The organism is Streptomyces sp. CA2R106 (assembly GCF_037034245.1).
GTDB lineage: Bacteria > Actinomycetota > Actinomycetes > Streptomycetales > Streptomycetaceae > Actinacidiphila.
On record NZ_JBAGKC010000039.1, the window covers coordinates 1 to 53743 of the forward strand.

47 protein-coding genes and 3 pseudogenes are annotated in these 53743 nt (G+C 69.9%); 25 read left to right on the plus strand and 25 right to left on the minus strand.

Translation table 11 applies throughout. The features are described 5' to 3' along the window. From WA788_RS32420 to WA788_RS32435, 4 genes are all read right to left on the minus strand, one after another. A partial coding sequence (locus tag WA788_RS32420; RefSeq protein ID WP_335983653.1) for a DUF6907 domain-containing protein occupies positions 1-505 on the minus strand: 505 nt, incomplete at its 3' end. A gap of 36 nt (positions 506-541) precedes the next feature. Beyond that, positions 542-1426: a helix-turn-helix domain-containing protein gene (locus WA788_RS32425; protein ID WP_335983656.1), complete on the minus strand. Its 885-nt coding sequence runs from the start codon at positions 1424-1426 to the stop codon at positions 542-544. Further along, positions 1423-1944 carry a DUF6907 domain-containing protein gene (locus tag WA788_RS32430; RefSeq protein WP_335983658.1) on the minus strand — a complete coding sequence of 174 codons (522 nt, stop codon included), beginning with the start codon at positions 1942-1944 and terminating at the stop codon, positions 1423-1425. Before WA788_RS32430 ends, WA788_RS32425 begins: the two co-directional genes overlap by 4 nt. Further along, positions 1941-2321, minus strand: a complete 381-nt coding sequence (locus tag WA788_RS32435; protein WP_335983660.1) for a hypothetical protein — start codon at positions 2319-2321, stop codon at positions 1941-1943. The genes WA788_RS32430 and WA788_RS32435 overlap by 4 nt, the downstream gene beginning before the upstream one ends. A gap of 626 nt (positions 2322-2947) precedes the next feature. Here WA788_RS32435 and WA788_RS32440 point away from each other — a divergent pair. After that, positions 2948-4222 (plus strand): transcriptional regulator, encoded by a 1275-nt coding sequence (locus WA788_RS32440; RefSeq protein WP_335983662.1) that lies wholly within the window; start codon positions 2948-2950, stop codon positions 4220-4222. On the opposite strand, the gene WA788_RS32445 is transcribed toward WA788_RS32440, so the two are convergent. Further along, positions 4203-4862: an HAD family hydrolase gene (locus tag WA788_RS32445; RefSeq protein ID WP_335983664.1), complete on the minus strand. Its 660-nt coding sequence runs from the start codon at positions 4860-4862 to the stop codon at positions 4203-4205. The genes WA788_RS32440 and WA788_RS32445 overlap by 20 nt on opposite strands. Positions 4863-5101: 239 nt before the next feature. On the opposite strand from WA788_RS32445, the gene WA788_RS32450 reads away from it, so the two are divergent. Then, positions 5102-6406 carry an NmrA family NAD(P)-binding protein gene (locus tag WA788_RS32450; RefSeq protein WP_335983666.1) on the plus strand — a complete coding sequence of 435 codons (1305 nt, stop codon included), beginning with the start codon at positions 5102-5104 and terminating at the stop codon, positions 6404-6406. Positions 6407-6908: 502 nt separating this feature from the next. On the opposite strand, the gene WA788_RS32455 is transcribed toward WA788_RS32450, so the two are convergent. Beyond that, positions 6909-7547: a TetR/AcrR family transcriptional regulator gene (locus WA788_RS32455; protein ID WP_335983668.1), complete on the minus strand. Its 639-nt coding sequence runs from the start codon at positions 7545-7547 to the stop codon at positions 6909-6911. Between the two features lie 92 nt (positions 7548-7639). Between WA788_RS32455 and WA788_RS32460 the strand changes: the two genes are divergently transcribed. Both WA788_RS32460 and WA788_RS32465 read left to right on the plus strand, forming a co-directional pair. After that, positions 7640-8815: an FAD-dependent oxidoreductase gene (locus WA788_RS32460; protein ID WP_335983670.1), complete on the plus strand. Its 1176-nt coding sequence runs from the start codon at positions 7640-7642 to the stop codon at positions 8813-8815. A gap of 329 nt (positions 8816-9144) precedes the next feature. Beyond that, positions 9145-10095: an alpha/beta hydrolase gene (locus WA788_RS32465; protein WP_335983673.1), complete on the plus strand. Its 951-nt coding sequence runs from the start codon at positions 9145-9147 to the stop codon at positions 10093-10095. Between the two features lie 376 nt (positions 10096-10471). On the opposite strand, the gene WA788_RS32470 is transcribed toward WA788_RS32465, so the two are convergent. The 6 genes from WA788_RS32470 to WA788_RS32495 all read right to left on the minus strand — a co-directional run bounded on the left by WA788_RS32470 (position 10472) and on the right by WA788_RS32495 (position 18997). Further along, positions 10472-11632 carry an acyl-CoA dehydrogenase family protein gene (locus WA788_RS32470; protein WP_335983676.1) on the minus strand — a complete coding sequence of 387 codons (1161 nt, stop codon included), beginning with the start codon at positions 11630-11632 and terminating at the stop codon, positions 10472-10474. A 139-nt stretch (positions 11633-11771) separates the two neighbouring features. After that, positions 11772-12734, minus strand: a complete 963-nt coding sequence (locus WA788_RS32475; RefSeq protein ID WP_335983678.1) for an RNA polymerase sigma factor — start codon at positions 12732-12734, stop codon at positions 11772-11774. A 135-nt stretch (positions 12735-12869) separates the two neighbouring features. After that, complete coding sequence (locus tag WA788_RS32480) at positions 12870-14087, minus strand: FAD-dependent monooxygenase (RefSeq protein ID WP_335983680.1); 1218 nt, start codon at positions 14085-14087, stop codon at positions 12870-12872. Then, positions 14084-15481: an MFS transporter gene (locus WA788_RS32485; protein WP_335983738.1), complete on the minus strand. Its 1398-nt coding sequence runs from the start codon at positions 15479-15481 to the stop codon at positions 14084-14086. Before WA788_RS32485 ends, WA788_RS32480 begins: the two co-directional genes overlap by 4 nt. Positions 15482-15662: 181 nt before the next feature. Further along, positions 15663-18182 (minus strand): FtsX-like permease family protein, encoded by a 2520-nt coding sequence (locus WA788_RS32490; RefSeq protein WP_335983683.1) that lies wholly within the window; start codon positions 18180-18182, stop codon positions 15663-15665. Further along, positions 18179-18997, minus strand: a complete 819-nt coding sequence (locus WA788_RS32495; protein WP_335983739.1) for an ABC transporter ATP-binding protein — start codon at positions 18995-18997, stop codon at positions 18179-18181. Before WA788_RS32495 ends, WA788_RS32490 begins: the two co-directional genes overlap by 4 nt. A 358-nt stretch (positions 18998-19355) precedes the next feature. Here WA788_RS32495 and WA788_RS32500 point away from each other — a divergent pair, with 358 nt between their 5' ends. Then, positions 19356-19553 carry a hypothetical protein gene (locus WA788_RS32500; RefSeq protein WP_335983685.1) on the plus strand — a complete coding sequence of 66 codons (198 nt, stop codon included), beginning with the start codon at positions 19356-19358 and terminating at the stop codon, positions 19551-19553. 693 nt (positions 19554-20246) lie between these two features. Here the strand turns inward: WA788_RS32500 and WA788_RS32510 are convergent. Further along, the gene (locus tag WA788_RS32510) at positions 20247-20888 is read right to left on the minus strand and encodes a TetR/AcrR family transcriptional regulator (RefSeq protein WP_335983687.1); all 642 of its coding nucleotides are present in this window, start codon (positions 20886-20888) and stop codon (positions 20247-20249) included. Positions 20889-21356: 468 nt separating this feature from the next. Here WA788_RS32510 and WA788_RS32515 point away from each other — a divergent pair, with 468 nt between their 5' ends. Together WA788_RS32515 and WA788_RS32520 are read left to right on the plus strand one after the other, a co-directional pair. Then, the gene (locus tag WA788_RS32515) at positions 21357-22607 is read left to right on the plus strand and encodes a sensor histidine kinase (protein ID WP_335983689.1); all 1251 of its coding nucleotides are present in this window, start codon (positions 21357-21359) and stop codon (positions 22605-22607) included. Further along, the gene (locus tag WA788_RS32520) at positions 22604-23278 is read left to right on the plus strand and encodes a response regulator transcription factor (protein ID WP_335983691.1); all 675 of its coding nucleotides are present in this window, start codon (positions 22604-22606) and stop codon (positions 23276-23278) included. Before WA788_RS32515 ends, WA788_RS32520 begins: the two co-directional genes overlap by 4 nt. 425 nt (positions 23279-23703) lie before the next feature. Here the strand turns inward: WA788_RS32520 and WA788_RS32525 are convergent, their stop codons facing one another. Both WA788_RS32525 and WA788_RS32530 read right to left on the minus strand, forming a co-directional pair. After that, on the minus strand, positions 23704-23877 hold the full coding sequence (locus WA788_RS32525; protein WP_335983693.1) for a hypothetical protein: 174 nt from the start codon (positions 23875-23877) through the stop codon (positions 23704-23706). After that, a complete protein-coding gene (locus WA788_RS32530; protein ID WP_335983695.1) occupies positions 23874-24065 on the minus strand; it encodes a hypothetical protein in 192 nt (63 codons plus the stop codon). The genes WA788_RS32525 and WA788_RS32530 overlap by 4 nt, the downstream gene beginning before the upstream one ends. A 367-nt stretch (positions 24066-24432) precedes the next feature. Between WA788_RS32530 and WA788_RS32535 the strand changes: the two genes are divergently transcribed. The 4 genes and pseudogenes from WA788_RS32535 to WA788_RS36155 all read left to right on the plus strand — a co-directional run. Next, complete coding sequence (locus WA788_RS32535) at positions 24433-25275, plus strand: CPBP family intramembrane glutamic endopeptidase (RefSeq protein WP_335983697.1); 843 nt, start codon at positions 24433-24435, stop codon at positions 25273-25275. Next, a complete protein-coding gene (locus WA788_RS32540; protein ID WP_335983699.1) occupies positions 25272-26597 on the plus strand; it encodes a sensor histidine kinase in 1326 nt (441 codons plus the stop codon). Before WA788_RS32535 ends, WA788_RS32540 begins: the two co-directional genes overlap by 4 nt. Further along, positions 26594-27274 (plus strand): response regulator transcription factor, encoded by a 681-nt coding sequence (locus tag WA788_RS32545; RefSeq protein ID WP_335983701.1) that lies wholly within the window; start codon positions 26594-26596, stop codon positions 27272-27274. Before WA788_RS32540 ends, WA788_RS32545 begins: the two co-directional genes overlap by 4 nt. A gap of 116 nt (positions 27275-27390) precedes the next feature. Then, positions 27391-27534, plus strand: a pseudogene (locus WA788_RS36155) (transposase); the annotation flags it as partial. Between the two features lie 205 nt (positions 27535-27739). Here the strand turns inward: WA788_RS36155 and WA788_RS32555 are convergent. Then, complete coding sequence (locus tag WA788_RS32555) at positions 27740-28753, minus strand: helix-turn-helix transcriptional regulator (protein WP_335983702.1); 1014 nt, start codon at positions 28751-28753, stop codon at positions 27740-27742. Positions 28754-28814: 61 nt separating this feature from the next. Between WA788_RS32555 and WA788_RS32560 the strand changes: the two genes are divergently transcribed. After that, positions 28815-29270 carry a VOC family protein gene (locus tag WA788_RS32560; protein ID WP_335983703.1) on the plus strand — a complete coding sequence of 152 codons (456 nt, stop codon included), beginning with the start codon at positions 28815-28817 and terminating at the stop codon, positions 29268-29270. A gap of 216 nt (positions 29271-29486) precedes the next feature. Here WA788_RS32560 and WA788_RS32565 read toward each other — a convergent pair. After that, positions 29487-29963, minus strand: a pseudogene (locus WA788_RS32565) (transposase); the annotation flags it as partial. A gap of 66 nt (positions 29964-30029) precedes the next feature. On the opposite strand from WA788_RS32565, the gene WA788_RS32570 reads away from it, so the two are divergent. Both WA788_RS32570 and WA788_RS32575 read left to right on the plus strand, forming a co-directional pair. Continuing rightward, complete coding sequence (locus tag WA788_RS32570; protein WP_335983706.1) at positions 30030-31532, plus strand: RHS repeat-associated core domain-containing protein; 1503 nt, start codon at positions 30030-30032, stop codon at positions 31530-31532. 81 nt (positions 31533-31613) lie between these two features. Further along, positions 31614-32429, plus strand: a complete 816-nt coding sequence (locus WA788_RS32575) for a type VI immunity family protein (RefSeq protein WP_335983707.1) — start codon at positions 31614-31616, stop codon at positions 32427-32429. 35 nt (positions 32430-32464) lie between these two features. On the opposite strand, the gene WA788_RS32580 is transcribed toward WA788_RS32575, so the two are convergent. Further along, complete coding sequence (locus tag WA788_RS32580) at positions 32465-32914, minus strand: hypothetical protein (protein ID WP_335983709.1); 450 nt, start codon at positions 32912-32914, stop codon at positions 32465-32467. 24 nt (positions 32915-32938) lie between these two features. Between WA788_RS32580 and WA788_RS32585 the strand changes: the two genes are divergently transcribed. After that, the gene (locus tag WA788_RS32585; RefSeq protein WP_335983711.1) at positions 32939-34171 is read left to right on the plus strand and encodes a hypothetical protein; all 1233 of its coding nucleotides are present in this window, start codon (positions 32939-32941) and stop codon (positions 34169-34171) included. A gap of 414 nt (positions 34172-34585) precedes the next feature. Then, positions 34586-34942 carry a hypothetical protein gene (locus WA788_RS32590; RefSeq protein WP_335983714.1) on the plus strand — a complete coding sequence of 119 codons (357 nt, stop codon included), beginning with the start codon at positions 34586-34588 and terminating at the stop codon, positions 34940-34942. Between the two features lie 75 nt (positions 34943-35017). Here WA788_RS32590 and WA788_RS32595 read toward each other — a convergent pair whose 3' ends face one another. Together WA788_RS32595 and WA788_RS32600 are read right to left on the minus strand one after the other, a co-directional pair. Further along, positions 35018-36121 carry a hypothetical protein gene (locus tag WA788_RS32595; protein WP_335983717.1) on the minus strand — a complete coding sequence of 368 codons (1104 nt, stop codon included), beginning with the start codon at positions 36119-36121 and terminating at the stop codon, positions 35018-35020. Beyond that, complete coding sequence (locus WA788_RS32600; protein WP_335983719.1) at positions 36118-36555, minus strand: VOC family protein; 438 nt, start codon at positions 36553-36555, stop codon at positions 36118-36120. Before WA788_RS32600 ends, WA788_RS32595 begins: the two co-directional genes overlap by 4 nt. Positions 36556-36824: 269 nt before the next feature. Between WA788_RS32600 and ligD the strand changes: the two genes are divergently transcribed. From ligD to WA788_RS32615, 3 genes are all read left to right on the plus strand, one after another. Further along, on the plus strand, positions 36825-37739 hold the full coding sequence (ligD, locus tag WA788_RS32605) for a non-homologous end-joining DNA ligase (RefSeq protein WP_335983721.1): 915 nt from the start codon (positions 36825-36827) through the stop codon (positions 37737-37739). Positions 37740-37801: 62 nt separating this feature from the next. Further along, a complete protein-coding gene (locus WA788_RS32610) occupies positions 37802-38794 on the plus strand; it encodes a TIGR03557 family F420-dependent LLM class oxidoreductase (RefSeq protein ID WP_335983722.1) in 993 nt (330 codons plus the stop codon). Positions 38795-38825: 31 nt separating this feature from the next. After that, positions 38826-39299: a DUF5709 domain-containing protein gene (locus tag WA788_RS32615; protein WP_335983724.1), complete on the plus strand. Its 474-nt coding sequence runs from the start codon at positions 38826-38828 to the stop codon at positions 39297-39299. 61 nt (positions 39300-39360) lie between these two features. Here WA788_RS32615 and WA788_RS32620 read toward each other — a convergent pair whose 3' ends face one another. From WA788_RS32620 to WA788_RS32630, 3 genes are all read right to left on the minus strand, one after another. Further along, positions 39361-40362 carry a LacI family DNA-binding transcriptional regulator gene (locus tag WA788_RS32620; protein ID WP_335983741.1) on the minus strand — a complete coding sequence of 334 codons (1002 nt, stop codon included), beginning with the start codon at positions 40360-40362 and terminating at the stop codon, positions 39361-39363. Positions 40363-40436: 74 nt separating this feature from the next. After that, a complete protein-coding gene (locus tag WA788_RS32625) occupies positions 40437-41474 on the minus strand; it encodes an ROK family protein (protein ID WP_335983726.1) in 1038 nt (345 codons plus the stop codon). Next, positions 41471-43270 carry a class I mannose-6-phosphate isomerase gene (locus tag WA788_RS32630; protein WP_335983727.1) on the minus strand — a complete coding sequence of 600 codons (1800 nt, stop codon included), beginning with the start codon at positions 43268-43270 and terminating at the stop codon, positions 41471-41473. The genes WA788_RS32625 and WA788_RS32630 overlap by 4 nt, the downstream gene beginning before the upstream one ends. A 257-nt stretch (positions 43271-43527) precedes the next feature. Between WA788_RS32630 and WA788_RS32635 the strand changes: the two genes are divergently transcribed. The 5 genes from WA788_RS32635 to WA788_RS32655 all read left to right on the plus strand — a co-directional run bounded on the left by WA788_RS32635 (position 43528) and on the right by WA788_RS32655 (position 51128). After that, positions 43528-44865, plus strand: coding sequence for an ABC transporter substrate-binding protein (locus tag WA788_RS32635; RefSeq protein ID WP_335983729.1), 1338 nt, complete (start codon positions 43528-43530; stop codon positions 44863-44865). Further along, on the plus strand, positions 44862-45815 hold the full coding sequence (locus WA788_RS32640) for a carbohydrate ABC transporter permease (protein WP_335983731.1): 954 nt from the start codon (positions 44862-44864) through the stop codon (positions 45813-45815). The genes WA788_RS32635 and WA788_RS32640 overlap by 4 nt, the downstream gene beginning before the upstream one ends. A gap of 1 nt (position 45816) precedes the next feature. Continuing rightward, the gene (locus WA788_RS32645; RefSeq protein ID WP_335983733.1) at positions 45817-46626 is read left to right on the plus strand and encodes a carbohydrate ABC transporter permease; all 810 of its coding nucleotides are present in this window, start codon (positions 45817-45819) and stop codon (positions 46624-46626) included. Positions 46627-46640: 14 nt separating this feature from the next. Then, complete coding sequence (locus WA788_RS32650; protein WP_335983735.1) at positions 46641-47867, plus strand: glycoside hydrolase family 76 protein; 1227 nt, start codon at positions 46641-46643, stop codon at positions 47865-47867. Between the two features lie 123 nt (positions 47868-47990). After that, positions 47991-51128: an alpha-mannosidase gene (locus WA788_RS32655; RefSeq protein WP_335983736.1), complete on the plus strand. Its 3138-nt coding sequence runs from the start codon at positions 47991-47993 to the stop codon at positions 51126-51128. 64 nt (positions 51129-51192) lie between these two features. Here the strand turns inward: WA788_RS32655 and WA788_RS32660 are convergent, their stop codons facing one another. Both WA788_RS32660 and WA788_RS32665 read right to left on the minus strand, forming a co-directional pair. Then, entirely contained in the window at positions 51193-51981 is a 789-nt protein-coding gene (locus tag WA788_RS32660; protein WP_335983743.1) for a ricin-type beta-trefoil lectin domain protein, read from the minus strand. Positions 51982-52009: 28 nt separating this feature from the next. Beyond that, complete coding sequence (locus WA788_RS32665; RefSeq protein ID WP_335983745.1) at positions 52010-53227, minus strand: RNA-guided endonuclease InsQ/TnpB family protein; 1218 nt, start codon at positions 53225-53227, stop codon at positions 52010-52012. Between the two features lie 26 nt (positions 53228-53253). Between WA788_RS32665 and tnpA the strand changes: the two are divergent. Next, positions 53254-53664, plus strand: a pseudogene (tnpA, locus tag WA788_RS32670) (IS200/IS605 family transposase); the annotation flags it as partial. Positions 53665-53743: the final 79 nt, after the last annotated feature.

Sequence of the window (53743 nt, forward strand, 5' to 3'; positions counted from 1 at the left end):
TGGTCCAGTCCTCACGGGCGGTGGCCAGGGCGGGGAGGACGGTGGTCTCGAAGTAGTCGGCCTGGGTGCGGATTTGGGTGGCGAAGCGGGCGAGGTCGGCAGGGGTGAGGCCCTCGAAGTCCCATTCCTCGACGATCGTGAGGCTGGCGGTGGGGACCTGCTGGTGCGACTGCGGGGAGTAGGGGTGGCAGGCGATCTGGGTGGCGAACATCAGGCTGGTGGACTCGCGGTAGCGGGTGCCGTTGATCTCGATGTCGAGGGTGGCGGGCGGCAGGACCGGGTCGACGGGGAGCATCGTGTAGTGGGCGTGTTCGCGCAGGTGGTTCATGGCCTGGTCCAGCGTGATGTCGGTCTTGCTGGGGTCGTCCATGGACCAGTCGGGCTGGTGGCCGGTGAGGGTGATGCCCTCGATGGTGCTGATCGTCCAGGTGCGCGGCGTCATGGTGGACTCGGGGTCGGGGGGCGGCGTGACGGTGGGTTTGGTGAGCAGGGTCGTGAGGCTCATGTCCGATGGCTCCTGGGTGGGTGTGGAGTTGGTTGGTCAGCGGGTGCCGGTGCGCAGGGCGTGGAGGTGTTCGATGGTCTGGGCGGGGGTGAGGGCGAGGTCGCGCAGCTGGTCGTACTGGCGGCTGAGTTCCTCGACGTCGTCGGGGTCGTCGGTGAGGTGGTCGGTGAGGGTGCCGTGTGCGTAGGCGAGGGGGCCGCGGGCGCGGAAGGACAGCAGCTGGAGGGGGCCGCGGAGGTCGTGGGGCCCGGCGTGCAGCGGGAGGAGTTGCAGGGTGACGGCGGGGGTCTGGGCGGTGGTGATGAGGTGGTCGAGTTGGCCGTCCCAGGTCGCCTGGCTGCGGGCGCGGCGGTGGAGGACCAACTCGTCGAGGACAGCGCGGTAGCGGACCGGATGCGGTGTGCTCTCGGTGAGCCGGGCTTGGCGTTCGCGGAGCGCGTCGATCTGCGCCGCCAGGACCTCCGCCGACTGCGGGCTGCCGCTGACGAACTGCTCTTCGGCGTAGGCGGGCGTGTGGAGCAGAGCCGGGACGGTGGTCAGGGCGTACTCCTGGATACTGGTCGCGGCGGCTTCGAGGGCGGTGAGTCCGCCGGCCGCACGTTTGGCCTCCCGTTTGGCCAGGCGCCACAGTCCGGCGAGGAGAGTGCCGGTGCCGTAGTAGCGGTCGAGGGCTTGGGCGACGGTGAGGGTGCCCAGGCGGCCGCCGGTCTCCAGGCGGTGGAGGTAGGACTGCTCGTAATGGCACTGGTCGGCCAGCCCCTGGAGAGAGAGGTCGGCCTTTTCGCGGAGGAAGGCGAGGTGGTGGGCGTACAGGGCCCGGGCGCTGACCTCACCGGCAGCAAACGACGCAGCGACGCGGGCGAGTTGAGGGGTGCTGGTGCTCTCGCGGTCTGCGGCGGGGGGCGTGGTGTCGGTGCTCATGAGCGGGCTCCCGCACGGGAGGTGTGGTGGGTGGTCCACTCGGCGCGGATGTCGTTGAGCTGGGGGATGACGACACTGTCGAGTCGGTCGGCCACGGCGCGCAGACCCTGGACGATCTCGGCCAGGCCCGTCGGGTCGAGGTCGGTGATCCAGAACTCGTCGGCGACTCGCACGGTGGCGACCGCAACGGCCAGCTCCGGCGCGGCGGCGTGCGGCGTGCAGGTGATGCTGGCGCTCAGGATCTCCAGTTCCTCGGGCGCGTCGGTGGGGTTGCCCGGCGAGTAAGCCCGCAGGACCTGCCCGGGAAACTCCGTGAAGTGGCAGACATCGGCCAGGCGCGCGGCCAGTTCCTGCGGAGGCACGTCGTCTTCGCTGGGGTTCTCGGTGGCCCAGGGCGGCAGGTAACCGGTGGTGCGCTCGCCGGTGGTCGTAGTGATCGCCCACTGCCGCACCGAGCCGGTGGTGGCGTCGGACTCTTTGGCGAGTAAAGCAGTGGGCGCGGGGACCGCGGGGTTCATCGTGCGGGGTTCCTGTTCGTGGTCGTTCGGCGAAATCGGGTGGCAGCGTGGAGCACACGGCCGTCGGGCGGCCGCGCCTGCCGGGCGAAGAGCGGACCGAAGAGCGCGGAGAGGTCCGGTTGCGGTCGAGGGTCGGCCAGGTCCCAGCTGTGGGCGCCCGGGTGTCCGGCGAACTCGCTGCACGCCTCGTCGCCGTCGGCGGTCGTGACCGGGCAGTCGGAGAGCATGATGAGCAGGTAGGGCTCGATGCCGTCGCGCCAGGCGGCCCAGATGGTGCCGGCGTCCGGGCCGCGCAGGTTCAGCACGAGGCCGTGGTGGACCGGGCCGCGGTGCTGCTGGAGCGTGCAGACCAGCAGCCCGGTCGCGTCCTCCGCCACGTACACCAGCCCGGCCCACGCGGGCGGAGCGGACTGCGGCTGGACATCGGGGTCACTCCGTTGATCCCTTCGTATGGGGGAGGGTGGGCCCGCTCCGGCCACGGGCAGTTGCCGTGAGTCCGTCACACCCCGCGGGGAGCGGCAGGGCGTGGATACGTGCTTGACTCGGCGTGGCCGAAGCGAGACATGGGGCGTCGCTTCAGTGCCTTGAGGTGAGCGAGCGAAAGCGAACGGGTGCGCCTCGGAAAAAGGGGGCAGGCGTTGTGCGCGTTCTAGCTGCGACGTTCGTCGAGAAGCGCTTCGTCGCCCAGTCATTGTCGTGAGGTACCGCCAACGTCCTCGGCGATGGCGTCGCGGGGCGGCATAACTGGGCACTACCACCTGGTGCGTTGAACCGTTCGGTACGGCGGGTCGTCGGAGGGGATCGCGGGACATGCGCGACTCCTTTTCGGATGGCCCGGCGTTGGGAGCAGTCAGCTTGGCGCTGTCGGCTTCTCCATTCAAGGACTTCTAAAGGCCATCAAGAGGTCGCCATGAGGACTTTTGCTGCTCCTGTGGAGTGAAGTGAGGCGCGATGGGGCCGTTGCGTGGCAGTCTCGGGGAAGAGCCCTAGCCCGGAGGAGACCATGTCGCGTCCTGTTGGAAACACCCGGCTGAAGTCGGCCCGAGTAGCCGCCGGTTACAACTCGCAGCAGTCGCTTGCAGACGCCATCACCGCCACCGCTCCCGGGTTCGGTATCCGCGGGTTGACCGTCGGCGTTCGGCAGGTCAGGCGATGGGAATCGGCGGCACCGCCCTGGCCGCAGCCCGACGTGCACCGAGTTCTGACTCACCTCCTCGGTCAGTCCATGGAAGAACTCGGCTTCGTGCCGCCGTGGGAGGAATCAAGTCGGCCGGCCCGCACACCGCAACAGCGTGGCGTCGCCGACGTGCGGGCCGAAGCGCGTCTCGGCGTTGTTCCGCGCATGGTGGCAGCCACAACCCAACCGCCGAGCGTTGCCCGCGACTTCGAAGCGGTGACGCGCTCTCATCGGCACCTCTACTGGTCAGTCGCCCCGGCTGACCTTCATCCCTCCGTACTCGAACACGCCCGCTTGGGTGTCGCCTTGCTTCCCGTCACCGCCGACCCGGCGAGGCGGGGACTTGCGGCGGCGCTGGCCGAGTCCTACTTGCTGGCCGGCCGTATCGAGTTCTTCGACCTGCGGAAGCCGGACAGGGCCGGGGAGACGCTGCTGCGTGCACTGCAAGCAGCCGGTGAAGCGGATGATGCGCTGCTCGGTGCGGCGGTTCTCGCCCACACCGCCTTCATTCCCGGGTGGGCCGGCGAGCGGGAGGCCGCGGCTGAGCGCATGACCGCGGCACGCACATACGCTCGTCGTGGAGCTGCGTCGGCCGAATTCCTCGCCTGGTTGGATGCGGTCGAGGCCGAATGTGAGACGCGCTGCGGCAATACCCGGGCCGCGCTGAACCTCATCGCGCATGCCGAGGACACGTTGGAGGAGGGAGCTGAGCATGCCACTCCTGCGTGGATGGACTGGTTCAGCCCGGCACGGCTCGCCGCCTTCAAGGGCAATGTCCAACTGACGGCCGGTCACCTGCCACAGGCGCGGGAGACCCTCCGCGCGGCGTTGGATGAGCTGCTGCCGGAAGCGGAGAAGCAGCGAAGCGTCCTGCTGGGGGACCTGGCTGCCGTCGAAGCCGCGGCTGGAGATCCGCAATCTGCCTGCGAATACGCGAGCCGGGCGCTGGAGCAACTGGCGGTGACCTGGTATGCCGCCGGTATGGAGCGCGTGCGTGAGGCGCGGCGTGCTCTGACCGCCTGGCAGCACGAACCTTGTGTTCGTGATCTCGATGACCTGTTGTACGCCTGGGGGACGACGGTCAGCGCGCTTCAGCGTTGAACTTGGCGATGCGGTCCGGCAGTTCGGCCAAGGAGTCGATGCGCATCGTCGTGATCGCGTCGGCGTCCGGTTCGTTCTGCTGGATCGTTCCCCAAGGCCCCCGACGGATCAGCGCGGTCAGCAGCCCGGCTGTTGCTGCGGGACGGATGTCGTTGTCCAGCCGGTCACCGACGTACAAGATCTCGTGCGGCTGAGCCGGAGCCGCACTGATCACGTGCTCGAAGAACGCGACGTCCGGTTTCGAGGCACCCCAGTCGTCACTGGTGGCGATCAAGTCGGCGGGCAGGTCGAGGCCGCGCAGCAGCCCCCCGGCACGGGTCGTCTGGTTGCCCGCGATTCCCACCCAGAGGCCGGCCTGTCGCAGTGCGGCGAGCGTGGGCCGCACATCCGGGTACAGGTCGTCCTCGCCGAACCACTCCGGTTTGCCCGCCGCCGCTCGCAGTTCGCGTTCGTGTGCCAGGTCGAAGCCGGGGCGGAAGACCTGGAAGGTCTCGCGGTAGTCGCGGCCCTGCGCGATGACGGCACCGAACACCGACGCGAAGGTGTGCCGCGGTACGCCGAGCCAGTCGGCCCAGGTGCCGTACTCGCGGGTCTCGTCGACCAAGCACTCACCGACGTCGAAGGTCACAGCGCGAATCATGAGGGCAGCGTAGTCGGAAAAGCAGACCGCGATGCGCCGAGGGCAGCGTGGGGGGCGGCGGATCGGCCGGCCGAGTGGGGGAGCCGTCCTTCGGGCGGCCGGGCGGAGCGCCGTGGTGGGGGAGCGGCACAGGTGGCGAGACGGGGGGCGACAGACTGTCAACCCCGGGTCACCGGGCGTCAGCGTCCGCCGGATGCTTCACGTGTTACGTTGCGTGGCTTCGCGGCTACGGAACGGGCATGGTGTCGTCGTACAAGCCGCCGGTGTGGCCGGTGTCGGTGAAGGCCGTGGTCCTTGATGACCAGGAGCGGGTCCTGTTGCTGCACAACGAGCGCGACGAGTGGGAACTGCCCGGCGGTCGGCTGGAGATCGTCGCTCAGGAGACCGGTGAGGCGGCTGATCGGACGCCCGAAGAGGCCGTCGCGCGGAAACGTGTGGACGGTGAGAAGGCGCCGCGACATCTGCCACCTGTCGATCAGCACGGGCAGAAGTGCATGCTCCGCGCTATGGGACCGAGTAGTGCGTTCCGGGCGGCTTCCTGGGGTGTCTGGCCGTTGCGGACTTTGTCGCGTCGTCGCGCTGCCATGGTGGCCCTTTCCGGAAGTAAACGGTACGGTCGAGTTTACACGCACCCGTCGTACGGAGGAATACTCGTGATCGTCGTTACCGCCCCCACCGCCAAGAGTGGCCGCCGCGTCGTCGAGCGGTTGCTCGATGCCGGCGAGTCCGTCCGGGTTGTCGTCCGCGATCCGCAGCGGCTCTCTCCCGGCGTCCGTGACCGCGTCGAGGTCGTGGAGGGCTCCCACCGCGATGCCGCGGTGGTGGACAAAGCGTTCGCCGGTGCCGACGCGGTGTACTGGCTGATGCCCAGCGACCTCCGTGCCCCCGACGTGATGACCTCCTACGTCGAGGCCAGCAGGCCGGGCGTCGAGGCCGTTGCCGCGCACGGCGTCCGCCACGTCGTCGGGGTCTCGGCGCTGGGCAGGGGGACCGCCGCGGCCGACCGGGCCGGCAACGGTACGGCCTCGCTGGCCATGGACGACCTGTTCGCCACGGTCACGAACTACCGCGCGCTCGCCAACCCGACCTTCATGGACAACACGCTGCGCGACATCGGCACGATCCTGGGCCGGGGCGCGATCTATGGACCCCTCGCGCCCGAGCGCAAGGCGCCGATGGTGGCCACCCGGGACATCGGCGACACCGCCGCTCGCCTGCTGCTCGACCGCGGCTGGACCGGGTTCGCCGAAGTACCGCTGCTCGGCCCGGAGGACCTGTCGGGCAACGACATGGCCGCTGTCATCACCGACGTGCTGGGCATCCCGGTGCGCTACGAGCGGATCGAGGCCGCGTCACTGGAGACCGCGATGCTCTCCTTCGGCGCGTCGCCCGGCATGGCCCGGGCGATGGCCGACATGGCGCAGGCCAAGATCGACGGCCTCGACGAGGGCGTCGTCCGCACCGCCGCGAACAGCACGCCGACCACCTTCCGTCAGTGGTGCACAGAGGTCCTCCGGCCCGCCGTCGACGCTGCCCGTTCCTGACCCCTGCCATGCGAGTGCGAAATGACTCTCATCTGAGTCGAGGAACACGCGATCGATCCGGCGATCATGGAGGGCGCCGGATCGGTGCTCGCCCGTGAGGCACCCGATCTGCGCTTCCGGAGCACCAGCCCGACGCCCGTCCGGCCGGGGCTCGGGCGGTCCCCAGCACTGGACCAGGCGATCGCGTACCGGCTCGGCACCGATCTCGGCGAGCACGCATCGACGTACAGGTCGTGTCCTGGACGAGCCCGGTCAAGATGGTGCCCGCCGTACCGACTTGGGAAGGTGCCTGACTTCATCGACGGGCTCGACCTGACGGCCGAGGAACGGGCCGCGCTCACCCACCGCAACGCGGAGCGGCTGTTCGGACTCTGACCGGTGACCGCGGCGGGTCGAGGAGACGGGCTCGCCGCGGCTCGGGGGCGCCGCTGGAGCCGTCCCCGCAGTCCGGCTCGTCCTGCCGAGTTCGGCAACACCCAGGAGGGCGGCCGGAAGCGGGTTTCTAGGTTTCATCCGCTGATCGTGACGCCGGTCCGGACAGCCCGTACAACAGCAAATCCGTGAGGCTGCCGATGACGTGCTGGTCGTCTTCGCTGCCGGGGGGCGTGAGCACGGCGTAGTTGAGGGTGACAAGCATCGCGCCTATCGCCGCCGCGATGAACTCGGGGTCGCCGGGCAGCTGGTGTCCGCGCTCAACCAGGTACTCGAGGTGCTCCCGAATGGTTACTGTCTGTGCGCGCAGGTCGCGCCAGGCCCGGCCCGTAGCGGGGGCGTCGGCCACCATCGCCTGAAACAGTGCGAGTGCGACGGGGCGGTTCTGTCGCATCACCGTCCACGCGACACCGACATGGTCGCGCAGCTGGTCCCGGTCGGTCAGGTCGTGATCGCGGGGGTGCTCCAGACCGATCATGCGCTCGTCGATCGCACCCTCCATCTCGGCGAGGAGCGCCTGGAGCAGCTCGTCCTTGCTGGCGAAGTGTTCGTAGAACGACCCGGTCGAGCGTCCGGCCGCGGCCGTGATGTCAACGATCTTCGTATTGAGGTAGCCGCGCTCGTTGAAGAGCCCCCGCGCCGCGTCCAGCAGCGCGGCACGGGTCTGGGCCGCCCGGACTTTCCGGCTGGCGGAACTCGCCTGAGGCATGTCGTCCTCCTCGCCTGTTGACAGATGCCAGCGTATCGGAACAGAATTTCACCGAATCAGTATTCGGTGAAATTAGATTCAGGGAGAAGCCTGTGCAGACGATCGTGATCGGTGGCGGGGTAGCTGGCCCCGCCACCGCCCTTGCACTGCGACAGATCGGTCACGAGGTGACCGTCTACGAGGCGTACGAGGTTCCACCCGAGGAGGTCGGCGCCCACTTCAGCCTCGCGGTCAACGGCCTGCGCGCGCTGGAGAAGCTGGGCTGCCTGGACGACGTGCGGGCAGCCGGATTCCCCATTGATCGGATGCGGTTCCACACGGGGGGCGGCCGCCTCTTGGGAGACGTGCCGCGCCTTCGGCGCGGCACCGATTCGATGCGCAGCGTCGCGCTCCAGCGCGGACGGCTCGTGGCGCTCCTGAGGCGCGCCGCACTCGACGCGGGCGCGCGGATCGTCACCGGCGAACGCCTGGTGGGCTCGACGGAGTCGGCGGACGGCGTGGTGGCTGAATTCGCCTCCGGCCGGCGCGACACCGCGGAACTGCTCGTGGGTGCCGACGGCATCTGGTCAACCGTGCGCGGACTGATCGACTCGTCCGCGCCGCGCGCGGAGTACGCGGGGCTCTATGGAGTCGCCGGAATGTCCACCATGGCAGGTGTCGAGCCCGGCGTCTGGGACCTCACCTACACGCGCAACGGCGCCTTCGTGTACACCAGCATCGACGAACGGACTCAGTGGTGGACGGCGCAGATCGGGGCCCCCGCCAAGCCCGATCTCCGAGGCGTCGACGACGAGCAGTGGCTGCGGCGCGTCCGCGAGCTGTTCCCGGAGGCGACGCCGAGGGCGATGGTCGGAGCCGCGACATCGATCGTCGCGTCCGGCTATCTGAACGTCTGCGACCCGGTCGCGAAGTGGCACAGCGCCCGCATGGTCCTGGTCGGCGACGCCGCTCACCCAGTCGGCGTCGGGCACGGTGCCTCGATGTGCGCCGAGGACGCACTGGAACTCGCAGCGGCGCTGAGCAGCGCCCCGACCGTCCCAGCGGCACTCGCGGCCTATGACAAGGCGCGCCGCCCGCGCATCGACAAGCTGCTCAAGCACGGGCACAACGCCCGTGAGAGCAAGCGGCCCGGTGCTGTGAAGCGACAGATCGATGCGGCGAAGATGCGCGTACTCCTCCCGTTCTTCGAACGGGCGCAGGGATACCTCTACGACTACGAGCCGCCTTCCCTGCCCGTCGCAGACGGATCACAGTCCGCCATGGGCTAGGTGTATTGACCCGGAACATTGTTGACGCGGGTGATGGGTGGCTGCCCGCCCAGTGCGGTGTGGCAGCGGTGGTGGTTGTAGGTGTGCAGGAGGTCTGCCAGGGTTGCTGTTCGTTCGTCGTGGGTGCACGGGCCGCAGGTGGGCCTGGCGATGCTCCCGCCAGGCGAAGCGGCTCGGCCTGTCCGGTCGCAGCGAGCACGCCGTGGCGCCCAGCGGTGGCCAGTACATCCACGTCGCCCAGCCTGAGACTGCCGTCGATGGCATTCAGCACGTCATCGCCGAAGCCGGATAGCCCGGAGCGGGCTCCGTTCGCACATCAGGAGTGTCCGATGTCATTCAAAGAACCAGCTATCGCCTGGCGTCCCGCGCTGGTCGCCCGCTCGTTCCAGGCCATCTTCCCGGTCTTGGGCCGGCTCTTGCTCGAATCGCCGAAGCTGCAGTTCGCGACGAAACCCGTGGCCGCCCCGGAACGGATCACGATCCCCACCCGGCACGGCGCCATCTCGGCCTTGCTGTATTCGCCGGTCCGCTCGGACATCGAGGCGGAGTTGTCCGCCGAGCGGCGTCCTCCGGTCCACCTGCTTCTGCACGGCGGAGCGTTCGTGGTGCGCCGTCCGGAGCAGGAGGACAACGTCGCCCGGTACCTGGCCAGTGAGGTTGGCTGCTTCGTCGTTCTTCCCGATTACGACGTGGGCCCGCAGGTTCGTTTCCCGGTCGCTGAACAGCAGTGCTACGACGCCTATTCGTGGCTTCTCGAGCGTGCCGGTACGCGCGGTTGGGACCCGGCCCGGGTCTCGGTCGGTGGAGCGAGCGCGGGCGCGAAACTCGCGCTCAGCGTGATCGTCCAAGCCCTGCAGGACGGGAGAGGCACGCCGGTCGCGGCGAGTCTGGAGTACGGCGCCTCGGACTTCTCCCTGCCGGACGAGAGTCGCACTTCGCCGCGGAAGGTACCGGTCATCGGGCCCTGGGTGCTGCGGATGGTCCGCGAGACCTATCTCCTCGGTGCCGACCTGACCGATCCGGTCGTGTCACCGGCGAAGTACCCGCATCTGGGCGACTTCCCGCCACTGCTTGTCCTCACCGGTGGCCTCGACACACTCCGTCACGACATGCGCGTCTTCGCCGAATGGGCGCTGGCGAGCGGCACAAAGGTCGATCACTACGAGTTCGCCGGTGTCGACCACGGATTCACGCATTTTCAGCCCGTCGATACCGCTCGAGCGGCGGTCACGATGATCGGCGACCACCTCCGTGCCGCCTACGCCGCGGCTGATCGGTAACCGCGATGGCGCGTGCCACCTGGGCATCACTCTGCCGATCACTACTGCTCGGTGCGCGTTGGTGATCGGTGATCGGTGGCCGGGACGCCGGCCGGCGTCGAGGACACAGGACCGGATCTGGGAACCGCCTGGAATGTACGAAGCCAGTCAGCCTTTCCCAACCTCACGTTGAGGCGTGAGGTTGGAAAAGGCTCAGTAGAAGCATCCCGAGGACCGACCGCACCAGCCCTTGAACTGATAACTCAGGTTGGCGCTGGCTCAGTGGCCGGTAGCCTGCAGCGGCAGTTCGCCGTCGCGGTGCACGTGCTGACCTTCCTGGCCGACCCGCCCGAAGGCAGCACCTTCGACCGGGCAGTGCTCGTCGGTCGTCGCTGGTTCACAGGGTGGGGTCGGCGGCGGGGATGCCGAGGACCGTGCGACCGGCCAGTTCGTAGTGGGCCGCGGAAAGGGCGATGTGCTGGGCGGCGGTGTGGCCGTCGCGGAAGAGCTGGCCCAGTCGGCTCGATTCGTACAGGACGCTTGAACCGCCCAGCTCGTACATCGACGTGAGCACTTCGCGTGCGGTCTCTCCCGCGTGAGACAACGCACCCCTCACGGCGCCGCGTTCCACCTCCGTGGCTGGGCGGCCCGCCGCCGCGGCGGCATCCAGTCCTCGCAGGGCGGCCAGCAGCAACTCCCGTGCGGCGTCGGCCCGCGCAGCGGCCCGGCCGAAGGCGGCCTGGATCCCCGGCTGCTGTGCGAGCGGCGCACCGTCCGGTCCGGTCTTGGCACGCGACAATGCTGCCATCTCGTCGATCGACCCGCGGGCCAAGCCCAGTACGATCGCCGCGCTACCGGAGGGGATCTGGTTGATCACCGGTACACGATAGAGCGGGCGGTCGATGCGGCTGACCGCGTTGGGTGACACCGTCATGTCGGCGGCTACCGGCACGTCCTCAGCCATGACCGTGTTGCTGTTCGTGGCTCGCATTCCGGTCGAGTGCCAGGTGTCGCGCACGGTCACCGAGGCGCGGGGAACCAGGCAGAAGCGCCACTCCGGGCCGGTTTCGGTCATGCGCGGCTGCCCATCGTCCAGGACGAGTGCGAGCAGTCCCAACCACCGGGCCGTGTCGACCCCGCTGACGAGCTTCCACTCACCGGAGAGCCGGAAGCCGTTGTCGCCAGGTGTCAGACGACCCGGCTGGCTGGAGTGCGCGATCATCGGGTCCGGGCCGTCTGCCCAGACCCGCTCCACGCTCGCCTCGGTGAGGAGCGCGGCGGTGAAGCCGGTATTGAGGTTCCACACGACCCAGGCGGTCGAGCCGTCGATGCGGGCGAGGCGCTCGATCACGGCCGCCGTCCTGGCCAGCGGCAGCTCGTACCCGCCCAGCTCCCGCGGGGTGTTGAGGCGAAACGCCCCGCAGGCGCGCAGGTGGTCCAGGAGTCCGTCCGGCAGCCTGCGCATTTCCTGGGCCTGGCCCCGGTACTCCTCGATGATGGGGCGCAGCAGCTCGGGCAAGTCCTCGGCTGCCTGAGCAGGCTGGGGATAGGAAAGCATGTCATCTCCGAACGAGGGAAGGAACCGGGTACCTGCGGCGCCGCCCCCTGGGGGGAGAGGCACAGCCACCGGGCGCGTTGTCGCCTCCACCAGATGCGAGGGGTGGAGCGAAAGTTCGAAGATCCGCTTGTGATGCGGGTCACGCCGTATGGGTGTGCGCCGGAGGCTCCCGGCGGGTGTGGAAGAGCCGGGCCCGCTCCACCCAGTCAGCGCGCAGATGCAGGACCCAGACCGCGCTGGGCGGGCAATGGAACGGGTCCTCCGGCGGGCTCTGCAGCGCGACCTCCCAGATGGCAAGATCACTGCTGGCGACCACGTTGGCCAGGCGATAGCCCACACCGGCGGTCAGATCCTGCCGGAACCCGTGGGCAAGCAGGTCGTACCCCTCGGCTCTCATGCCACCGGGCCCGGACACCGCGACCGTCGGCAGCCAGGAGGTGGCCAGAGCGGGCACGGGCGCACCGCGCCGCGCGGCGCTCAGCAACTCCTCGGCCTGGGAACGTCGTTCCGCGGTGACGGCCCGGATGTCGCCGTGCGTCGTGTCGGCGGTGGCCAGCAGGGCTCGTGTCAGCTTGCCACGGGCCTCGCTCAGCCGACTGCGTACGGTGCCCACCGGCACTCCGCAGGCATCGGCGATGTCCTGATACGCCGTCACACCACTGAAGTAGCGCAGCATCAGCACCAGGCGCAGCGGGGGCGACAACTCCTCCAGGGCCTGCCAGATCCAGTCCCGGGTGGCATGCTGTCCCAGTACTTCCACGGGGTCCGGTTCTGCCGAACGAAGCACCTCTGTGACGCCGGCGTCCAGAGGAACACGGGCCGGCGCCCGGTACTGCATGCGGCAGGCATTACGGACCACGGCGCGCAGCCAGGCGCCCACCGCGCCGGGATCACGCACATCGCCGATCCGGCGCAAGGCGGTCATGCTCGCCTCCTGCACGGCGTCCTCGGCGTCGGGGCCGTAACCGACCAGGCTGATGGCGACGGCCAGAAGCGCCGTGCGATGGCGGCCCAGCAGACTGCCGAGGGCGCTCACATCGCCCGCCTGTGCGGCACGCACCAACTCTGCGTCGGTGGCGGCATCGGAACGAGAAAACCTCACGGACGAAAGGCTAATCGGGCTTGGTCGGGTTCGTATGGGGGTGCGTACGTCGCGGGGGCAGATGGGGCCCCGACCGCACTTGTGAGGCGACCGGGGTGTCCGCTCGGGCAACGGCGCCGTGGATACCGAGCGAAGTCAGAGATCGTCGAAGTCGGGCAGGGCAAGGGCCGAGTGGGCCGGGCGTGGTTCCGGGGAGGGCAACGCACTGAGTTTGCGCAGCCGGTCGTTTCGCTCTTCCAGGGCCTGGGCGGTGGTCGGGAACAGAGTCGCACCGCCCTTGCCGACCAGGTTCTGGTTCAGGGTCACGAAAGCACGGGTAGCGTGTTCGTATGCGGCGAAGCCTGCGGCGTGGTCCCGTTCGGCAAGGGAACCGGCGAGCATGTAGGCGCCGACGAGAGCGAGACTGGTTCCCTGGCCGGTGAGGAACGAGGGCGCGTACGCGGCATCACCCACAAGGGCCACCCTGGCCCTGGACCACTGCGGCATGCGGATCTGGCCGACTGCGTCGAAGAAGACGTCATCCGCTTCACGCAGGGCTGCCAGGATGCTTGGGATCTCCCATCCGGCATCGGCGAAGGTCTCGGTGAGCAGCCTCTGTTGGGCTTCCCGGTCGCCGAACATGCCGGATGGCAGGTCGCGCTGGGCGAAGTTCAGGAAGGCGTGCACTTCGTCGTCGTCGCTCACGGCGTAAACGGCCGCCGCCCTGCCCGGGGCGTTCCACATCACTGTCTCGTGGGAGAGGCCCAGTGCGTTGCGCATGGTGAAAATGGCGAAGCAGTAGCCGAGGTGGCGATGGAACTGGTCCTCGGGGCCGAACACCATCTCCCTGGTGCGCGAGTGCATGCCATCCGCGCCGAACACCATGTCGAACCTGCGGCTACCGCCTCCGCGAAAGGTGACGTCGATTCCGTCGGTGGTTTGCTCAAGGCTGTCGACGGAGTCGTTGAACAGGAACTCCACGTCGTCCCGGACCGCCGTGTACAGGGCGTCCGTCAGATCCCCTCGCCGTACCTCCAGGTCATGTCCCGCGACACCACCGGTGACGGCATGCGGATGCAGGGAGGTCACCTCGCTGCCATCGCCTTCGAGGAAGGTGATGCGGCGCAGGTCGATGTGTGCGTCGCGCAGTTGTGGCAGGAGCCCCATCCTTTCCACGACGTCCAACGCCGTGCCCCGTATGTCAATGGGGTAGCCGCCGCTGCGGATGGTGCCGGCCTTTTCAACGACCGTGACCGCGTATCCGTGGCGGTTGAGCCAGTAGGCCAGGGCGGGGCCGGCGATGCTGGCCCCGGAGATCAGGACCTTGCCCTTCGGGGTGGTGCGCCTGCGGACTGGCTGATCGGTGCGGGTCATGCCTTTGCTCCTTTGTGCATGGTGCGAGGGACGAACAGGGCAAGCGAGGTGACAACGCCGGCTATGACGAATCCGGCGACGTAGGCCGACTCCGCCGCGGTCTCGGAGCCCGAGGGCGTCGCGGCGGTCAGGAGCGCGCCACCGAGTTGGCCGCCGACCGCGTATCCGAGCACGCGGCTGACCAGGAGCAGACTGGTGGCGATGCCGGTGTCGTTCTGGTCGACGGAGGTGGCGGTGCTGGTCATCATCGCCGTGACGCACAGGCCGTTGGCGAGCGCGATGAGCGCCTTGGCGACGACGAGGTGCCAGATCTCGGTGTGCACGGCCGCGAGGGCGAGAAGAGCGAAGGCCATCATGACGACACCGGTGTTGACCACGGCACGCGAGCCGAAACGCCGTTCCCCGAGCCCGCCAAGCGGTCCTGCCAGTGTCGCGGCAATGGCGCCGGGCAGCAGGTAGATGCCGATCTCGGTGGCACTGGCTCCGAATCCGTATCCTTCACCACGTTCGTCAAGAAGCTGCGGAACCAAGAACACCGCCATCGAAGTGCCGAGGCAGATGATGAACGTGAGCACACATGCCTTCCACATCGCGGGGCGAGCCAGCATGCGCAGGTCGATCATGGGTGAGGCCGCGCGTCGTTCGACTCGCACCCATCCGGTGACGAAGACGGCCAGCAGTGCGACGAGAGCGACGAGCATGAGTGGTGCCGAGTCGGCTTCGGGTGCCAGCGCGAGGACGAGCATGAGGGTGGTCAGCATCCCGCTCAGGAGCAGCAGGCCCGGCCAGTCGGTACCGACATCGTGGGAAGAGCCCGGTGGATCGGCCGGCATCAGCCTGTCCACCAGCAGCGTGGCTCCGATCACCGCGATCGTTGGGAGCGCGAACATCCAGTGCCGGGAGAGCTGTTCCGCCACCGGACCGGCCGAAAGCATGCCTGCCATCCCGCCCCCGACGAAGAGCCCGCTGACCACTCCGATGGCCACCTTGGACTGTGCGGGCGGCAGGTGCTTGCGCACGACGATGAACGACAGGGGCAGCGCGCCGACCATCGCCCCTTGCAGCACCTGACCGAGCAGCAGCACGGGCAGGCTCGGGGCCAGGGCGGACACCGTGCCACCGACCGAGACCACCGCCATCAGGCGGATCAGCACCTTCTTCCCGCCGTAGCGGTCACCGAACTTGCCCGCCAGCGGTGTGATGAGCGCGCCGGTGATGAGCAGGACGATGCTGAGCAGTGCCCCTTCGGACTGGCTCATGTCCAGTTCGCGTTCCAGGAGCGGGATCGTCGGTGAAACCACCGATTCCAGGGCGCCGGTGGACAGCGCCAGTAAGCCGAGGGCCCCGACGGCGGCTTTCCCGATGGGGACCGGGGGGGCCAGGGTTTGAGTCACGAGCATCCTGCCTTCACGGGTGGTCTTCTCCGCCATCGCGGAATGAGGGGACGGCGACGCTCTCGTGCACCCGGCACAGCCCCGCCCCGGTGGCCGCGGCTCGCTCCCCCAGGAAGGTGCGAGCCCGCACAGGTCGGCATCGCGTTGACGCGAGTCGGCACGATGCCGGCCTGGGCAGGGGCTAGGACTGACGACGTAGCGCACCCCGGCCGGGCAGCATGACCGCGAGCAGCGCCAGGCTGGCGGCGGCACCCGCGAAAGCGCCGTACATCAGAGGGGGGGCGTAGGGCATGGTGCCGGTCATGCCGTGCATCATCGGGATCAGCGTGGTCGCGGCAATGGCGGAGCCGAGGACGATACCGATGCCGGCGACCAGCAGGCTCTCCCACCGGAGCATGGCCAGGACCTGGCGTCGCGTGGAACCGACGAGGCGAAGGGTGACCAGCTCGCGACGGCGGTCGAGGATGGTCATCACCAGGGTGTTCACTGCGGCAACGGCGGCGAACCCGCCGAGGACCGCGGCCATGGTGTTGTTCATCCAGGCGCCGGTCTTGGCATCGAGGCTCTGCTCGGTGGCGTAGCCGGAAGCGTCGGTGACCCGGCCCAGGGCGGACAACGAACGCTGCGAGCCGCCGTTCACCAGCAACGTACTGTCGAAGCCGGACGTGACGTGCTCGGCCAGAGACGCGCGATCCATGGTTATCGCGGCGAGGCCGAGGCCGCGGCTGTAGATCGCGGTGATCTCGGGACTGGCCTCGGTGCCGTCGGGGAGGTACAGCGGAAGCTTGTCACCGACGCCTACGTGTGCCGTGGACGCCAGGCTCTTGTCGACAGCGATATGCCCCGCACCGATCCGGTTGAGACTGCCTTCCGTCACACCCAGATCCTGAACCTTGGCGAGTTCGGAGCCGGAACCGGTGACGCCTTGGACCGCGGTGCCCTGGAGTGCCTTGAATTCGCCGGAGCCGGTCGGCACGAGAACCTGCGTGTTCAGTATGCCGACGGCAGTCTCGACGCCGGGTTCATGGGCCGCGCGCCGCACGGAGTCGACGGGGAGCCCGGCGGGGTCGGTGACCACGTGGTCCGCGGTGATGCCGGCCCGCAACTGGGAATCAGCGACGTGGCGTTCGCTGGTATTCATGAAGACCAGCGTTGAGGCGAAGGCCATGGCAAGCACGATCGGGGTGATCGCGGATGCGAGGCGGCGGGAGTTGGCCCGGGAGTTGGCGTCCGCGAGGGAGGCGGCGGGGCCGGCGCCACGCAGCGGCAGGCCGAACAGGACCGCGCACAGCTTGGCCACCAGTGGGCCGAGCAGACCGACGGCGAGCATGAAACACATGACGACACCCAGAGAGGCACCTGCCGCGCCGTCCCCGGTCGAACCGGCGGCGACGCCCGCGAGGACCGCGCCTCCGACCAAGGTGGCCAGGCCAAGGACAGTACGGATCACACCGGGTCGCAGTCGCTCGACCGAGGCTTCCGACAGCGCTTGCCCGGGCTTGATCTTCGCGGGTCGGCGTCCGGCGATCCATCCAGCACCGAGCGCGGTGAGCAGCCCGGTACCGACAGCGATGAGAAGCGGGATGGCGGAGACGTGTATCTGGACGGCGTCAGGGATCGCGCCGCGGCCTTTCAGCTGTCCGAACCACCAGTGTGCGAGTCCGATACCGGGCAGGGTGCCCAGTATTCCGGCGAGCGGGGCGACGAGGAGTGCTTCGGACGCGACCGCGCGGCGGATCTGACGCGGCGTGGCTCCGATGGCACGCAGCAGTGCGTACTCCCTGGCTCTCTGAGACACGGACAGGGCCACGGTCCCGGCCGCGGTGAAGATCGCGACGATGGTGGCGATACCCCCGAAGGGGCCACCGATGCCGAAGAGGGTGTCCTTGGCGTAGGCCAGGCCCGGATCTTCGACGGCCCCGCGGTCGTCACCCGTGTGCACCTGGGCACCCGAGCCGGCAAGGGCCTTCTTCACGGAGTCCGCGAGGGCGCCGGTATCGGTCCCGCCCTTCGCGAGCACGGCGATGGCGTCCGCTTTGCCCGGGTGGCCCGCGAGTACGGGCGCCTGAGCGTCAGAGAACCAGACAGTGGCGTCCCCTGGGCCGAAGTCCCGGGCAGTGTCCGCGGCTGTGGCCCTGGCGATCCCGGCAACGCCGAAGTCCTGTTGCCCGGCGGCGGTCCGCAGCGCGATGGTGTCTCCGACGGAGACTTTCGCGGCGCGCGCCGTACCAGGGTCAAGGACCACCTCGCCGTTGCCGGGAGCGCTGCCCCTGGCCAGCGTGCTGCCGGTGAAGGCGTGCGAGCCCCAGCCGTGCGCCGTCAGCACACCGTCCTCGCCGGCCACGCCATCCAGCGCCCGCACAGGGAACGTGAAATCGGGCACCGCCGCCTTCACGCCCGGCGCCGCGACGACCCTGTCCGCGAGACCCGCGTCCAGCCGTGCCGTGTCCGGAAGCGGCACCGCCTCCTTCTCGCGGTCCTCCCCGCTCCCCGTCACGACATACTTGTACTGATCAGCCGCCGCGATGACCGGAGCCCCCGCGTAGCGCTCCGGGGGCACGGAACCGCGCAAGCTGGTCTCGAGCAGGATGCCGCAGGCCGTGACGATCAGTGCGGACATCAGCAGTGCGACGAACGTGCCCGCGAAGGAGGCAGGCTTGAAGCGGACGGCGGCGCGGGCGAGCCCGTTGGGGCGCATCATGCGGGCACCCCCGTCAGCCTGCTCGGACGTGCGGTGAGCAGGGTCATCCGCCGGGCGATCTGGTCCGCCGAACCGCGTTCGAGGTGGTCGGCGAAGGTACCGTCGGCGAGGAAGAGCACGCGGTCGGCCCAGGCGGCCGCGGTCGGGTCATGGGTGACCATGACGACCGTGGCACCCATGCCGTCCACCGCCTGCCTGAGCAGACCGAGAACCTCGGCGGCGGTACCCGTGTCGAGAGCACCGGTGGGCTCGTCGGCGAACACCACGTCGGGACTGGTGACCAGGGCGCGGGCAACAGCCACGCGCTGCTGCTGGCCACCGGACAACTCGCTGGGCCGGCGCCGCGCCTTGTCGGCCAGTCCCACCTGGCCAAGTACCGCCATTGCCTGGCGCCGGTCCTGGCGCTTCCCCGCCAGACGCATCGGCAGCAGCACGTTCTGCTCCACCGTCAGCGACGGCAGCAGGTTGAACGCCTGGAAGACGAAGCCGAGCCTGCTGCGCCGCAGCTCCGTCAGTTCGTTCTCCTTCATGCCGGTGATCTCCGTGCCGCCCAGGCGCACCGATCCCGCCGACGGCCGGTCGAGCCCGGCGGCACACTGCAGGAAGGTCGACTTGCCGGACCCGGACGGGCCCATGACCGCGGTGAAGGTGCCGCGCGGGAGGGCGAGGTCGACACCTGCGAGCGCGTGCACGGTGTTCGCGCCGCGGCCGTACTGCCGACGGACCCCGCGCAGTTCCACGGCGAGGCCGGGCGTTCCCGCCGGAGCCTCCGGCCGATCATCCCGCTTGCGCCGCTTGCCGTTGCGTAGCCTCACGTTCTGCCCTTTCGCAGTCGCCTTGTGGTGGTGAGGTGAGAATGGGCCCTTGCCCGCGCGCAACGCGTCATACTGCGGAGCCATCCGGATGTGCTACCGCGGTAGGGGGTGACACCACAGGGCAGCGGCCGTGCCGGGGCGGCCCCGGAAAGGATCTGCGGCCCTCGCCATCGGTGGCAACCACGATGCCGCGCTCGAACGTGTCCCGGTCTTTACGTCCGGCATCCGCGTCAGAGCCGGGTCCCCGCACCTTCGACGACCCCGGTAGAGGCACACCCGATCCTGGCGGTGGGCCGCCATATCAACGCAGCCAAGGAGACTGACGCCCGAGTTGGGGACACCACCGGAAGGGGCCGTGATGCGGTACATCGACCGCCGCCCGGGCACCACGGTGGGCGCGGCAGCCGAGAACCTTCGGCGGCTACGTGACACTTGGACCCGCCTGCTCGATGGAACGGTTACCGACGCCGAGGAGGTCGACACGTTGATCGCGGCTCTGCGGAACATCGAGACCCGGCTCGTCGCTCAATCTCGCATTGCCACCAGCCAGCCGTGACCAGCGATGCCGCCGCGACCATTAACGCGGCTACCGGATCACACGCCTACCAGGTCTCCGCTTGGCTCCACACCAACACCGGAGACCTCATCGAGGTAGACACCAAGGACTGTCTCCGCGTGACCACCGCACCCACCTGGTCCGGTACCGAAGGCTCACTGCGCGACCGTGCGACGCCCGGCTGGGAGGTCGGCCAGTTCTACCGGGGCTGGGCGAGGAAGGGATACGCGGAGGAGCTTGCCGCCTACGCCGACGCATGGCCATCCTCGCGGGACAGGACGAAGGCCCCTGGGCCGGTCTCTCCGCGCTCCTCATGGACTTCGACGGTGTCATCATCGACTCCGAGTACGCCCACTACCTCGCGTGGCGTGAGGCATTCGGCGAGTACGGCCTGCGGCTTGCCACCGACGTCTGGGCCCGACACTGGGCCCAAGGACGCGGGCCCACCGCCGATCCCAAGCCACCGTTCACGGACGCACTCGCGGCCCGGCTGGGAAGACCACTCGACGCCCCGGCCGCCCTCACCGCCCAAGTGCGGGAGCACTACATTGGGTTGCGCGATGCCCTGCCTCTCCGCCCGGGAATCGCAGCATGGCCCGGACATCTTCCCCGCCGAGATCACCAACCCGTGCTCGGCCAGGCTGCGTTGGAGTTCGGATGCCTTCCAGACTCGCCCGCGCCGGCCTCGGAATGTCAGGAGCGCGCTGGTATCCCCGGGAGAAGCAGTCGGACGCTTGCGGCGATGCGGTCGAGGTCGATATCGGTGGCGAGGGCGGCCTCATCGGGGTGTTCGGCGATCGGTTTCCGGGTGCCGAGCAGGCCCTGTACCAGTTCGGGGTAGACCGTCACGCCAACGAGGATCTCGGCCGTCTCCCGTGCCCCCTCCTGCGTCAGGCCCCACGTCCGGGAGACGTATGCGCCGATGCGCACCGTGGGAGCTTCGAAGACCGCCTCGTAGTAGCCAGACGCGATCTCGGGCACCCTCTCGGCCTCGGCGATCCCCATCCGGAGCGTACGCAGGGACGAGGACCACAGCAGCAGCTGCAGCAGCCGCTCGCAGTAGCGCACCAGGGCCTCGGCCGGATCGGCCCGCTCCGTGGTGACGTAGCGCTCCGGCGAGCCCAGACGGTCGAGGTAGAGCTCGCGCACCAGGTCGACCACCCCGGCGAAGAGGACATCTTTGCTGGGGAAGTGCGCGTAGAGCGAGCGCTTGGAGGTCTTAGCCCGCTGGGCTACGACATCCATCGAGGTGCGCTCGAAGCCGGCCTCAAGGAACACGTCCTTCGCTGCCATGAGGATGTGCTCGCGGAGCTTCTCGCCTCGTCGTGCCCCCATGGTGGCCCCTTCTCAAAGTAGACGGCAGAGTAAAGTTTACGTGCTCCAACCGCACGGAGGAATCTCCGTGATCGTCGTCCCCCCCGGCCAAGATCACGGGGCGCTCCAGGTCCGGGCAGGTGGAACAGCCTCTCGGCGTTTCCGGAGGCGACCTTGAGGCGATCCTCGGATTCCGGGAGGGCGCGACGAATCCTTCGGCCGCTGCGGCATCGCGAAGTTCGTTCGACGAAATCCGCGGGTGGGAGGAGACGGGGCGCACAGCCGGGCCGCAGTGGCGAAAAGTTCTCCGGGCGGGAGGTTGCGTCCTTGGAAGCGGTGTAGCGGGTTGGACCTGATCCGGGGGTTTGTCCTGGCGTCTGGGTTGGTTCGCGGCAAGGGGGCGCGGTGGCCACCGTACTGTTGTGCGGGTCCGCCTGGTGGCCACGCGTTCCGTGACGGACTCTTGTCGCAGGTAAGAAGATGGGGCTCATGACCTCAGTGAGAGAACGTCCGCCCGCCCTGTTCGCGGGGGCCACCCGTTGGTGGGTGCGACTGCTGCCGTGGGCGGTGGCGTTCGTGCTGAGTGTCGCGCTGCTGCCCACCACCGTCGTGGTCCTCACCGCTGACTACGGCCTGAACGGCGCCGTCGCGAGCACGCTGGCCGTCGCTCAGGCGGCGCCATTACTGCTCGCCGTCGTCCGGCCGTTGGCCGCTTGGTATGTGATCTTCGTAGCGGATGTGGTCGGAGCACTCGCACTGCTCACTGTCCACTTCGACGAGCGGCTGCTGTGGCCGTTCCCGCCCATGCAGATCGTCGGGTACATCGGCCTGTGCCTCGCTCTGGGCCTGCGTGAGCAGCGCAGGACGTTGCTGCTGGTATGGCTGGCGACGGTGGCCGCCAACGTCGGCATGGAGTTCGTGGTGCCTGACGGCATGAGCGGCGACGGCACACTGCTCACTATCCTCAGCGGCGTCGCGCTCCTGCTCGGGGGAGTGATTCGTGAGCGACAAGAGGTGCAGCGCAGGCTTGCCGAGCAGGAGACCATCAGCGAGGCCGAGCGGGGCCGCAGGACGCTGCTGGAGGAACGCGCCCGCATCGCACGCGAGCTGCACGACGTGGTGGCCCACCACATGTCCGTCATCACGGTTCAGGCCGACACCGCGGAATACCGCCTCGCGTCGCTGTCGCCCCCGGTACGGGAGGAGTTCACGTCCATCGCGGCGACCGCCCGGGACTCCCTCGCCGAAATGCGGCGGCTCCTCGGCGTCCTGCGCAACGAGGAGGCCCAGGGCGAGCTCGTGCCGCAGCCGGGCCTGGCAGAGATCGGGCAGTTGGTGAAGGCGACGGCGAGGACCGGCGCACCGGTGGACTTCACCCGCTGCGACACCTCCCGCTACGCCGAGGTGCCCGAGGCGGTGGGGCTCTCCGCGTACCGGATCGTCCAGGAGGCCCTCGCGAACGTCGTACGGCACGCGCCGGGAGCCGTGACCCACGTGTCGCTGTCGGTGCCGCCGCCCGCCGACGGCGAGGGCGGGCCCAGGCTCACCGTCCTGGTAGTCAACGACCCGCCGCCCGAGCCGCCCGCCCGGCCGCTCGAAACGGGCGGCACCGGGCACGGACTCGTCGGCATGCGTGAGCGGGTGCGGCTTGTCTCCGGCACTCTTGACGTAGGGCCGCTGTCAGACGGCGGCTTCCGCGTCGCCGCACATCTTCCCCTCATTCAAGAGGACTTCACATGATCACGCGCGTCATCATCGTCGACGATCAAGCCATGGTGCGAGCCGGATTCGCCGCACTGCTGGCTGCGCAGAGCGACATCGACGTGGTGGGCGAGGCTTCCGACGGCGCGCAGGGCGTCGAGCTGAGCCGGAGTACGCATCCAGACGTCGTACTGATGGACGTGCGGATGCCCGAGATGGACGGCCTGGAGGCCGCGCGCCGGCTGCTGGCGCCACCGCCGGGGGGCACCCACCGGCCGCGGGTCCTGATGCTCACCACCTTCGATGTCGACGACTACGTCTACGAGGCGCTGCGAGCGGGCGCGAGCGGCTTCCTCCTGAAGGACGCGCCCCCCGCCGACCTCGTCGCCGCCGTACGGGTGGTGGCCTCGGGCGAGGCTCTGCTCGCCCCCTCCGTGACGCGCCGCCTCATCGAGGACTTCGCCAGGCAGCGTCCTGTGTCCCGGGGCAAACCCGACCTCCGGCTCAACGGCCTGACGGAACGCGAAACCGAGGTCCTCACTCTCGTGGCCCGCGGCCGGTCCAACACGGAGATAGCCCAAGCGCTGGTGCTGGCCGAGCAGACGGTCAAGACCCACGTGAGCCGCGTCCTCACCAAGCTCAACCTGCGCGACCGCGCCCAGGCGGTCGTCTTCGCATACGAGTCAGGGCTCGTCGCTCCGGGGGAGTAGGCCGACCACCGTCCTCGTCGCCACGCCTCCAGCCCAGGTGCTCGGTGACGGCGCCGGACACGTACCCAAGGGAGGCCGGGTCGGTGATCGCTTCCATGGGCTGGAGGCGGGGCCGCTGGATGCCGTAGCCGTGGGCGATGGTGGTGGTCTGCCGCTCGCCAAGGCTGTCGACCACGAGTACGGCGGATTCCTCTCAACCGGAGGCGGCGAAGGCTGTGAGCTGGTGGGCTCGGTGGTGAAGCCGACGAGTTCACCGTCCACGAGGAGGGCGGCCGACGAATCGTGGGTGTACGTGGCGGCGCGATAGCGCCCCCGGGAGGACGCCTTCGTCGGCGAACAGCCGCAGCCGGTTGTCGTAGTCGAAGATCCACGGCGCGTCGGATCCGGACAGGTGCCAGACCGTCTCGCGAGGGCGAAGGCCGGATTCACGATGCGGGCGGGGCGTAGAGCAGGCGGGCACGCGGCTGGGTGAGCAGCAGGTACACGTCGCGGACTTCGTGGGTGGCCATGCCCCGGGGACTGATCTTCTCGCCGGATTTGGCCAGCGTGACGGCGCCGGAGAACAGCTCGGCGATGCTGTCGGCCGTGAGGGATGTCATCGGGCGGATGCTCCTTCGCCCTTGGGCGACACAGCGGCGCCCGGGTGGTGGTGGGTGGAGTCGTCGGCCCTCGGGCCGGAGGTGGCGCGGTCGGTGATGAGCCGGGCGATCCGAGCGGCGCTGTCTCCGCGCCACCGGCAGACCGCGGCCAGGGCCGCCTCGGCAAGTCCGTCCAGGAGGAGGTCCACGTGGGACTTGAGGTGACCGGGGTTGAAGGGCTGGCATGCCCACACCGCGATCCGGGTCGGCCCACGTCGGCCCCCCGAAGCGAGCAGCTTCTCCAGGTACCACCGCTGTGCTTGGCGGCTTAGTACTCCAGCAGGATTTCGGTGTCTGACCTGCTGGAGTACTAGGCCCGATACTCCCGAAGCTACGGGCAGGTGCCAATTCTGGGTGACGTCCCGCCCCCTGTCCCCCGTACGAGCTACAAGCGAGTGTCCACTGCACGGTGACGATTCCCCAACATCGAATCCGTAGTGTTCGAATCACCGCGGAACGCCGGGCCGCGGACCGGAGAAGGAACCGGAGTCGGAACCGGCAAGGGGAGTCCACGTCATGAAAGCCTGGAAGGTAGCCCTGCAGGTAGTTGTCGTCTTCGCGGTCTACGCGGCGTGCGGCGGCCTCACCAACGGGGTGAAGGACAACCCCTGGCTCTCGCTCCTGGTGGGCGCCCTCACCGTGGTCGTGATGACCTTCATCTACCGGTGGGCCGTGCGGCGCACCGAGAACCGCGAGGTGACCGAACTGCGGGGGAAGGAAGCGACGAGCGCGACCAGCTGGGGCCTGGTCTTCGGCACGCTGATGTTCCTCTGCGTCATCGGCAACATTTACTTCCTCGGTGACTACAAGGTCCACGGCATCGACTCGGTGAGCGGGGCCATCGGGCTGATCGGCTTCATGGCGGCCGCCGCCTCGACGGAGGAGATCATCTTCCGCGGACTGCTTTTCCGGCTGCTGGAACGCGGCACGGGCACGTACGTCGCCCTGGTACTGTCCGGCCTCGTGTTCGGCGCCATGCACCTCCTCAACGACGACGCCACCGTTGCCGGCGCCCTGGCCATCGCCATCGAGGCCGGCGCCATGCTCGCCGCCGGTTACGCCGCCACCCGCAACCTGTGGCTGCCGATGGGCGTGCACTTCGCCTGGAACTTCATGGAGTCCGGCGTCTTCAGCACCCAGGTCTCGGGCAACGGCGACACCCACGGTCTGCTGGACGCCACCCTGTCGGGCAACCATCTGATCACGGGTGGCGAGTTCGGTCCCGAGGCGAGCATCTACTCGGTGGTCTTCGGCACGCTGCTGACGGTCTGCTTCCTGGTCGTGGCCCACCGCCGCGGCAACATCGTCCCCCGGCGCCGTGCCGAGCGCGTCGGCACCCTCGCGGCGCTCGCCCGATGACGGAACAGCGATCCGCCGGTTCGCCGGAGCACTGGACGGACGGAGCCGGACACCGCGAGAGCGGTGCCGGGCACCGGCCGACCGGGCTCCGGCTCCGGCCGTTGGTGAACCGGGCCCGCCTGGACGGCATCCGACACCGTCTGGACAGCACCCGGAAGCGGCTCGGTGGAGTCTGGTACCGGCTGGACGTCGTCGTCCGGGACCTTCCCTTCGGGCTCCTCCTCCTGATCGGTTCCTTCCTCCCGGCGCTCCGCAGCCACGGAACGGTCATCGGGGGCGTCCCCGATCGCCCGCACGACGCGGTGGCCGTCGTGGTGATCCTCCTCGAGAGCCTGCCCCTGGCGGTGCGCCGACGGTGGCCGGCCCTCTCCCTGGCCCTGGTGTCCGGCGGGTTCGCCGTCGACGAGCTCCTCGGTTACCACACCTTCGCGGCCACCGCGATGGGCGTTGTGCTGCTGAGCACCGGCTCGCACCTGGAACGGCACCGCCGGAGCTTCGTGGCCGGCCTCACCGTGGCGTACGTGGCGCTGGCGGTGGGCCTCTCCCACCTCGGCACAGGCGAGAGCGCCACGGAGTTCACGACCTTCTACATGGCGCTGGGCCTGGCCTGGGGCGCCGGAAGCTGGCTGCGCACCACCCGGCAGGCGGAGGCCGAACGCCACAAGCGGGTCGCGGTGGAGATACGGAACGCCGAACGCACCCGGATAGCGAGGGAGTTGCACGACGTCGTGACCCACCACGTGACGGCGATGGTGGTGCAGGCGGAGGCTGCCCGCTATCTGACCGCCGCGCCCGAGCGGCTGGAGCAGTCCCTGAGCGCCGTCTCCGACACCGGGCGCCGGGCGATCACCGATCTGCGGCACCTGCTGGACCTTCTCAACCCCGATCACGGCACCGGGAACGGCAGCGATGCCGCGGCCGAGCCGAGGACACCGGCCGTCGGCCGCGTCCTGACCCTCGTGGAGCAGACCCGCCGGGCGGGCCAGCCGGTGGAGTTCACCGAGGAGGGCACCCCGCCGGAGTCCACCGGCAGTTCCGACCTCGTGGCCTACCGGGTGGTGCAAGAAGCACTCACCAACGCCCTCAAATACGCTCACGGCAGCCGCACTTCGGTCACCATGCGGCACGGCGAGAGAGAGATCACCGTGGAGGTCAGCACGGACGGCACCGGCTCACGGGCCGCCGCCGTCGGTGGCAGCGGACGGGGGCTGGCCGGTCTGCGCGAACGGGTCGACGTGCTCGGCGGGGACTTCAGCGCGGGCGCCGTCGCGGGCGGCGGCTTCGTCGTCCGGGTGCGGATACCGGCCGGGGGCCGCTCGTGAACACACCTCCGCCGTCCGGGTCCGCGCCGACCCGGGTGCTCGTCTGCGACGACCAGGCGCTGATCCGCATGGGCCTGGTCACCATCATCGACGCCCAGCCCGACATGGAGGTGGTGGGCGAGTGCGGTGACGGCCGGAAAGGAGTCGACCTCGCCCGCGAGCTCGACCCGGGCGTCGTGGTCATGGACATCCGCATGCCGGTCCTCGACGGCCTTCAAGCCACCCGCCTGCTGGCGGGGGCCGGGGTCGCCCACCCCGTCAAGGTCCTCGTGGTCACCACGTTCAACCTCGACGAGTACGTCTACGATGCGCTGCGCGCCGGAGCGAGCGGCTTCCTCCTCAAGGACGCCCCGCCCGACCACCTGCTGCACGGCATCCGCACGGTCGCCATGGGCGCGGCGCTCCTCGACCCCGAGGTCACCCGCCAGCTCGTCGGCCGGTACGCGACCCGCATCCGCCCCACCGACGGCGCCCCCGAGGACATTCCGCTCACCCCCCGCGAGCTGCAGGTGCTGCGGCTGATCGCGGACGGCCTGTCCAACAGCGAGATCGCCGCCGCCCTCGTCATCAGCCAGGAGACGGTGAAGACGTTCGTCTCCCGCATACTCACCAAGCTGAACCTGCGCGACCGCGTCCAGGCGGTCGTCTACGCGTTCCGTCACGGCCTGGCGAGCTGAGCCCCCACGGGCCTGGACGGCCGGGGGCCAGGATCTTTCGTCCGGATCAGGCCGGATCAGGGAGCGGAGTCTGGTGCCGTGCATCGCAAGGCGGAGGAGGGCGGCAGGGCGGAGCCCTGACAACCGACGACAACGCGGCGAGGGGGACTGCCGGCAAGAACGGTGGCAACTCCCGTAACGGCACACGCTCCAAGACGGTGCTGACCGATGTCGGTCCGGTGGAGACAGCCGTGCCCCGCGACCGGGACGGCTCGCCTGCATGTCACAAGCCCGTTGGCATACCGCCCACCGCCTGCTCCAGACCCGCCTGCCACCGTGCGCGCCATGGCCGGTGCACCCAAGGGCACCGACTGCCTGGAGCCGTTGGGTGTCGACCGCTGGCGGAGTCTGGGGCAGGCAGCCCGCGATCAGGTCGTCCTGGCCGCGGGCGGCATCGAGTCGTTCCTCGTCGTCGGTGACTTCGCGTTACTCGGCGGAGCGTTCAGCCAGTCGGCGTCCGAGTGCGATAACCACCGCTTTGAGGGCTTCCGGCTGTTGGATGATGAAGGGCCGGTCCAGCATGGCGAGTGTGCCGGCGACCCACTCGAGGCGTTCCGCCCGCAGAAACACCTGCAGCCAGTCATGACCGTCCGCAGCATCGGGAGGAGACGCCGGCGCGACTGACCCGAGCGTTTCCGGAATCCAGCGCCGCACATGGGCCGGATCAGCGCGGATGAGCACGGAGACGTCGTATCGCGAAGGTGCCGCCGACAGTGGTCCCAGCACCTGGGCCACTGGGTCGATGTTCGCGGGCGCTTCAAAGGTGCCTGGCAGCAGTCGCAGATCGGCCATCCTGTCCAGGCGGTAGGTACGCTGCGCCTGGCGGTCGGTGTCGAAGCCGGTGAGGTAGAGCAGGTTTTGGTACGCCACGATGCCGTGCGGCTGTACGTGCCGGGTAGCCGCATGGCCCTGACGCGTCCGGTACGCGAACGCCACCGGGCGCTGGTCCCGTGCTGCCTCAGCCAGACCGAGCAGCGTCTGAGCGCCTTCGTCAGCACCAGGATGAGCTTCGGCGCCTTCGTCTTCTGCGCCCGGGTGTCGCTCACCGGTGAAGTCCACTGCCCGGAGTACCGCGTCGATGCGGCGGGCGAGCGCGGCAGGCAGTACTCGGCGCACCTTCGCCGTGGCCGTCTCCACCGCCAGCGGGGTTACCGGACCACTGGGCGCATGTTGGTTGACCAGCAACGCCCACACCACGGCAAGGCCTTCCTCGTCGTTCAGCATCAGCGGCGGCATGCGGTAGTGGCGGGCCAGACGGTAGCCGCCGTACCGACCGCGAACCCCGTCCACCGGAATGTCCATTTCGCGCAGCTGCTCGACATAGCGACGCACGGTGCGCTGATCGACTCCGAGGCGCTCGGCGAGGTCGGCAACAGTGCGGGTTCCCCCTGTCTGCAGCAACTCCAGCAAGGCGAGAACGCGTGCGGTCGGTCGGGTCATACCTGCGATGATGAAGGATTTACGGACGGAATATGACCTGTATTCCTTCTAAGGTGACCACATGACCGCCTCAGCAGCAGTGCAGCTCGCCTCCGTCCGTCTCGTCACCGATGACATTCCGCGGCTCGTCCGCTTCTACAAGGTGCTCACCGGTGCGACCCCGCAGTACCTCACCGAGGATTTCGTCGAACTGGTGACACCCTCGGCCACCGTCGCTGTCAGCGGCTCCGCCCGCGTCGCTTTCATCACCCCCAACACGCCTCGTGGGGGCGCAAACAACAGCGCGATCATCGAGTTCCTCGTCGACGACGCCAACGCCGTCTACGAGAGGCTTGCGACCGATTTCGGCGACGATCTTGATGTCGTTCAGCCTCCGACCATGATGCCGTGGGGTAATCTGTCGGCTCTTGTCCGCGACCCCGACGGATCCCTTGTCAACCTCTACACGCCAGTCACCCCCGAGGCATGGCAGCTTCAGCGCAACCGGACGCCGAAGCCACCGCACGCAGGCATGTAAAGCGAGCGGTGCAGCCGGCGACGGTACCGGCGGCGCGGCGGGCCTGATGGAGGTGGTCGGGCGAGCGCGTCCTGCTGATCGGTCCGGGTCCTGCGGGTTGCCGGGCGCACCACCCGTGACTCCGGCTACGAGCCCTCTTCGGAAAGCCCGAACCCGCGACCGGTCACGTCCGTGGGAGTGGTGTATCGACGGCCACTCGGTGATCTCGTTGTGAGGCTATGCGGTGAGTGCGGTCGGCAGGTCCATCTTGTCGGTTTGTGACTCGTTCGGGGTGGGGCGGGTTTTGGCGAGCAGGTCGCGGCTCATGTAGCGGCGGGCTTCGGTCCATTCGTCGTTCTGCTCGGCCAGGACTGCGCCGATCAGGCGGATGACGGCGGTGCGGTCGGGGAAGATCCCGACGACGTCGGTGCGGTGGCAGATCTCCTTGTTCAGGCGTTCTTGGGGGTTGTTGGAGCAGATCTGCCGCCAGATCTCACGGGGGAACGCGGTGAAGGCCAGCAGATCGGCCTGGGCTGTGTCGAGGTGCTCGGCGGCCTTGGGGAACTTGGTCTCCAGGGCGTCCAGGACGTGCCGCATCTGGGCCTGGACCGCGTCGGTGTCGGGCTGCTCGAAGACGGTTCGCAGCAAAGTCGCCACCCAGGGCTGGGCAGATTTCGGGACCTGGCTCAGCAGATTCCTCGCGTAGTGAAGCCGTCAAGAATCAACCTGTCGGTGTGTTGTCCTCGTTGTGGGCGGCGGCAAGGTTCCCAGCCGCACACGTTGACCAGTTCCACTACGACCACCCCCACCGGCACCACCACCAACTCCTACGGATACGACGCCGCCGGCGACACCACCACCCGAGACCTCAACGGAACCACACAGAGTCTCCTTTGGGACGACGAGGGCCACCTCGCCTCGGACGAACTGGCCGACGGCACCACCGCCTCGTACCTGTACGACGCAGGTGGTAACCGCCTGCTGACCCGCGACGCCACCGGCACCACCCTCTTCCTCGGCGACACCGAACTCCATCTCGACAAGGGCACCACCAGCGTCACTGCCACCCGCTACTACACCTGGCTCGGTCAGACCATCGCGCTCCACACCGCTGGCGGCGACCTTCAATGGGTCCTGGACGACGCCCACAACACCGCCATCACCCAGATCGACTCCGCTACTCAAGCCGTCACCTACCGCCGCACCGACCCCTTCGGCAATGACCGTGCCACCACCATGGGCCCCTGGGCCGGTGACCACGGCTTCGTCGGCGGCGTTCAGGACACCACCACCGATCTCACCCACCTCGGTGCCCGCGACTACGACCCCACCACCGGCCGCTTCACCTCTCTCGACCCCGTCCTCGAACTCACCGACCCCCAGCAGATCAACGGTTACGCTTACGCCGCCGACAACCCCGTCACCGGTGCCGACCCCGACGGCCTGCAAACCGAAGAATGCGCTACCGGAGAACTCTCATGCAGCCACGGCACCCCTGACCCGCCCGGGAATTCTGGCGACGGAGGTTCCGGCGAAGGCAAGCCGGTGGTCCGGAACGGTGGTAAATCCAATGTGTCTAGCGAGTGCGGCGGTGGGGCCACAGCTAATATGTCGGCCCACGATGCCAGCGTGTGTCAGAGCGGATACGCCGTGCAAGAGTGGGCCAAAGAGAACAAAGTTCACGGATATGTAACCGTTGATATTGGCAAAAGTGGATGGCGTGCGAATTATATCGAAGGTGCGAGTGGAAACGGGAAAGCGGACTTCGGTCAAGCCGACTTGATCCTCTGGACGCCCGACGGGGTTTATATCTGGGAAGTAAAGCCAAATAATGAATACGGTAAGCGCGATGGTCCAATCGATCTAAATCGGTATGTAAGCAAGCTGCAGACTTACATGGATTCGAAGGGTGATGGCCGTGAGGTTTTCCGCGGCCCGGGGGTGGCTGCCAAATCTTTCGTCTCCAATCAAGGTAAGGGGCGAGTATGGTCGGGAGATAGTAATAAATATCCAGGAATGAGATTTTACGGAACGGACAAGAAGCGTACCCGCCGTACGGCGCCACCCGCCCCCGGTGCGTCGCCGAGTGCTACCCCAGAATCGACGGAGTCGCCACAGCCAATGTCCACTCCCAACCCCATGCCGCAGCCGCCGCCGGTGCCCTACGCGGGTGTGGGTGCCACGGGCGGATCGATCCTTGTCGCCGTCGTTGGCGGAGCGCTGAAATCTATCTTCTCCGGCCTGTCCGAGGGGCCAGCCTGCGCCCTCGGCGGTGACTGCTGAGGGGGCCGGGTAAAATGTGGGAAGCACTTCAAGGCTCCCGTGCGTTGTGTCGGTTGTCAGTAGCCAAGAGAGAGAAGAAAAGTGGATCTATATGTCGAGGTGATCATCGACGCGTACGGTGGACGGGGTCGGGGCGCGGTGATTCGGCAGTGGTTCGACTATTGGGAATCCGTGCTCTTCGCAGGGCGTGAAGGGAATGCCGGTGTCCGTTGGTCCGGGGGGGTAGTGCGAACGGCGAACGATCGGTCGGTGAACTTTGTGGACCGGCCCGAGCGGAGGCGGGCTTTCGTAATGGAGTTGTGCGACGCCCCCTTCTGGGCGGAGGCATCGCTGAACACAGACAACGAGGAGCAGCTCACCAGAGTCCGCACGTTTCCATCCATTTTTGACGATCCGAAATACCTTTCACTCTCGGCTACCGTACCCTGCACCGACGATGAGGCGCGTGACGCAGAGTTCTGCTCACAAGTTGCATCGTCGGTGGCGGAGTCGTGCGCAAGTTTGAATCCGGCGTTCGGCAGGGTCGAGCACGGATTCTTCGATGATCGGACCAACCTTGACGTCGGATTGCGGCGGAGGCCAGCGATGTCCGTTCGGGAAAGTAGGAACACCCTGCGGGGCTACGCTTGGGTAACCATTCTTCCCGAAGAGCTGCTCCGCCGTATCGGTGGCACGGCCACCTTGGAAAAAAGCGGGGCATTCTTCCGTGTCTGTCCGCTGCCCGCCGGCGGGGCGATGCTCCAGGCGTCGCCCACCGTGGCCAGTTGTACCGACTCTGTTTTGGAGGCAGTTTTCCGATCCCTTGCTCGCGTCTTGCCCCGTGGTGTCCCGTCTCCGCATGTGGCTTTTCCCGGAGTGCGCTTCATCCCGCAGGACGCGGGTGTGGTGGGTCTTTGAGTCGGTCGGTGAGTACAGAGGTTTTGCAATCGTTGTCAATGACACTGCTCGTTTCGGGACTGCTCGGCAGTGTCAGGTGGCGAGTCAGACCCCTCTGGGAGACGTTCGTGAACATCCTCACTGTCAGTGAAGGCGACAGCCGGGAAGCGACGGCCGTTGATCTGGAGGGCGAGGGAATAGGAGCCCGGGGAGACCTTCCAGCGTGCGGTCGAGCGCAGCGGGTACGACTTGGCGAGCCGCAGCTCCCGCCCCGGCTCGGCGGTGGCACGGCGGAGGAAGGACACCTTCTCCCGTGGCCGGCCGCTTGAATCCGTGGCGGCGAGCACGAGCATCACGTGGATGGGCGCGGGCGCGGTCGCGGTAAGGGCGGCTGAGAAGTTGAGGGCGTCGCCGTCGCGGACTTCGGTGGCCCGGCGCCATTGATCCTGACCTGCCGTACCGACAGCTATCGACGCCTGGCTGAACGGGCCGGCACCTTGACGCACGCGGCGACCGTGTCCCTCGGGGCGATGACCGAGCACCAGGTGCGGCACTACCTGCAGCAGGTGCTGCGTGGACGTCCGGTGGCGGAACAGGAGGCCTGGGCCGAGGTGATCGACCACCTCGATGTGGTGGCCGGCCTCCTGTCCACGCCATGGCGGCTCCACCTGGCCACCACGGTCTACGCAGGCGGCTACGACCCGCGGGGACTGCTCGTCTGCCCGGACGTGGACGCGATGGACCGCATCCTGCTCCCCCGGCTGATTCCCGTGGCCGTTGCCGCCCACCCGGCTCCGGGGTACGACGCGGCGGCCGCGGTGCGATGGCTGACCGCGCTCAGCGGCGCCGGCCGATCGGCAGGGCCGCCACAGGAGGACGTCGGAGGAGCAGCCGACATGGTTCTGCACCGGCTGCCCCCGTACCAGGGAAGTCGGCTGCCCGAGCGCTGCCAGTACATCCTCACGGTGCTCGGCGGACTGGCCGTCATCACACCCTTGGCGGTGCAGATTCTGCGTATCGATAGCTCGGCGTCGCAGGTCGCCGGTGTCGTGGTTCTCGTTCTGGTGAACCTGCTCGGCAGCGGCTTGTCTCGGTTTCCAGGTATGCAGCCGCTGAGGATGGTCTCCCACCGCCGCAGGGTCCGGATCACCCGCGACCGGTTACGGGAGTGGTGCGCCGGTCTGCTGCCCGATCTGCTGCACCTTCTCTTCTTGTGCGGTCTGCCCTCACTCGTGATGCTCGTGACGACGCTGTCGCTCTCCTTCGGTTCAGATTTCGTGAGCGATAAAGAGCGTGTCGAGCTGGTCGCGGTGTGGCTCGGGCTCGGCCTGGGCTCGCCCCTGACGTACGGCATCGTCTGTCTCGCCGCTCTCGCGAGCGCAACCTGGTTCGGGAGCGCCGAGTCGCAACCCGTGCTCCATCCCGGGGCCCCTCTGCGCCACGACCTCGTCCTCACCGCCGTGGTGATGGCGCTGACCGTTCCCTGGGCCTTCCTTCCCCCCGGGCCGGCGACTCTGCTGTCCGCGGTGGCGGTGTACTTCGCGGGCGGGCGTCCCTGGTTGCGCTACGGCATCACACTGCTCCAGTACCGGCGCCACCGGCTGCTGCCGCTGCGCCTGGTCCGCTTTCTCCACTGGGCGCACCGGGCCGGTCTGTTGCGGGTCGCCGGCCCGGCGTACCAGTTCCGGCACGCCGAACTGCGGAACTGGCTCGCCGACGGTGTCCGGGAACCCGGTGCCCGCCCGGGCCGGAGTACCGGGTGACCGCGAGGTGCGCCCTCCGCCACTCGCCGAGCGTCACCCCCGCCCCGCCACACCCACGGGCCGAGGCGGCCCCGACGGACGTGGACGGTCGGCCCCGACGGTCGATGCGGTGGAGCGGCGACTCGCCGACGGCCGGAGCGCGGAGATGCCGGTGGAGGAGCTGTCCCGGGAGACGGGTTCCCCTCGCGGAGGGCCCCGCGGTGAGGAGACGGGGATGTCCAGCGGCGTGGGTGGGCGGTCGCTGTCGGGCCGATGGTGGCTGACTTGGCGGGCTTACCCGGTGGCCGGGCCGGGGCGGACGGCGCGCGCGGAGCGGGCAACGGCGGCCTCGGCCAGACGGGTCGCCGGCGTACGGCCTGCCGCGGTAGCGACGTGGCGGGCGCCGATGATGTGGCTGGTCGCCTGTAGACGGGGTTGGCTTTCGGCCTCGGCAACCCGCAGATCGACCGCCGACCTGGTGATCCGCTCCAGGTCGGAGGAGGCAGGTACCCGCCCCGGCCCCTGGCCGGTGACGCCGCGGTCCGCGGCGCCAAGTACCGCGCGAAGGTCGAGGTGATCGAGGCGGCTCAGCGCGAGGGCCACATCAGCGACGACATCCCGGCCGACCACCTGTTGTTCATGCTCATCGGGCTGGCCGCCTGGTGGTCGAGCGTTCCCCAACTGGCGACCTTCCTCAGCGGCCGGCCGGCGCAGAGCGAGGACGAGATCAGCCGCCGGCGCAGATCGGTCGTGCTCGCGGCCGAGCAGCTCGCACTTCGGCACGGAAGGTGAGCCCTCGCCGCCGGTGAGTCCTCCCCGGTGAGCCCTCCTGGGATCGGCTTCCCGGTGCGGGATGCGGGCCCGCGGTCATGGGGCCTCCCGCAGGAGCCGAAGGGTGTCGAGGAGGCTCTGGTAGATCATGACGCCTTCCTCCCAGGGCGCCGCATGGGGGCCGGTGAGCCGGTGCCCCCGGGCGAGGCGGAGCCCGGCGGCCTCGGCCAGGGTGGCGGTCATCCGCTCGTGCTGGTTCTCCGGTACGAGCTGGTCCTCGGCGCTGTGGTCCAGGACGACCAGAGGCGGCGCGGTGCCCTCGCGGACCCGTGCGGCGATGGACACCGGGTCGAAGCCGGCCGGGCTGGCATCCGCCCAGGCGCCCTTGTCCGCCCCGAACGCCCTGGACAGGAACGCTTCGTAGTCGTCGCGGAGGTGGGCGTGGGAGGTGCCCAGGCCCTCGGCCGTCGCGAGGGCGGGCAGGTCGTACAGGCCGTTGAGGCCGAGCAGCGCGGCAGGGCGGGGCGGCTCGGGCAGGTGGCCGAGACCGTGGTGCCGCGGCGGCTGGAGGACGGACTGCAACGCCAGGCAGGCGCCGCAGCTGTGGCCGGACAGGACGTAGGAGCCGTCGGCGAGGCCGAGGGAGCCGAGCAGGGCCAAGCCGTGCAGTACGTCGCTGACGTGCTGCGGATGGACGGCCTCGCGCGCCGGGTCGGTGTGGTTGTCCTTGATCGCGTCGTAAGGAACGGGAGGGTCCTTCATGACGGGAGGAACGGGGTAGTCGATCTGGGAGACGGTGTAGTTGAGGGACGCGATGGCGGTGACCGGCGGCGCCGCCTCGCCGGTGAGCGCGTCGGCGCGGAACGCGTGGGCGACGGCCGGTTCGATCGAGGCGGAGGTGAGCCGCGGGTCGCGCCAGGCGCCGCCGTGGAGGTGTACGAGGTACCGCGGGTGCCGCACCGCGGCGTCGGCGCCGGGCAGGGACGTGACGGGGGTGCCGATGAGCGCGGCGGTTCGCGGGGTCCGCGGCAGGTAGATGCTGAGGTTCTGGAGCCGGTTGGCGTGGGGGAGGTAGGCGACGTCCTTGGCGGCGACGACCGGGACAGGGTGGTCGAGGTGCGGGCTCGCCACCTCGGCGGGCTGCCAGCGGGCCTGCCTGATGTCCTGGGAGGCGGCGACATCCGCGCGGTCCGGCGTCATGCCTGTGCCTTGCGGCCGGACATCCAGGTGCCGGGGTCGCTGAGTTCGATGATGGTGCCGACGTTGTCGGTCACGAAGGCGATGCGCTGACCGGTCGCCGGTATCTCCATCGGGCCGCCGATCAGCGGCACATCGAGTTCGTGCAGCCGCGAGACCGCCGCGTCGAGATCCGCCACAGCGAGGCAGAAGTGGTGCAGGCGCGAGGTGTGCATGCTCGTGAGGATGGTGGTCGGAGGCGTGGTCCGGTCCGCCGCGCCCGCGAGAAGCTCGATCTTGACGTCACCGGCGGTGAGGAAGACGAACGTCGTGCCATGTGCCTCGAACCGCTGCTCGACGGCGAAACCGAGGGTGCGCGAGTACCACGCGATGGTGGCGTCGAGGTCCTCGGGCGTGACGGTGATGCCCACGTGGTCGTGGGCGAACGTGAAGGTCATGTCCGCAAGAGTGCTCGGTCGCAGGTCCGCCAACCAGGGAGAGCGGTTCGGTGGGACAGCCGCTACCACCTTCAGGGTCCTGCCGGGGGCGAAAACCCGGCGCCGGGGTGCGGAGACGGGCGTACTTGCTGGTCACAGCGCACCGGCGCGGATCTGCGGCCCGTGCGCCCCCTGCGTCCCAGGAGCCTCGGGTGTCATCCGGTGCGCTGCGGGTAGCCGCAGCACGTTGCCCGGTTTCGCCGAAAGCGCCGACGGAGGTGGCACGAGCGATGAGTTCCGAGACGGTGCTGCGCGCCGGCGGGCGCACCGTGCGTATCGGCCGCGCCGACAAACCGCTCTTCCCCGACGACGGGCTGACCAAGGCCGACCTCGCCCGCTACTACCACGCCGTCGCCCCGCGGCTGCTGCCCCACGTCCGCGGCCGCCCGCTGATGCTCGAACGGCACCCCGACGGCATCGGCAGCGGGTCCTTCATGCAGAAGGACGTGCCGCAGCACTTCCCCGACTGGGTGCACCGCACGACCGTGCCCAAGGAGGGCGGCACCGTCACCCACGCGGTCTGCGACGACACCGCGACCCTGCTGTACCTGGCCGGCCAGGCCACCATCACCCCGCACCGCTGGCTGAGCCGGGCCGACCGCCCGTACTGCCCCGACCGCCTCGTCTTCGACCTCGATCCGCCCAGGGACGACTTCGTCCCCGTACGGGAAGCCGCGCGCCTGCTGCGAGGCCTGCTGGACGAGCTGCGGCTCCCGTGCGCCGTGATGACCACCGGCTCGCGGGGCCTGCACGTCCTGGTGCCCCTGGACCGCCGCGCCCACGCCGACGACGTGCTCGCCTTCGCCCGCGACGCGGCCGACGTGCTCGCGGACCGCCATCCCGGCGAACTCACCACCCAGCCGAGGAAGCAGGCCCGGCGCGGCCGGCTCTACCTCGACGTCCAGCGCAACGGCTACGCCCAGACCGCCGTGGCCCCGTACGCCGTGCGCGCCCTTGCCGGTGCCCCGCTCGCCATGCCGCTGACCTGGAGCGAGGTGGACGACCCGGCCACCACGGCGAGGCGCTGGACCCTCGCCGGCATCGACGAGCGCCTGGCGCGGCCCGACCCCTGGAAGGACCCGGCGCTGACCCGCGGCCGCTCCCTCGCCGCCGCCCGGCGAAGACTCGACCGCCTGCGCGACTGAGCGCCCCCGCCCTTCCCGTTCAGGCGAGTCGGCGCGGAAGGACACCAACAGAGAGGACTGTCATGACCGCGTACGGATACTTCCTCTCCTCGGAGGAGTTCGCGCCCCACGACCTGCTGGAGCAGGCGCGGATGGCCGAGCAGGCCGGGTTCGAGGCGCTGGCGATCTCCGACCACTTCCACCCGTGGAACGACGAGCAGGGCCAGGGCTCCTTCGTCTGGTCGGTGATCGGCGCCCTGTCCCAGGTCACCTCCCTGCCGATCACCACCCTCGTGACCTGCCCGACCGTCCGGCTGCACCCCGCGATCAACGCGCAGGCCGCGGCCACTGCGGCCGTCCTGACCGGGGGGCGCTTCCGGTTCGGGATCGGCAGTGGCGAGGCGCTCAACGAGCACATCCTCGGCGACACCTGGCCCGAGGCCGCCGAGCGGCTGGAGATGCTCGAGGAAGCCGTACAGGTCATCAGGAAGCTGTCGGCCGGGGAGCGGGTCACCCATCACGGCACCCACTACACGGTGCAGAACGCACGGCTCTACACGGTGCCCGAGCAGCCCGCGCCGCTGTACGTGTCGGGGTTCGGCCCGCAGGCCGCGGCGCTGGCCGGGCGGATCGGGGACGGCTTCGTCACGATGGCGCCCGACGCGGACCTGGTGGAGCAGTTCCGCCGGGCCGGGGGCGGGTCCAAGCCCGTCGTCGGAGGGGTGAAGGTCTGCTGGGACACCGACCGCGAGCGCGCCGTGCGCACCGTGCACCGGCTGTGGCCGAACGAGCAGCTGCCCGGCGAGCTGCCGCAGATCCTGCCCACCCCGGAGCACTTCCGGCAGGCGAGCACGCTGGTCACCGAGGACATGATCGCCGACGCGGTGACCTGCGGCGACGATGCCGACGCCCACGCCGCCACCGCCCGGTCCTACGCCGACGCCGGGTTCGACGAGGTCTACGTCAACCAGATCGGCCCCGACCAGCGGCAGTTCTTCGACTTCTACCGCACCGAGGTGCTGCCCCGCCTGCGCGAGGGCGGCTCCGGCCGCGGCCCCGCGGGCACCCCCGCCTGACCCGATCGCCCACCGACCAGGAGGGACGGAAATGAGCGACGAAGCACGCGGAGACGACGTCTACCAGCCCACCGACGACAACGAGGAGCAGCAGGACGCGGCGCCGCTGGACATGGAGGACGCCGTCGGCGAGGACGACTACGACGAGGTGCTCGACAAGGGCTGGTCGCCGCCGGAACGCCCCCTCGCGGTGGAGGGTGCCGGGACGACCGCCCGGGAGCAGCGCGAGGGGGAGAGCCTCGACGAGCGGCTCGCCGAGGAGGTGCCCGACACGGCCGGGGACCCCGACGGCGGCTTGGGCGACAGCCCGGACGGCGCCGGTGAACCGGTCGATCCGCAGGCGGGCGCGGAGCGCGCCGGACGCCTGCGGTCACCGGGCCAGGGCGCCGAGCGGCCCGTCGACGACGACACCGTCGCCGAGGACGTCGGTATCGACGGCGGCGCCGCCAGCGCGGAGGAGGCCGCCGTGCACCGGGTGGACGACCCCGGCACCGACCGGATGTGACCGGGGGTCAGCCGGGGCGCGGTGTCCCGGGCGGCAGCCGAGTCGGCGCGGCGCCGAGTGGTCAGCGGCCCGGCGCCGGGGCCTGTTCGGCGTCGTGGGCCGTGACCGTGGTGGGGATGACGACGCGGCGGGGCGGCAGGGTCGCCGGCGCGTCGGACGCGAGGCGTTCGGCGAGCAGATGGGCGGCGCGCCGGCCGATCTCGTTCGGGTCGTAGTCGACCACCAGGACCGGCACGCTGAGCAGGTCGGCCAGGTCGAAGTTGTCGAAGCCGGCCAGCGTCGCGCGCATCCCGCGGACACGCAGCGCCCGGTACGCGCCGATGGTGTTGCGGTTGTTCGTGCAGAACATCGCGGTGGGCGGTGCCGGCAGCGCGAGCAGTTCGGTCGCGGCCTGTTCGGCGGAGGCCAGGTCGTCCTGGTCGCGCTTGGCCAGCGCGGTGTCCGGGTCCACGCCGGCCTCCAGCAGCGCGGCGCAGTAGCCCCGGTAGCGCTCGGAGCCGGTGTACACCGAAGGCGGGTTGCCGAGGAACCCGATCCTGCGGTGGCCGGCGGCCAGCAGCCGGCTGGTCGCCGCGTAGGCGCCGCCGAAGTCGTCGACCAGGACGCAGTCGGCCTCGAAGCCGGTGGGCGGCCGGGCGACCGTCACCACGGGCAGGCCCGATGGGAGTTCCTCGGCCAGGTAGGACTGGTCCACGCCGGCCGGCACGAGGATGATGCCGTCGACCCTGCGTGCGGACAGGTCGCGGACGGCCTCGCGTTCGCGCGCCGCGTCGCCGTCGGTGTTGGTGATCATCACCCGCAGGCCGTCGCCGGCGACGGCCGCCTCGATGCCGAGGGCGAGGTGGGCGTAGAACGGGTTCGCCAGGTTGGTGACGATCAGCCCGATGGTGCCGGTGCGCCGGCCGTGGCGGAAGTTGCGGGCCAACGCGTTGGGGCGGTAGCCGAGTTCGCGGACCGCGGCCTCGACCCGGGCCCGTTTGTCCTCCGACACCCCGGTGTCGCCGCGCAGCACCCGGGACACGGTCATCGCGCTGACGTCGGCCAGTGTGGCGACCTGCTTCATGGTGGGCTGTGCGGCGGTGAGCGGCGCGCGTGGCACGTCTGTCTCCCTCCCTGATCGTTCAACTGAGAATAGTGTCAACGCTCGTGGTCTTCCGTTCCGCGCACGGACCGGCATGTGTCCGCGCGCGAACCGGCACCGCGGTCGGCGTCCACGTGCGGCCCGGCACCGCGACCGGCGTCCGCGCGCGGCCCGGCGACGTACCAGGCCGCACCCACCAAAGCCGCCTCCTGCACGTGCTCCGCCCGCACCGGCCGCGGCGATTGCGCGCCCCCGGCGAGCAGGCCCGCCGTCAGCGCCGGTCCGATCAGGTCCCACGAACCGGTCATGGAACCGCCGATGACGAGCGCGCCCGCCTCGAAGCGGCGCACCCAGACCCCCAGCACCCGCCCGAGCGCGCCGAAGGCGTCCGTGAGCACCCGCAGGGCGGCGACCTCGCCGCCCCTCGCCGCCGCGGCGATCTCCCGGACGTCCCACTGCCGCCCCGTCGCGCCGGCGTAGGCGGCGGTCAGAGCACGGCGGGAGACGGTGTCCTCCAGCGGGCGGCCGTCGTGCACCAGCAGGTCGACCCGCCCCTGCGGCGGCACGCCGGGCCCTTCGGTGACGGCGGCGCCGTCCGCGAGGAAGGCGGAGCCGACCCCGGTGCCGAGGGTGATGCCGACGACCCGGTCATGGCCGCGCGCGGCGCCCTCGGCCCGCTCCCCGTAGGCGAACGCCCAGGCGTCGTTGAGGAAGGCCACGTCCGTGCAGGACGGCAGGCCCGCCCGCAGCGCGGCGCCGAGGTCCAGCCCGTCGAGCGCTTCGAACTTTCCGACGCCGTGGTAGCGGGCGATCCCCCGGGCGTAGTCGAACGGCCCCGGGAGCGCGACCGCCCAGCGGGCCGGGCCCACCGGCCCCAGCTCGCGACCGGCCCGCAGCAGGGCCGCGACGACGGCCTCGGCGGTGCCGTGCGCGTCCAGCGGCGCCCGCCGGGTCGCGACCACCTGCGCGGGACCGCCGCCCACGCGCACCAGCGCCGCCGTCACATGGGTGCCGCCGATCTCCAGCAGCGGTACGGTCAGGCACGCCCCCGGCTGCGCCTGCCCGCCGCAGGCTGCCCCCGGCTCCGCGCTCACTTGACGAACGCCTTCACGACGCGGCTGTCCGCCGACCCGAGACCGGTCACGGTGTAGTCCCCGACCGCCGCCGGTATGACCAGCGTCTCGGCGTAGCCGACGCGGTGCTCGTCGCCGGCCCCGGTCCGCACCAGCACGCCGTCCCCCTCGACCACGTTGACCACGTGGAAGCGCCCGTCGGTGGTGTCGGGGGCGGTGGCTCCGGCCCGCACGGCGAGGCGGTGCACCACGAAGAACATCTCCGGAAGCTCCCCCAGGACCTCCTCGGTCCAGCCCTCGCCCTTGCGCAGCGCCCGCGGCGACTGGACGAGGTCGCGGGCGACGGCCCCGCCGGTGCGGTCGGTGTCGAGGTTGCGGAAGGCGTGTTCCACGTGCACGGCCCGCTGCCGGTCCCGCGCGTCCCGGCGCAGCCAGTCGTAGAACCGCAGGGAGTACAGGTAGGGCGTGGCGCTGACCTCCAGGACGACGTTGCCCGCGCCGCTGCCGTGCGGGGTGCCGCCCGGGATGAGGAAGAGCTGATGGGGGGTGGCCGGGAAGGTCTGGACGAACTGCTCGATCGGGAACGCGGTGCCGTGGGCGTCGGCGTCGTGCGCCCGGCGGTGGAACTCGGCCACGTCCGCGTCGCCGCGCAGGCCGAGGAAGACGGTGTTCTGCTCGCTGCCCACCATGAGGTAGTACGTCTCGTGCTGGGTGTAGGGCCAGCCGAACACGTCCTTCATGTACTGCGGTTGCGGGTGGCAGTGGACCGAGAGGTTCCCGCCGTCGACCGTGTCGAGGTAGTCGAAGCGGATCGGGAAGGACGTGCCGAACATGTCGTGCACGCGCTGCCCCAGGAGGAGTTCGGGGTGGAGCGCCACTAGGAGCTGGAACGGCAGCTCGACTTCGGCGGCGGGGGTGTTCGCTGCTGTGCCGGGGTCCGTGCCGAGCTCCGTGCCGGCGTCCGCGCCGCCCCCCGCACCGTCCGCCACCGTGCCGCCCCCCGCACCGTCCGCGTCACCGATGAGGATGCCGGACTCGGGCGCGATCAGCTCGTAGCCCAGCGCGGTGTTCGGCCCCTCGGGGTTGAACCCGAGTCCGCGGCGGGCCCACTGGCCGCCCCACGGCGTGGTGTTGAAGGTCGGCCGGGTCCGGAACGGGCGGCGGACCAGGTGCGCGGCGGTCGCCCGCAGCGTCTCGCCGTCGAGGGAGGCGGGCGCGTCCAGGTCCTGGAGGTCGAGCCAGCGGTCGATCCGGTCGGCCAGCCCGTCCCGGTGCCGGTCCAGGACCGGCCAGTCGACGTAGAACAGGCGGCGGGTTTCCGCCGGGCTGCCGGCCGACCGCTGCCCGAGGTTGGTAACGGTACCGGCCGCGACGGCCGCCTCGGTGTAGCGCTTGGGCAGATCCGCGTACCAGAGGGCGTCGTGCGCGACCAGCGCGGCGCCCGTGCCGTAGACGACCGTGAGGCCCGAGCCGCCGCCGACGGTGGGCAGTTCGGCGAAGAAGTCGGCGAGCGACGCCTGCGACAGGGCGGCGAATTGCGGGTCGTCCGCGAGGACGCCGGCCTCCGTATCCGCCCGGATCTCCTCCCAGGGGGCCAGGTGGTCGCGGATGTCCACGAAGGCCAGGTCGGGGCGGACCGCCGCGAGCGCGCGGCGCACCGCGTCCCAGTCCACGGCCCAGGGTCCGTCCACGGCGAGCACTCCGGCCGCCGCCGGCACCGCGGCCAGGGCCGCCGCCCAGCCGCGCCGGACCGGCGCGCCCACGGCGCCATAGCGGGGGTTCGGCTGGTAGGGCAGAGCACTGCCGTCCTGATGCACGAAGGACACCTTTCCTCATGACGGGTGGCTGTTCGGCGGCGGCTCGCCGCCGCGAGCCACCGCTTCGGTATCGGTACCATAGCGCTTCCCCATGATGCCCCGACAGGGGGCGCAAGGTGAACCGCCTCTCATCAGGCACAGTTTGATTTCTCGCGGATGAACCCTTGCCTCACCATTTTGTTACCGTTACCTTCGGAGCGACCGTGCACCCGGCAGCCGGCCTCCGGCCAGGGCGCACACGACGGAAGGACAGGTCGATGCAACCTGGCCGCGCTGATCACCGGACGCCGCCCGTCGGCTCGCCGCACCCCTCAGACGGTCCTACGCGCCGCCGGCTGCTCGCCGGGCTCGGCGGACTCACCCTCGCCGCGACGCTCACCGCGTGCGCCCGGGGGAGCTCCACCACGAGCGTGCCCGGGGCGGTGAACCTCTACAACGACAACGCCACCTGGTCCGGCGGGTACGAGAAGGCCGGGGCGGTGCTCAAGCGGCTGTGCGGCTTCGACCTGCGTCCGCTCTCGAACGCCTCCACCACCTCCTACCAGGAGGTGGTCCAGACCTCGGTGCAGACCAACCGGGCCGCGGACGTGGTCAAGTGGGCCTCCGGCTACCCGCTGTACTCCCTGGCCCGCTCCGGCGGCCTCAGCGATCTCAGCGGCCTGTGGCGGGACACCGTGCGCCGCGGCTGGGTCTCGTCCGAGCTGGAGCAGGCGGTCAGCTACGAGGGCAAGGTGTACGGCATCCCGCTGTACCAGTCCTCCTACGTCTTCTTCTACGCCAAGAAGGTGTTCACCCGGTACGGCCTGAACGAGCCGTCCACCTGGGCGGAGTTCACGCACAACGCCGAGGTGCTGAAGAAGAACGGTGTGACGCCCTTCCTCGCCACGCAGAACGGGGTCTGGCCGGCCTTCGAGTGGTTCGAGGAACTCGTCAGCAAGCTGGACCCGGACTTCTACACCCGGCTGATCAACGGCCGGGCCGCGTACACCGACGACGTCGCCGTGGAGGCGATGACGATCTGGCGGGACTTCTACGCGAAGGGGTGGATGACCGCCCCGGACTTCGACGGCGCCAACGGCCCCGCGCAGATGAAGGCCGGCAAGCTGGGGATGTTCCTGCACGGCAGCTGGGAGTCGGCCGCGATCGCGGCGGCCGGCCTGAAACCGGGCGTCGACTACGGCGCCTTCATCATGCCCACGGTGCACGCGGGCACCCGGCCGTCGGTCATCGCCGAGTCGGGTGTGTTCGCGGTGCCCAAGCGGGCCGCGGACCACGCGGGCGCCGTCGCCGCGGTCTCCCACTGGCTCGATCCGCGGGTGCAGCGGGTGTGGTCGGACTTCCTCCAGGACAGTTCGGCGAACTCGACGGTGCGCGCGGCCAACCCCGTGATCGAGAAGGTGCAGCAGGACATCGCGCGCAACCGGCGGACGCTGCTGACCCGTTACAACGAGGCCAGCCCGCCCAACCTCATCCAGGGGAACATCCTCGACCTGGGCAATTTCATGATCCATCCCACCGCGGTCCGCTCCACGCTCGCCTCGATGCGCAAGCGCGCGGACTCCGAGTGGGACATCTGGCGGAAGGGCGGCTCATGAGTGTGACGACCGATTCGATCCGGACCGGGCCGGGCCCGCGGTCCGGCGCCCCGGACGCGCCGCCCGGCCGCGGGAAGCGGGCCGGCGCGCCATGGGGCGAGCGGCTCACGGCAGGAGCGTTCCTGCTGCCGGCCGCCCTGCTGGTCGTGGTGGTGCTGCTGGCGCCCTTCTGCTACACGCTCTACCGGAGCTTCTTCAGCGACTACACCCACTCCACCTTCATCGGGTTCGCCAACTACGGCGACTTCCTCTCCGACCCCAACCTGCTGCGGTCGCTGGAGAACACGCTGATGTGGGTGGGCGGCGCGATCGTGCTGCCCACCGGCATGGGCCTGGTGATCGCGCTGCTCACCGACGCCACCCGGTGGAGCCGCGCCGCGCGGCTGGCCGTGACCATCCCGTACGCGATCTCCGGCTCGGCCGTGGCCGTGGTGTGGAACTTCATGCTCACCAGCGACGGAGCGGTGAACAGCGCGCTGCGCGGGCTGCACCTCGGTGGTCTCGCGGGCAACTGGCTGCTCGAATGGCCCGGCAACACCGTGGTGATGATCATCGCCAGTTCCTGGCAGGCCACCGGGGTCGCGGTGATCCTCTTCATGGTCGGCCTCCAGGGCATCCCGCCGGAGACCGTGGAGGCCGCGGCACTGGACGGCGCGGGTCCCTGGGCGCGGTTCCGCCATGTCGTCCTGCCGCAGCTGCGGCCGGTCACGATCATCGTGATCGGCATGAGCCTGGTCAACGGCCTGAAGGCGTTCGACCTGATCTTCGTCCTCACCCAGGGCGGCCCCGGCCGGGCCACCGAGACGCTCGCGGTGTCCATGTACCAGGAGACCTTCCTGTTCCTGCGGCCCGGCGCCGGTGCGGCCATCGCGGTGCTGCTGACCGTCGTCGTGCTGATCGCGTCGTGGACCTACCTGCGTCGCCAGCTGCCCTCTTCGAGCAAGGTGTGACATGAGCAGAATCGTCCGTAACTGTGTCGTCGTGCTGGTGGCCCTGTTGTGGTTCGTGCCCACCTACCTGCTCCTGGTCAACGGCCTGACGTCCGTGTCGCACTACACCGGCAGCCCGCGCTGGTTCCCCAACAGCTTCGGCCTGTTCGCCAACGTCCGCTCCGCCTGGAAACTCGCCGACCTCGGCCCCGCGATGGCCAACAGCCTGTACTACGCGGCGGTCAGCTCGGCCGCCGCGGTCCTGCTGGCCTCACTCGCCGCGTTCGCGGCGGCCGTCATGCCGGTACGGCGGCGCACGCTGTGGTTCTGGCTCATCTACACCGGCACCCTGCTGCCCCTCCAGGTCTTCCTGCGGCCCCTGTTCCTCGCCTACGCGAACACCGGCCTGTACGACACCCAGATCGGCATGGTCGTCATCTACGTCGCCATCGCGATCCCGTTCGCCTTCTTCGTGCTGCGCAACTTCGCCGCCGGCCTGCCGCCCGAGGTGATCGAGGCGGCCCGCCTGGACGGCGCCTCGTGGTGGCGGCTGTTCCGGAGCATCTACCTGCCGCTGTCGAGGTCCGCGATGGTCGCCGCGTTCGTCTTCCAATTCGTCGCCGTCTGGAACGACCTGCTCTTCGGCATCACCCTGGCCACCAGCCGCAACATCCGGCCGGTGATGGCCGCTCTCGCCGACCTCCAGGGCAACTACTCCAACGTGGGCCCGCCGGTGGTACTGGCCGGCGCCCTGGTGGTGTCGCTGCCGACGGTGGTCCTCTTCTTCGCCTCCCAGCGGTTCTTCGTCTCCAGCCTCAAGCTGAACGTCTGACAAGGGGTACTCCCATGGGAAGTCCACGTGCCATCCGCCGTACCGGCCTGCTGCTGACGGTGCTGGCCACCACGGCGACCGGGTTCCTCGCCGCCCCGGCCGCCACCGCAGCCCCCGCCGCCGACCACGGCACCGCCCGGCCGCAGACCGACTGGGCCGCCCGCGCGCAGGCGAGCTACACCGCCCTCCAACGCGACCTGTACCTCGGCCCCGCGGGCCACGGCCTCTACCGCGAGTCCACCCCCGCGTCGGCGGGCGCCAACCCGTACTCCTACCTCTGGGAGTTCCGCGAGGCCACGCAGGCGACCCTCTACGTGGCGAACATCCCGCACCCGTCCGGCGCCACCGAAACCGACGTGGCCGACCGGTTCGCCGCGCTCGCCCAGTACGCCTCCACCGACCCCGCCCACCCCGGCTACGACTCCTACCTGCCCGCCCCCCTCGGCACCGGCGGCGACCTCTTCTTCGACGACAACGCTGTCGTCGGCCTGTCGTTCCTCACGCAGTACCGCGCGAAGGGCGACCCCGCCATGCTGGCCGGGGCCCGCGCCGCCTTCGCCACCGACACCCGGGCGTGGGACGAGGACACCACCAAGGCGTGCCCCGGCGGCATGCACTGGGTGGAGACCGACGCCAACACCATCCGCGCCGCCAACGTCACGGGCCTGGCCGCCCAACTCGCCGCCGGGCTCTACCAGATCACCCACCAGCCGTCCTATCTCGACTGGGCGCGGCGCGCGTACGACTGGAACCGCCAGTGCCTGCGGCAGTCCGCCGGCCTCTACCAGAACGACCGGGCCGACGACGGCAGCGTCGACACCACGCTGTGGAGCTACAACTCCGGCGCGATGATCGGCACCGCCACCGAGCTGTACCGGGCCACCGGCGAGCGCGCCTACCTCGACCAGGCGGTCCAGGACGCCGACGGCGCGCTGGCCTACTGGACCGCGGACGACCGCCTCTACCAGCAGCCGGCCGTCTTCAACTCGTTCCTCTTCCAGGACCTGCTGCTGCTGGACTCCCAGCACCACGACCCGCGCTACCGGGCGGTCCTGAGCGCGTACGCCGACCGGCTGTGGGCCGACAACCGCGACCCGGCCACCGGCCTGTTCCGCTTCCAGGCCGGCAACGGCGGCGCACCCGACCCGGCCCAGCCGGTCGGCACGCTCAACCAGGCCGCGGCGGTGCAGCTCTTCTCCCTGCTGGCGTGGAGCCCGAAGGACTACGACCGCACCAGCTGAACGACCGCGCCCGGCCGGCCCGTCGCTGACCTGTTGTCGGCCGGGTCCCCGTCGGACCCGCCGCAGCCCCCACCGCCGCCCCGCCTCCCGATCACGACCCGCCGCCGCAGAAAGCACTCTCCGATGACCGACCGCCACACCCGCCCCTCCTGGTGGGACTCCACGATCGCCCGCGACCTGCTGCGGGAGCGTGCCGTCGCCCACGAACACCGGCAGGAGCACCAGCACGGCGCCATGACCGTCCGGCTCTCCCCGGAGCCCCTGCTGCGCCGCGGCCCCGGGGAGGGGCTGAGGCAGTCGGTGCGTGTCGACGTCGAGCCGGCCCTGCCGCGGCCGATCAGCTCCGCGTCCGTCCGGACCGCCGGGGGCGCCGCGACCGACTGCGAGGTGATCGCGGGTCCGGCCGGCTCGGTGCGGGTGCTCGTGCCTGAGGTCGCACAGGAAACCGACGTCGCACTCGACCTGCCGGAACTCGGCCTGCCCGGCCCGCTCGCCCTCCGGCTGAGGCCGCAGCGGCACTGGACCGTCCACCTGGTGCAGCACGCCCACCTGGACATCGGCTACACCGATCCGCAGGGCACGGTGCTGGCGGAGGGCCGCGCGGCCCTGGACACCTGCCTGGAGCTGATCCGGGCCACCGACGACTGGCCGCCGGAGGCGCGCTACCGCTGGTCGGTGGAGGGGCTCAGCACCTTCACCGACTGGGTGGCGCACCGGCCGGCCGCGCGCGTCGAGGAGTTCGTCCGCCGGGTCCGCGAGGGCCGGATCGAGCTGACCGCCCTGCCGTTCAACCTGCACAGCGAGACCTGCTCGGTGGACGAACTGCACGAGCTCCTCCGCGACGCCGTCGAGGTCCGCGACACCTACGGCGTGCCGCTGACCACCGCCATGCAGACCGACGTGCCCGGCCAGGTGGTCGGGCTCCAGGACGCGCTGGCCGCGCACGGCGTGCGCCGGCTGTCCGTCGCGCACAACTGGGCGGGCCGGGCCGCGCCGCACCTGGTGGGCGGCGCCCGGCTGCCGCGGCTGTTCCGCTGGCGCACCGCGGACGGGGAATCGGTCCTGGTGTGGCGGACCGACACCCCGCACGGCCTGGCGTACATGGAGGGGTCGATCATCGGCTTCGACGAGTCGCACGCCGCCGTCGACGACCTGCTCCCGGCCTATCTGACCGCGCTGGCCGGCCACGCGGTGCCGCACCAGGGCAAGGGCGTCCCCGGCTACCCGATCCTCGACGCCGCCTACGAGGCCGACCCCTACCCGTGGGACATCCTGCACCTGCGGGTGCTGGGCACCTTCGCCGACAACGGCCCGCCGCGCCTGGTGGCCGCCGAGACCGTGCGCCGCTGGAACGAGGACTGGGCCTACCCCATCTTGCGGATCTCCCGGCACGAGGACTTCTTCGACGACGCCGAACAGCGCCTCGGCGACCGGCTGGAGACCTTCGAGGGCGACTGGTCGGACTGGTGGGTGGACGGAGTCGGCGCGGGCGCCGCACCGCTGGCGATGAACCGCGCCGCCCAGTCCGCGCTCGCCGACGCCCGGACCCTGGACGCCCTCGCCGACCTGCGCGGGGCGGCGGGCACCGCGGCCGGGACCCGGGACACCGGCACGGTGTACCGCGCCGTGTCCCTCTTCAACGAGCACACCTGGGGAGCCGGCGACCCGTGGACGTATGGCTGCCAGGGCCACGGCTCCGGTGAGCAGCAGTGGCATTGGAAGTACGGCCAGGCGGTACGGGCCCACGACGGCGCGCTGGCGCTGCTGGAGCGGGCCGCGCACCGGCTGGCGGACACGCTGCCCCAGCAGCCCGGCGCGCGGGCGAGCTTCCATGTCGTCAACACCCGCAGCCGGATACGTACCGACGTCGTGCGCTTCTTCGTCCCCGAGAGCGTGCTGCCGCTGGACGTGCCCGCCGAAGTGACCGACGGCCGGACCGGATCGGCGCTGCCGGTCGCCGAGGAGGCGCAGACCAACCCGCTGCACCGGTCGGCCGGCCGCTTCCTCCATGTGACCGTCACGGACGTACCGTCGCTGGGGACGGTGCGGCTCGACGTCCACGCCGCGGGCGCCGCGGGCGCCGTGGGGGAGCCGGCGGACGGGGCGCGGGCCGGTGTGCCGGTGCCGGACACCGTGCTCGAGAACGAGTTCCTGACCGTCCGCGTCGACCTGCGCGGCAACCGCGTCGCGTCGATCACGGACAAGTCCACGGGCGCCGAACTCGTCGACCCCGACGCGGTGTTCGGCTTCAACGGGTACGTCTACGACCGGTACGCGACGGCCGGAGGCTTCAACCACCAGTCGAGCAAGACGGTCGCCGACGACTCCATGCACCTCCTGGCCGGGCGCGACGTCGCCCCGCCCGCGGTGCTGGTGGAACGGACCTCCTCAGCGGTGGCCGAGACCCTGGTCTACGAGTGCGTCCCGCCGGGCGGCGCGAAACTCCGCACGACGCTGACCCTGGCCCACGGCGTGCCCCGGCTCGACATCGCCAACCACCTGGCCAAGCCGGCCACCATGACCAAGGAGAGCGCCTTCTTCGCGTTCCCCTTCGCCCTGACCGACCCGGTGGTCCGGATGGAGAGCAGCGGCGGCACCGTGGGAACGGACCTGCCGCTGGTCCCCGGGTCGGCGCGGCACATGCGGGCGATCCGCCGCTGGGTGTCCCTGGCCCAGGGCGGGACCGCCGTCGGCTGGGCCACCCACGACGCGCCCCTGGTGCAGCACGGCAACATCGCCATCCCCTACGTGCCCTATCCGCCGTCGGTGCCCGGCCAGGAGCCCGGCACCCTGTACTCCTGGGTGCACAACAACATCTGGGACACCAACTTCCCCAGCAGCCAGGCGTTCGAGCAGACCTTCCGCTACAGCGTCTCCGTACGCGGCGGTGCTCCTGAGGAACCGCCGGCGGCGCTCGGCACGCGCGCCGCCGACCCCGGCCACCCCCTGCACGCGATCAGGGCGCAGGGCGCCGGGTCCGGCGGCGGGCCGCGAAGCTCCGTCCTCACGGTGGAGCAGCCCGAGGTGCGTGTCGTCGGCCTGCTGCCCCAGGAGGAGGGGGCCTTCACGGTCCGCTTGCAGTCGTTCGCCGACGAGGAGGTCGCGGCGGAGATCCGTCTCCATGTGCCGTTCACCGAGGCGTTCGCCTGCTCCTACCTCGGGGCGGACCCCACTCCGCTGCCTTCCGGGCCGGCCGGAAGCCTGCGCGTCACGCTCCCGGCCCGCGGAACGGCGGCCCTGCTGATCCGTACCGCCCGCTGACCCCGCCCTCCGCAGGCGCCGGGCACTGCGGCCCGGCGCCGCGGGGTCCGGCGCGGCGCGCAGGTCAGCCGAGGGTCCACTGCTGGTTGTTGCCGCCGTTGCAGGTCCACAGTTCGAGGCCGGAGCCGTTGGGGTTGCTTTCGCCGGTGACGTCGAGGCACAGGCCGGACTGGACGCCGGTGAAGGTGCCGTCGCTGTTCTTGTTCCACTGCTGGTTGGTCTGCCCGTTGCAGTCGTACAACTCCACCGGGGTGCCGGCGGCGGTCTGGTTGTCGTAGGCGTCGAAGCACTTGCCTTCCAGGACCAGCGTCCTGGACGACGTGGTGTAGACGACGTTCTGGTTGGGGGCGCCGTTGCAGTCCCAGACCGCGAGCTGGGTGGTGTTGTAGGTGGTGCCCTGGGGGGTGTCGACGCAGCGGCCGGAGAGCTTGCTGACCATCTTCGCGCCGATGGTGCCGTGGCCGGCGGCCGGGGTGACCTTCAGCAGGCGGGAGCCGTGGCTGGGCAGGGAGGCGGTGAAGGAGTTGGTGGAGGAGCCGAGGTCGGACCAGTTGGCCGTGACGTTGGCGGTGGCGCCGGACAGGTTGAACAGGCCGACGGCGAGGACCTCGTCGTTGGTGAGCAGGGACAGGTCGGTGGCGTCCATGTGGGTCAGGTCGGTGCCCAGGACCAGGGGGGCCGCGGAGATGGACCACAAGGTCATCTCGGTGCGGCGTTCGTCCACGGTCAGGCCGTCGCTGGAGCCGTTGCCGATGTCCACGGAGTCCGGGTCGCCCCAGCCGCCGGGGCTGTCGTAGGCGACCCAGGCGGGCAGGTCGTTGAAGCGCTGGGAGACGTTGTTCCAGTTGGTCAGGGTGCTGCATTGACTTCCGTTCCCCGGGCTAGAGCCCGGGGATTCCTACCACGGTCGACTGACCGTCTCGGTGGGTTCCTGCTTCACCGCGCTGGGCCGGTACGCGTACCGGTCTTACCTGCGCTCCACAGGCTGACACCGCCAGTCCGGCGGCCTTGGCGACGTTGACCGCCGCGTTGATGTCCCGGTCGAGGACAGCCCCGCAAGCCCCGCATTCCCACACGCGAATGTGCAGGGGTTTGGGGCCGTCCTTGACGCCACACTGCGAGCAGACCTGGGAGGTCGGCTCGAACCGTCCGATGCGCAGGAAGCTACGGCCGAACTTCGCAGCCTTGTACTCCAGCATCGCCACGAACGCGGACCACCCCGCGTCGTGGACGGACTTGGCCAGGCGCGTACGGGCGAGCCCCTTCACCGCCAGGTCCTCAACGGCAATCGCTTGGTTGTCGCGAATGATCCTCGTTGAGAGCCGGTGGTGGAACTCGCGCCGTGCGTCGGCCACCCGCGCGTGAGCGCGAGCGACCTTGATGCGAGCCTTGTCCCTGTTCTTCGCTCCCTTGGCCTTGCGGGACAGGCGGCGCTGTTCCCTCTTGAGTTTCTTCTCAGCCCGGCGCAGGAAGCGCGGGGCGGCGATCTTCGTGCCGTCGGAGAGGACCGCGAAGTGCCCCAGGCCCAGGTCGATGCCGACGGCGGCTGCCACGTCGGGCAGCGTCTCGGGGCCGGTCTCCACGACGAAGGACGCGAAGTATCTCCCGGCAGCGTCTTTGATCACGGTCACCGTGGACGGCACGGAGGGGAGGTTGCGGGACCACGTGACCCGCACGTTGCCGATCTTCGGCAAGGACAGGTCCCCGCCGGTCGTGATCTTCCATCGGGCGTTCGCGGTGAACCGTACGGCCTGCCGGTTGTCCTTGCGGGATTTGAACCGGGGCGCTCCCATGCGCGGGCGCTTGCCCTTGAGGCCGTCGAAGAAGTTCCGGTACGCGGTGTCCAGGTCCCGGAGGGACTGCTGGAGGACGACGGCGGACACCTCGCCGAGCCATGCGCGCTCTTCGGTGAGCTTGGCCTCGGTGATCAGCAGTCTGGACAGGTCCCCGGTCTTCGGGAACGCCTCGCCTGCGCTGCGGGCGGTCTCACGGGCGCGAAGCGCATCGTTGTAGACCACCCGCGCACACCCGAACGCCCTGGCTAACGCTGAGCGCTGAGGACCATTCGGATACAGACGGAAGCTGTATCTCAACTGCATATCGATCATCCTACTCCAGTTGGTTTATGGCCGATTATCAGAACATCCGTACTGGCCGACACTGTGCCTTCGTTCTTCACGTCCACTTGGTTTTCGTGACGAAGTACCGGCACAAGGTCTTCAAGGACGCCCACCTGACGCGCATGGAAGAGATCATGCGGGCCGTCTGCGCCGAGTTCGCATGCGAGCCGGTCGAGTTCAACGGCGAGAACAACCACGTCCACCCGCTCGTGAACTTCCCGCCGAAAGTTGCCCTGTCCAAGCTGGTCAACAGCCTCAAGGGCGTCAGTTCCCGCAGGCTCCGCCAGGAGTATCCGGAACTGGTCCGACACTACCGGCGGGCACAGAGGCTGTGGTCCGGCTCGTACTTCGCCGGGTCGGTCGGCGGGGCTCCACTGTCGATCGTGAAGCAGTACATCGAGCAGCAGAACCGGCCCGTCCGAGCTGAGGCCGACAGTGCGGACCCGTGCGCACAGCGCGAGTCAGAGCACTTCTCAGAATCGCCTCACCACCGGA

Coding starts and splice junctions, on each gene's coding strand:
- WA788_RS32425 (WP_335983656.1), bottom strand. CDS start 1,426: ATGAGCACCGACACCACGCCCCCCGCCGCAGACCGCGAGAGCACCAGC.
- WA788_RS32430 (WP_335983658.1), bottom strand. CDS start 1,944: ATGAACCCCGCGGTCCCCGCGCCCACTGCTTTACTCGCCAAAGAGTCC.
- WA788_RS32440 (WP_335983662.1), top strand. CDS start 2,948: ATGTCGCGTCCTGTTGGAAACACCCGGCTGAAGTCGGCCCGAGTAGCC.
- WA788_RS32445 (WP_335983664.1), bottom strand. CDS start 4,862: ATGATTCGCGCTGTGACCTTCGACGTCGGTGAGTGCTTGGTCGACGAG.
- WA788_RS32450 (WP_335983666.1), top strand. CDS start 5,102: ATGGTGTCGTCGTACAAGCCGCCGGTGTGGCCGGTGTCGGTGAAGGCC.
- WA788_RS32455 (WP_335983668.1), bottom strand. CDS start 7,547: ATGCCTCAGGCGAGTTCCGCCAGCCGGAAAGTCCGGGCGGCCCAGACC.
- WA788_RS32465 (WP_335983673.1), top strand. CDS start 9,145: ATGTCATTCAAAGAACCAGCTATCGCCTGGCGTCCCGCGCTGGTCGCC.
- WA788_RS32470 (WP_335983676.1), bottom strand. CDS start 11,632: ATGCTTTCCTATCCCCAGCCTGCTCAGGCAGCCGAGGACTTGCCCGAG.
- WA788_RS32480 (WP_335983680.1), bottom strand. CDS start 14,087: ATGACCCGCACCGATCAGCCAGTCCGCAGGCGCACCACCCCGAAGGGC.
- WA788_RS32490 (WP_335983683.1), bottom strand. CDS start 18,182: ATGATGCGCCCCAACGGGCTCGCCCGCGCCGCCGTCCGCTTCAAGCCT.
- WA788_RS32500 (WP_335983685.1), top strand. CDS start 19,356: ATGCGGTACATCGACCGCCGCCCGGGCACCACGGTGGGCGCGGCAGCC.
- WA788_RS32510 (WP_335983687.1), bottom strand. CDS start 20,888: ATGGGGGCACGACGAGGCGAGAAGCTCCGCGAGCACATCCTCATGGCA.
- WA788_RS32515 (WP_335983689.1), top strand. CDS start 21,357: ATGACCTCAGTGAGAGAACGTCCGCCCGCCCTGTTCGCGGGGGCCACC.
- WA788_RS32520 (WP_335983691.1), top strand. CDS start 22,604: ATGATCACGCGCGTCATCATCGTCGACGATCAAGCCATGGTGCGAGCC.
- WA788_RS32525 (WP_335983693.1), bottom strand. CDS start 23,877: ATGACATCCCTCACGGCCGACAGCATCGCCGAGCTGTTCTCCGGCGCC.
- WA788_RS32535 (WP_335983697.1), top strand. CDS start 24,433: ATGAAAGCCTGGAAGGTAGCCCTGCAGGTAGTTGTCGTCTTCGCGGTC.
- WA788_RS32540 (WP_335983699.1), top strand. CDS start 25,272: ATGACGGAACAGCGATCCGCCGGTTCGCCGGAGCACTGGACGGACGGA.
- WA788_RS32555 (WP_335983702.1), bottom strand. CDS start 28,753: ATGACCCGACCGACCGCACGCGTTCTCGCCTTGCTGGAGTTGCTGCAG.
- WA788_RS32560 (WP_335983703.1), top strand. CDS start 28,815: ATGACCGCCTCAGCAGCAGTGCAGCTCGCCTCCGTCCGTCTCGTCACC.
- WA788_RS32585 (WP_335983711.1), top strand. CDS start 32,939: ATGACCGAGCACCAGGTGCGGCACTACCTGCAGCAGGTGCTGCGTGGA.
- WA788_RS32595 (WP_335983717.1), bottom strand. CDS start 36,121: ATGACGCCGGACCGCGCGGATGTCGCCGCCTCCCAGGACATCAGGCAG.
- WA788_RS32600 (WP_335983719.1), bottom strand. CDS start 36,555: ATGACCTTCACGTTCGCCCACGACCACGTGGGCATCACCGTCACGCCC.
- ligD (WP_335983721.1), top strand. CDS start 36,825: ATGAGTTCCGAGACGGTGCTGCGCGCCGGCGGGCGCACCGTGCGTATC.
- WA788_RS32610 (WP_335983722.1), top strand. CDS start 37,802: ATGACCGCGTACGGATACTTCCTCTCCTCGGAGGAGTTCGCGCCCCAC.
- WA788_RS32615 (WP_335983724.1), top strand. CDS start 38,826: ATGAGCGACGAAGCACGCGGAGACGACGTCTACCAGCCCACCGACGAC.
- WA788_RS32620 (WP_335983741.1), bottom strand. CDS start 40,362: ATGAAGCAGGTCGCCACACTGGCCGACGTCAGCGCGATGACCGTGTCC.
- WA788_RS32635 (WP_335983729.1), top strand. CDS start 43,528: ATGCAACCTGGCCGCGCTGATCACCGGACGCCGCCCGTCGGCTCGCCG.
- WA788_RS32640 (WP_335983731.1), top strand. CDS start 44,862: ATGAGTGTGACGACCGATTCGATCCGGACCGGGCCGGGCCCGCGGTCC.
- WA788_RS32645 (WP_335983733.1), top strand. CDS start 45,817: ATGAGCAGAATCGTCCGTAACTGTGTCGTCGTGCTGGTGGCCCTGTTG.
- WA788_RS32650 (WP_335983735.1), top strand. CDS start 46,641: ATGGGAAGTCCACGTGCCATCCGCCGTACCGGCCTGCTGCTGACGGTG.
- WA788_RS32655 (WP_335983736.1), top strand. CDS start 47,991: ATGACCGACCGCCACACCCGCCCCTCCTGGTGGGACTCCACGATCGCC.
- WA788_RS32665 (WP_335983745.1), bottom strand. CDS start 53,227: ATGCAGTTGAGATACAGCTTCCGTCTGTATCCGAATGGTCCTCAGCGC.